Source organism: Peribacillus sp. V2I11 (genome assembly GCF_030817135.1).
Classification (GTDB): domain Bacteria; phylum Bacillota; class Bacilli; order Bacillales; family DSM-1321; genus Peribacillus; species Peribacillus simplex.
Genome location: NZ_JAUSYW010000001.1, coordinates 4388423 through 4446093, shown reverse-complemented (window position 1 = coordinate 4446093; position 57671 = coordinate 4388423). Strand labels below are relative to the sequence as shown.

Annotated in this window: 54 protein-coding genes and 4 pseudogenes (1 of these 58 cut by a window edge); 5 read left to right on the top strand and 53 right to left on the bottom strand. The window is 40.9% G+C overall.

Annotated features, from left to right (window positions below; genetic code table 11):
• A pseudogene (locus QFZ73_RS21785) lies at nt 1-209 on the bottom strand (4-hydroxyphenylacetate 3-hydroxylase N-terminal domain-containing protein); its annotated part reaches 528 nt to the left of the window's first position; the annotation flags it as partial.
• Between the two features lie 208 nt (nt 210-417).
• On the opposite strand from QFZ73_RS21785, the gene QFZ73_RS21780 reads away from it, so the two are divergent.
• Genes QFZ73_RS21780 through QFZ73_RS21770 form a run of 3 tightly spaced genes read left to right on the top strand, consistent with a single transcriptional unit; the run spans nt 418 to nt 2395 of the window.
• Nucleotides 418-1206: a fumarylacetoacetate hydrolase family protein gene (locus QFZ73_RS21780; RefSeq protein ID WP_307270575.1), complete on the top strand. Its 789-nt coding sequence runs from the start codon at nt 418-420 to the stop codon at nt 1204-1206.
• Nucleotides 1203-1991, top strand: a complete 789-nt coding sequence (locus QFZ73_RS21775) for a fumarylacetoacetate hydrolase family protein (protein WP_251430570.1) — start codon at nt 1203-1205, stop codon at nt 1989-1991. The genes QFZ73_RS21780 and QFZ73_RS21775 overlap by 4 nt, the downstream gene beginning before the upstream one ends.
• Nucleotides 1992-2008: 17 nt before the next feature.
• Nucleotides 2009-2395, top strand: coding sequence for a 5-carboxymethyl-2-hydroxymuconate Delta-isomerase (locus QFZ73_RS21770; protein WP_251430558.1), 387 nt, complete (start codon nt 2009-2011; stop codon nt 2393-2395).
• A 78-nt stretch (nt 2396-2473) separates the two neighbouring features.
• Here the strand turns inward: QFZ73_RS21770 and hpaB are convergent, their stop codons facing one another.
• A complete protein-coding gene (gene hpaB, locus QFZ73_RS21765) occupies nt 2474-3946 on the bottom strand; it encodes a 4-hydroxyphenylacetate 3-monooxygenase, oxygenase component (RefSeq protein ID WP_251430556.1) in 1473 nt (490 codons plus the stop codon).
• 164 nt (nt 3947-4110) lie between these two features.
• Here hpaB and QFZ73_RS21760 point away from each other — a divergent pair, with 164 nt between their 5' ends.
• Complete coding sequence (locus QFZ73_RS21760) at nt 4111-4980, top strand: LysR family transcriptional regulator (RefSeq protein WP_307270566.1); 870 nt, start codon at nt 4111-4113, stop codon at nt 4978-4980.
• A 139-nt stretch (nt 4981-5119) separates the two neighbouring features.
• Here the strand turns inward: QFZ73_RS21760 and QFZ73_RS21755 are convergent.
• The 22 genes and pseudogenes from QFZ73_RS21755 to QFZ73_RS21650 form a co-directional block, all read right to left on the bottom strand.
• Nucleotides 5120-6421 (bottom strand): annotated as a pseudogene (locus tag QFZ73_RS21755) (IS3 family transposase).
• Nucleotides 6422-6762: 341 nt separating this feature from the next.
• Complete coding sequence (locus tag QFZ73_RS21750) at nt 6763-8328, bottom strand: solute symporter family protein (protein WP_307270563.1); 1566 nt, start codon at nt 8326-8328, stop codon at nt 6763-6765.
• 3 nt (nt 8329-8331) lie between these two features.
• Entirely contained in the window at nt 8332-8670 is a 339-nt protein-coding gene (locus QFZ73_RS21745) for a DUF485 domain-containing protein (RefSeq protein WP_307270560.1), read from the bottom strand.
• 190 nt (nt 8671-8860) lie between these two features.
• Complete coding sequence (locus QFZ73_RS21740) at nt 8861-9739, bottom strand: FAD synthetase family protein (protein ID WP_307270556.1); 879 nt, start codon at nt 9737-9739, stop codon at nt 8861-8863.
• A gap of 223 nt (nt 9740-9962) precedes the next feature.
• Nucleotides 9963-10946 carry a 3,4-dihydroxyphenylacetate 2,3-dioxygenase gene (gene hpaD / locus QFZ73_RS21735; protein WP_307270553.1) on the bottom strand — a complete coding sequence of 328 codons (984 nt, stop codon included), beginning with the start codon at nt 10944-10946 and terminating at the stop codon, nt 9963-9965.
• A 31-nt stretch (nt 10947-10977) separates the two neighbouring features.
• The gene (hpaE, locus tag QFZ73_RS21730) at nt 10978-12492 is read right to left on the bottom strand and encodes a 5-carboxymethyl-2-hydroxymuconate semialdehyde dehydrogenase (RefSeq protein ID WP_251430542.1); all 1515 of its coding nucleotides are present in this window, start codon (nt 12490-12492) and stop codon (nt 10978-10980) included.
• Nucleotides 12493-12570: 78 nt separating this feature from the next.
• Nucleotides 12571-13488 (bottom strand): 2,4-dihydroxyhept-2-ene-1,7-dioic acid aldolase, encoded by a 918-nt coding sequence (hpaI, locus tag QFZ73_RS21725; protein ID WP_307270550.1) that lies wholly within the window; start codon nt 13486-13488, stop codon nt 12571-12573.
• Between the two features lie 109 nt (nt 13489-13597).
• On the bottom strand, nt 13598-14275 hold the full coding sequence (locus QFZ73_RS21720; RefSeq protein WP_307270548.1) for a GntR family transcriptional regulator: 678 nt from the start codon (nt 14273-14275) through the stop codon (nt 13598-13600).
• A gap of 289 nt (nt 14276-14564) precedes the next feature.
• Nucleotides 14565-15749 carry a pyridoxal phosphate-dependent aminotransferase gene (locus tag QFZ73_RS21715; RefSeq protein ID WP_307270545.1) on the bottom strand — a complete coding sequence of 395 codons (1185 nt, stop codon included), beginning with the start codon at nt 15747-15749 and terminating at the stop codon, nt 14565-14567.
• Nucleotides 15750-15768: 19 nt separating this feature from the next.
• The gene (locus tag QFZ73_RS21710) at nt 15769-16245 is read right to left on the bottom strand and encodes a cell wall elongation regulator TseB-like domain-containing protein (RefSeq protein WP_307270542.1); all 477 of its coding nucleotides are present in this window, start codon (nt 16243-16245) and stop codon (nt 15769-15771) included.
• An 18-nt stretch (nt 16246-16263) separates the two neighbouring features.
• Nucleotides 16264-16434 carry a YpmA family protein gene (locus QFZ73_RS21705; protein WP_065310840.1) on the bottom strand — a complete coding sequence of 57 codons (171 nt, stop codon included), beginning with the start codon at nt 16432-16434 and terminating at the stop codon, nt 16264-16266.
• Between the two features lie 156 nt (nt 16435-16590).
• Nucleotides 16591-19371 (bottom strand): ATP-dependent DNA helicase DinG, encoded by a 2781-nt coding sequence (gene dinG, locus QFZ73_RS21700; RefSeq protein ID WP_307270538.1) that lies wholly within the window; start codon nt 19369-19371, stop codon nt 16591-16593.
• A 161-nt stretch (nt 19372-19532) separates the two neighbouring features.
• Nucleotides 19533-19916 (bottom strand): aspartate 1-decarboxylase, encoded by a 384-nt coding sequence (gene panD, locus QFZ73_RS21695; protein ID WP_054400285.1) that lies wholly within the window; start codon nt 19914-19916, stop codon nt 19533-19535.
• 24 nt (nt 19917-19940) lie between these two features.
• Nucleotides 19941-20789, bottom strand: a complete 849-nt coding sequence (panC, locus tag QFZ73_RS21690) for a pantoate--beta-alanine ligase (protein WP_251430524.1) — start codon at nt 20787-20789, stop codon at nt 19941-19943.
• Entirely contained in the window at nt 20786-21622 is an 837-nt protein-coding gene (gene panB, locus QFZ73_RS21685; protein WP_307270531.1) for a 3-methyl-2-oxobutanoate hydroxymethyltransferase, read from the bottom strand. The genes panC and panB overlap by 4 nt, the downstream gene beginning before the upstream one ends.
• A 339-nt stretch (nt 21623-21961) precedes the next feature.
• Entirely contained in the window at nt 21962-22942 is a 981-nt protein-coding gene (locus QFZ73_RS21680; RefSeq protein ID WP_251430518.1) for a biotin--[acetyl-CoA-carboxylase] ligase, read from the bottom strand.
• Complete coding sequence (locus QFZ73_RS21675; protein ID WP_307270527.1) at nt 22927-24108, bottom strand: CCA tRNA nucleotidyltransferase; 1182 nt, start codon at nt 24106-24108, stop codon at nt 22927-22929. The genes QFZ73_RS21680 and QFZ73_RS21675 overlap by 16 nt, the downstream gene beginning before the upstream one ends.
• A gap of 13 nt (nt 24109-24121) precedes the next feature.
• Complete coding sequence (gene bshA / locus QFZ73_RS21670) at nt 24122-25261, bottom strand: N-acetyl-alpha-D-glucosaminyl L-malate synthase BshA (RefSeq protein WP_251430513.1); 1140 nt, start codon at nt 25259-25261, stop codon at nt 24122-24124.
• Between the two features lie 4 nt (nt 25262-25265).
• Nucleotides 25266-25979 (bottom strand): bacillithiol biosynthesis deacetylase BshB1, encoded by a 714-nt coding sequence (gene bshB1, locus QFZ73_RS21665; protein WP_307270523.1) that lies wholly within the window; start codon nt 25977-25979, stop codon nt 25266-25268.
• On the bottom strand, nt 25963-26388 hold the full coding sequence (locus QFZ73_RS21660) for a methylglyoxal synthase (RefSeq protein WP_251430504.1): 426 nt from the start codon (nt 26386-26388) through the stop codon (nt 25963-25965). Before QFZ73_RS21660 ends, bshB1 begins: the two co-directional genes overlap by 17 nt.
• An 18-nt stretch (nt 26389-26406) precedes the next feature.
• The gene (gene dapB / locus QFZ73_RS21655; RefSeq protein WP_251430501.1) at nt 26407-27207 is read right to left on the bottom strand and encodes a 4-hydroxy-tetrahydrodipicolinate reductase; all 801 of its coding nucleotides are present in this window, start codon (nt 27205-27207) and stop codon (nt 26407-26409) included.
• Nucleotides 27200-27559, bottom strand: coding sequence for a nucleotide pyrophosphohydrolase (locus QFZ73_RS21650; protein WP_307270518.1), 360 nt, complete (start codon nt 27557-27559; stop codon nt 27200-27202). The genes dapB and QFZ73_RS21650 overlap by 8 nt, the downstream gene beginning before the upstream one ends.
• Before the next feature lie 167 nt (nt 27560-27726).
• On the opposite strand from QFZ73_RS21650, the gene QFZ73_RS21645 reads away from it, so the two are divergent.
• The gene (locus tag QFZ73_RS21645; RefSeq protein ID WP_307270515.1) at nt 27727-28599 is read left to right on the top strand and encodes a YitT family protein; all 873 of its coding nucleotides are present in this window, start codon (nt 27727-27729) and stop codon (nt 28597-28599) included.
• A gap of 239 nt (nt 28600-28838) precedes the next feature.
• Here the strand turns inward: QFZ73_RS21645 and QFZ73_RS21640 are convergent.
• From QFZ73_RS21640 to QFZ73_RS21500, 29 genes and pseudogenes are all read right to left on the bottom strand, one after another.
• Nucleotides 28839-30276, bottom strand: a pseudogene (locus QFZ73_RS21640) (IS1182 family transposase).
• Nucleotides 30277-30440: 164 nt separating this feature from the next.
• The gene (locus QFZ73_RS21635) at nt 30441-31115 is read right to left on the bottom strand and encodes a zinc metallopeptidase (protein WP_063233228.1); all 675 of its coding nucleotides are present in this window, start codon (nt 31113-31115) and stop codon (nt 30441-30443) included.
• Between the two features lie 85 nt (nt 31116-31200).
• Nucleotides 31201-31986, bottom strand: a complete 786-nt coding sequence (gene ypjB / locus QFZ73_RS21630; protein ID WP_034307968.1) for a sporulation protein YpjB — start codon at nt 31984-31986, stop codon at nt 31201-31203.
• Between the two features lie 118 nt (nt 31987-32104).
• Complete coding sequence (lhaT, locus tag QFZ73_RS21625) at nt 32105-32701, bottom strand: lipoprotein heptaprenylglyceryl N-acetyltransferase LhaT (RefSeq protein WP_251430495.1); 597 nt, start codon at nt 32699-32701, stop codon at nt 32105-32107.
• A gap of 177 nt (nt 32702-32878) precedes the next feature.
• The gene (locus QFZ73_RS21620) at nt 32879-33646 is read right to left on the bottom strand and encodes a menaquinol-cytochrome c reductase cytochrome b/c subunit (protein ID WP_063233225.1); all 768 of its coding nucleotides are present in this window, start codon (nt 33644-33646) and stop codon (nt 32879-32881) included.
• Nucleotides 33647-33702: 56 nt separating this feature from the next.
• Nucleotides 33703-34377, bottom strand: a complete 675-nt coding sequence (gene qcrB, locus QFZ73_RS21615; protein ID WP_034307974.1) for a menaquinol-cytochrome c reductase cytochrome b subunit — start codon at nt 34375-34377, stop codon at nt 33703-33705.
• Nucleotides 34378-34380: 3 nt separating this feature from the next.
• Nucleotides 34381-34887 (bottom strand): QcrA and Rieske domain-containing protein, encoded by a 507-nt coding sequence (locus tag QFZ73_RS21610; RefSeq protein ID WP_251430492.1) that lies wholly within the window; start codon nt 34885-34887, stop codon nt 34381-34383.
• A 160-nt stretch (nt 34888-35047) separates the two neighbouring features.
• Nucleotides 35048-35509, bottom strand: a complete 462-nt coding sequence (locus QFZ73_RS21605; RefSeq protein ID WP_251430490.1) for a YpiF family protein — start codon at nt 35507-35509, stop codon at nt 35048-35050.
• A gap of 162 nt (nt 35510-35671) precedes the next feature.
• Nucleotides 35672-36223 (bottom strand): ReoY family proteolytic degradation factor, encoded by a 552-nt coding sequence (locus QFZ73_RS21600; RefSeq protein WP_063233222.1) that lies wholly within the window; start codon nt 36221-36223, stop codon nt 35672-35674.
• Nucleotides 36224-36264: 41 nt separating this feature from the next.
• On the bottom strand, nt 36265-37536 hold the full coding sequence (locus QFZ73_RS21595) for a tetratricopeptide repeat protein (protein WP_251430487.1): 1272 nt from the start codon (nt 37534-37536) through the stop codon (nt 36265-36267).
• A gap of 369 nt (nt 37537-37905) precedes the next feature.
• Nucleotides 37906-39192 (bottom strand): 3-phosphoshikimate 1-carboxyvinyltransferase, encoded by a 1287-nt coding sequence (gene aroA / locus QFZ73_RS21590; RefSeq protein ID WP_251430484.1) that lies wholly within the window; start codon nt 39190-39192, stop codon nt 37906-37908.
• 23 nt (nt 39193-39215) lie between these two features.
• Nucleotides 39216-40319 (bottom strand): prephenate dehydrogenase, encoded by a 1104-nt coding sequence (locus tag QFZ73_RS21585; protein WP_251430482.1) that lies wholly within the window; start codon nt 40317-40319, stop codon nt 39216-39218.
• 47 nt (nt 40320-40366) lie between these two features.
• Nucleotides 40367-41479: a histidinol-phosphate transaminase gene (gene hisC / locus QFZ73_RS21580; protein WP_307270492.1), complete on the bottom strand. Its 1113-nt coding sequence runs from the start codon at nt 41477-41479 to the stop codon at nt 40367-40369.
• 89 nt (nt 41480-41568) lie between these two features.
• Complete coding sequence (aroH, locus tag QFZ73_RS21575) at nt 41569-41937, bottom strand: chorismate mutase (RefSeq protein WP_251430476.1); 369 nt, start codon at nt 41935-41937, stop codon at nt 41569-41571.
• A 24-nt stretch (nt 41938-41961) separates the two neighbouring features.
• Complete coding sequence (gene aroB, locus QFZ73_RS21570; RefSeq protein WP_307270488.1) at nt 41962-43041, bottom strand: 3-dehydroquinate synthase; 1080 nt, start codon at nt 43039-43041, stop codon at nt 41962-41964.
• Nucleotides 43042-43043: 2 nt separating this feature from the next.
• Entirely contained in the window at nt 43044-44216 is a 1173-nt protein-coding gene (aroC, locus tag QFZ73_RS21565; RefSeq protein ID WP_251430473.1) for a chorismate synthase, read from the bottom strand.
• Between the two features lie 254 nt (nt 44217-44470).
• Nucleotides 44471-45239: pseudogene (locus tag QFZ73_RS21560) on the bottom strand (CheR family methyltransferase).
• Between the two features lie 187 nt (nt 45240-45426).
• Nucleotides 45427-45873, bottom strand: a complete 447-nt coding sequence (ndk, locus tag QFZ73_RS21555) for a nucleoside-diphosphate kinase (RefSeq protein ID WP_307270482.1) — start codon at nt 45871-45873, stop codon at nt 45427-45429.
• A 96-nt stretch (nt 45874-45969) separates the two neighbouring features.
• Nucleotides 45970-46932, bottom strand: coding sequence for a heptaprenyl diphosphate synthase component II (gene hepT / locus QFZ73_RS21550; protein ID WP_063233213.1), 963 nt, complete (start codon nt 46930-46932; stop codon nt 45970-45972).
• Between the two features lie 34 nt (nt 46933-46966).
• Nucleotides 46967-47677, bottom strand: coding sequence for a demethylmenaquinone methyltransferase (locus tag QFZ73_RS21545; protein ID WP_251430471.1), 711 nt, complete (start codon nt 47675-47677; stop codon nt 46967-46969).
• Nucleotides 47678-47680: 3 nt separating this feature from the next.
• Entirely contained in the window at nt 47681-48511 is an 831-nt protein-coding gene (locus tag QFZ73_RS21540; protein WP_251430468.1) for a heptaprenyl diphosphate synthase component 1, read from the bottom strand.
• A gap of 249 nt (nt 48512-48760) precedes the next feature.
• Entirely contained in the window at nt 48761-49009 is a 249-nt protein-coding gene (mtrB, locus tag QFZ73_RS21535; protein WP_076365643.1) for a trp RNA-binding attenuation protein MtrB, read from the bottom strand.
• A gap of 20 nt (nt 49010-49029) precedes the next feature.
• On the bottom strand, nt 49030-49596 hold the full coding sequence (gene folE, locus QFZ73_RS21530; RefSeq protein WP_034308020.1) for a GTP cyclohydrolase I FolE: 567 nt from the start codon (nt 49594-49596) through the stop codon (nt 49030-49032).
• Between the two features lie 304 nt (nt 49597-49900).
• On the bottom strand, nt 49901-50173 hold the full coding sequence (locus QFZ73_RS21525; protein ID WP_034308023.1) for an HU family DNA-binding protein: 273 nt from the start codon (nt 50171-50173) through the stop codon (nt 49901-49903).
• 504 nt (nt 50174-50677) lie between these two features.
• Nucleotides 50678-52156, bottom strand: a complete 1479-nt coding sequence (gene spoIVA / locus QFZ73_RS21520; RefSeq protein WP_034308024.1) for a stage IV sporulation protein A — start codon at nt 52154-52156, stop codon at nt 50678-50680.
• Nucleotides 52157-52388: 232 nt separating this feature from the next.
• Nucleotides 52389-53111, bottom strand: coding sequence for a hypothetical protein (locus tag QFZ73_RS21515; RefSeq protein ID WP_251430466.1), 723 nt, complete (start codon nt 53109-53111; stop codon nt 52389-52391).
• Nucleotides 53112-53127: 16 nt separating this feature from the next.
• On the bottom strand, nt 53128-53490 hold the full coding sequence (locus QFZ73_RS28985; protein WP_373458962.1) for a DUF2768 domain-containing protein: 363 nt from the start codon (nt 53488-53490) through the stop codon (nt 53128-53130).
• A 59-nt stretch (nt 53491-53549) separates the two neighbouring features.
• Nucleotides 53550-54923: a putrescine aminotransferase gene (locus QFZ73_RS21505; protein WP_251430464.1), complete on the bottom strand. Its 1374-nt coding sequence runs from the start codon at nt 54921-54923 to the stop codon at nt 53550-53552.
• Nucleotides 54924-55224: 301 nt separating this feature from the next.
• Nucleotides 55225-57330 carry a sigma 54-interacting transcriptional regulator gene (locus tag QFZ73_RS21500; protein ID WP_251430461.1) on the bottom strand — a complete coding sequence of 702 codons (2106 nt, stop codon included), beginning with the start codon at nt 57328-57330 and terminating at the stop codon, nt 55225-55227.
• Between the last annotated feature and the right edge of the window lie 341 nt (nt 57331-57671).

Below are 57671 nucleotides of genomic sequence, written 5' to 3'. Positions count from 1 at the left end.
TTGAAGAACTTATGGGTAGTATGGCCTTCATCTGTCTTAGTCGTTAAAATCCGTGCCGTAACCGGATCATGGAGAGCATCATATAGTTGGGCAATTGACCTGGCAGAATTGCGATATGCTGGGTGTGTCGTCACATCATCTACCTTATCGCCATTCAAGAATACCGTTCTTCCGTCTCGTAAACTTTCTAAATACTCTTTTCCATTCATCATCGGAACATCCCCCATTCACAATCTTTCAATTTGAATTCCTAGCTTCATACTAACTTAATGTTCAAGACATTTTTCTGTTGAAACCCATCTTTTTTCTAACATTTTTTGTCTAATTATACTGAATAATCTAAATATGTTGAACTTAAACAAAAAATCATATACGATATCATATATGATTATTAATAAAATCAAGGGGTGAGTGTCCATGGCAAAAGCAAGAGTGAAACTCCAAAAGTCAGATTATTCAGAAGAAATGGAAATACTGTCGAACCGCTATATATTAATGAACGGAGATAAGTATGAGGTATCACAAATCAAGTTGGATAACCCTATTTCAGGAACGGTATATGGAACATTATTAAACTATAAAGGATCATTGGAAGCATTGAAGGGAAAGATCGACCATCCTCCTTATAATGAACCTCCTAAAGGGCCGATCCTTTATATTAAACCTAGAAATACGTTTTCTTCTTTTTCAAATCCAGTTCCCCTTCCAAATGGCATACCTGAATTGGAGATCGGGGCCGCACTTGCAATAGTAATCAGTAAAACGGCCACAAGAGTCAAGAAAGAACATGCATTGGATTATATAGAAGGTTTTACGATCGCCAATGATATTAGCATTCCACATGAAAGCGTTTTCCGTCCTGCCATCCGCCATAAAGCCCGTGATGGATTTTGCCCGATCGGTCCATGGGTCGTATCCAAGGAATCCATCTCCAACCCCGATTCTTTAGGAATCCGTGTATATATAAATGGAGAGCTAAGGCAAGAAAATTCAACTTCAAATCTAATTCGCTCCATATCCCGCCTTATTGAGGATGTAACTGACTTCATGACTTTGAGTACGGGTGACGTCCTTCTAGTTGGAGTTCCAGAGAATGCACCGCTGGCAAAAGCCGATGATCATGTCAGAATAGAAATAGACGAAATCGGATATTTGGAAAATACTATCATTTCCGAGGAAAAACTATCACTGGAGGGGATTATATGAAGAGAGCACGTGTAGCCTATGCAGGTGCCGTACATCCAGCAAGAGAATATTATGGCCAGCTCAAATTGGCGGATGGCCGGGTTGTCAATGAGCAGGATGTTGTCTGGCTTCCCCCTGTGGAACCACGAACTGCCTTCGCGCTTGGCCTGAATTATGCAGACCATGCGAAGGAGCTTGCTTTTAAAGCCCCGGAAGAACCCCTTGCGTTCTTAAAAGGTCCCAATACCTTTATCGGCCACCAGGGACAGACAAGGCGGCCTGCTGATGCAGCTTATATGCATTATGAATGTGAACTGGCAGTCGTCATAGGTAAAAAGGCGAAAAACATAAAAAAGGAAGAAGCCTTTAAGTATGTAAGTGGATATACGATTGCAAATGATTATGCAATACGGGATTATCTGGAGAATTACTACCGACCAAACTTAAAGGTCAAAAATCGTGATACCTGCACCCCCATTGGTCCTTGGCTAGTCGATGCCGAAGATATTCCAGATCCTTCGAATCTTGCCATCAAAACTTACGTCAACGGAAAATTGACTCAGCAAGGTAACACGAAAGACATGATTTTCGGCATTGCTGATTTAATTGAATATTTCAGCAGCTTCATGACATTAAGCCCAGGCGATATCATATTGACAGGCACACCTGAAGGATTGGCGGATACTGCTGTAGGCGATGAAATCATCACTGAAATTGAAGGTATCGGGAAACTTGTTAGCACAATAGTCGGTGACGATATATTTACTGAAGGCGGGGATCGGCCGCATCTAAAAATCCATAATTAACGGAAGGGACTAATCACATGCCTCATATTATTATTGAATATACGGATAATATCAAAGATGAAATCCAGATTGACGGCTTATTAAGGAAGGTGAATGATGTACTGATATCCTATCCTTCCATCTTTCCAATTGGCGGAATTCGATCCCGGGCCATTGAATTGAAGCATTATCGTGTTGCCGATGGTACAGAGGATGATGCCTTTGTTCATGCCATACTAAAAATTGGCGCTGGACGCCAGGACAGTGATAAAACCAAAGTATGTGACCAACTTTTCGAAACGATGGAATCCCATTTGGCATCCCTCTTTTCAAAAAGATATCTTGCCCTCTCCATGGAACTTACGGAATTCAGTGATTTTGGCACATATAAAAAGAATAATATCCATGATCGATATAATAAATGAACAAGATTTCATATTTAAAGGCCTTCCTCATCATCGGGAAGGCCTTTAAATTATAATGTTTTGCCACTGCAACCGGACTCAGTTGATTTCTGCAAGGTTTTCGGTGCGGTTCAAGAACTCCTTGACACGGTCCACATATTCCTGTTTATCATAGCCGTTATATAAAGCGCTTGCCATACGGACCGGATCCCCAAAAAAGAATCTTTCGTACAGCGTTTGCCTGGATCCAAATGAACTCATGCATACATCCCATGCGAGACGATACAATTTAACCCTGTCATAGGCTCCACCATTCGCGGCTTGAAGATATTTATCCAAATCCGGTCGAAGCTCCGAATTGAAATCGGCTTCATTTGGTATCGCCATTAAGCCACTAGCTCCAAGAAGCTGCATTATTTCACTGAATCTAGGGTAAATCTTCGGATAATAATTACGGGCTATGTTTAACGGTGTGAAATCGGGTGTCATCATTCCCCACTTATCCACTTTCGCGTTTGCCTCCGAAGCTGTAATGAAAGCCTTTACCGTTTCAAGCGCTATGATGACTTCCGAGATTTTCTCCTGAACATGCTGGTATTGCCCAATATTGATGGTTTCCACCATTAGTTGCAAAATCCCTAGAATGAACTCGGTTTTTGCGATATTCTTCGCTACCACCTGATGGGTCATATGAACAACTGCATTGCTTTCATTATAGGCCTGGTTGCAAATGCCGACATCCCCATATGCAAATACCCGATTCCAAGGAACGACTACATCATCAAAAACGATAATCGTATCCATTTCCTCAAATCGTGAACCAAGTGGATGGTCAAAATGTGATTTGCCATAGTCGAATGATTCACGGCAGATGAATTTCAACCCCGGTGTATTATTTGGTATGGAGAATGCGAATGCATAAGGGTTTTCTTCTTCCGATTGTTTAAGCAATGTTGAAGGGAAAACCATTATTTCATCCGTTATTCCTCCTTGTGTAGCTAATAATCTGGCACCCTTTATAATAAGCCCTTCTGAATTCTTGCCAGCAATCCGTGCAGCGATGTAAGGGTCGGGTAGCTTTGCGGCACTAACTCCCCTATTAACCTGGGGTTGAATCAGGGTATGTGTCAAAGACAAATCCTTTTCACGGCAGAGTTCATAATAATCTTTCATATTTTTAGCAAATGCCGAATCCTGAGTGCCGAACATATCAGCTGCAGTACCGTACGCCATCATCCCACTGTTGATATAGTCAGGTGAACGCCCCATCATTCCATTATTATGTCTTGCCCATTCTTGAATCATTTTCCTCCTTTTTTCAAGGTCTTCCTTAGTCCGCGGCTGCATGAATGAGGTCCCTACTCTTTCGTTTGAAGTTGGTGAAATATAAGTCATGATGTCATTTTTCGCGGAATCATGCTGTAGATCATATAATTCGGCCTGTGTTTTCATGACCCCTTTAAAAGCTGGGTGTTCACTGATCTTATCTTTTACTTGCTCCCCATTGATCCATACATTCGCCTTTGCTTTGTCTACCCTATCGATATATTCTTTACCTGTTTTAGCCGGCATGCTTGCATCCCCCTTTGGTTCCAATGTAATGAAGCGCTTACAATTAAATAAATTCCAAATATTGAATTAATTACTATAACAAAATATACCATGTGTTATGATATATATAAAATACTTAAAAAATTCAATATGTATATGTAAATCATATGTATGAGGTGTATAAAATGGATATCCGGCAGTTAAAATATTTTGTGACAATCGTTCAGGAAGAACAAGTAACCAAAGCCGCAAAAAAATTACATATGGCTCAACCGCCTCTTAGCCAGCAACTTAAATTGATGGAAATGGAAATCGGTGAAAAACTTTTCGATCGGAATGGGAAGAGACTTGAACTCACTGAAACTGGCAAGGTCCTATATAAAAAAGCTGAAGCCCTTTTGAATCAGTTTGAAGAAACACTTCTGGAAGTGAAGGAAGTCAGTAAAGGGGTAAAGGGCACTCTTTCCATTGGGTCAGTAAAAACTTGCTTTTCTTACATTCCGCAAAGGATGAGAACCTTTAGAGTAAAATACCCTGACATACGCTTCAAGTTAATGGAAGGTGATACATTCCGTTTGACGGAAGGCTTAATAAACAGGGAAATCGAGTTGGCCATTGTACGGCTTCCAATTAACGGTAAGCAATTCGCATCGGTTAACCTTCCGCCGGAAGATTTTGTGCTAGTCACCCCAAATGATTGGGATATCCCAGACTCCATCGAATTTAAACAAATTAAGGAATTTCCCCTCTTATTGCTGCATAGGGTAAGCGGTCAAGGTACTTATGAACTTATAGTGGATGAATGCTTCAGACATGGATTTGAACCTACGATTGTATGTGAATGTCCTGATGCAGCAATGATATTATCTTTGGTGAAGGAAGGAATAGGCGCTACCATCATGCCACGTACCACATCCAAGTCGTTTTCAACACAGGGTATAAAAATAGTCGAATTGATAGATTGTGAAGTACAATCGGAAGCCGCCCTTATTTGGCTCGAAGAACACTATCTTTCCAAAGGCGCCGTCAAATTTCTAGAAACATTTTCTGAATGAATGGCCAGTTACAAATGAATATTCATTTGTACCTCTTCTAATAATCTCTGGTGTTGGTTTTCAATTTCATCCAATGAAAAGAAAAAAAGCAACCTATTAGTGAACTGTGCCCCAATTTACGACAGTATTAAAAAAGTGCCTAAGCGGCTAATAAGTGGTCCCGGTATTGTACCGGGGCCATTTTCTTTAGCCCCCATTGATAACGATGATTATTATATTCTTCAATAACTCGATCAACTTCTTCCTGCAAATCTGTTAAATTAGTACACGTCTTATATTCTGCCAAATCCTTAAAGTGGCCAAAGAAACTTTCCATCGGCGCATAGTCCCAACAGTTTCCCTTACGGGACATGGATGGGTTAGCCCAAGTTCCTTCACTTTGTGTTGAAATAGCGGATGGGTGTAATGGAACCCCTGGTCAGAATGAAGGATTGCATTCGGATGAAACTTGTGACTCACAGCCTGCTTTAGCTTATTTAAAGTCTCGTAAACGATATCCATTTCTAATGAAGTGGATAAAAGGTACGTAACGATTTCTTTTGTGGCGGCTTCTTTTACGCAGGATAAATACGCTTTTTGGCCTTTCCCATAATAAAGATAGGTAATGTCAGTAAGCAGGACCTTCCCTGGCTCCTCCTGATTGAATTCACGATTAAGGAGGTTTGGACAAGTAAGGTGCTCCTTGGTTGCCTTGGCCATCTTCCGATACGGGTTGGCCCTTCTGATTTTCGCTGGAAGATTATACTTTGACATCAACCGTCTGATTTTCTTATGATTCATGACGGCCGAGTAGTCATTCTCCATAATCATTTTGATTTGAAGGGCGCCTACCTTTTCCTTTTTACTGATGAAAATATTTCTGATCAATTCTATGTCCAATTCATCCTGTTCTTCACGAAGCTCACGGTAAGGAGCTGCTTTTAACCAATCATAGTAGCCACTTCGACTTACACCAGCCAATTTGCATAGATAGGAAACAGCCTTCTTTAATTGATGTATTCTGATCATTCTTTCAATCAAATAGAACTTCTCCGCAGCAGTTAGAATTATTTCTTTTTCAAAGCCTGCCTTTCTAGCTCTTCCAGCTTTTTTAGGAAGTCATTTTCTGCTTCAAGGAATTTGATTCTCGCCTCGGCCTTCCTAAGTTGGTCCTCTACAGACTGTGCCTTGGAAGTGGGGCGTCCTGTACTTCCTTTTCCACGGCGTTCCGTAAGGAAGCCTTCCTCACCAAACCTTTCAAAGGTACTACGCCAGCGCTGTAGACAACGCTTGGGTTGATTCTTGCCAATTATTTCGAGATTAAATCCCTGGATAATGAAAATTTGAGAGGGGGTTTTCCCCTTTTTATATTCTTTAACTGCTTTTGTCTAAATTCCGGACAATAGGAAATAGATCGCTCGGAAACACTAATGATATTTGGATTCTTTTCAAGTTCTTTAATCTGATATTCAGTTTATATATTCTTACTCATAGAAACCCTCCGTCCATACTCATTACATCTATTGAAACATAAAAAAACCCGGATAAGGGGGCTGTTGACAAATACCCCTTTAAACAAAAAAAGATGAACATCTACTGAATGTAGTGTTTATCTTCTTTTTTTGTTTACTATATGTTGTGTCCGGTTATGAGATTCTTTAGTTTGTCAACAGTCCCTAAGGGACACTTTTTTATGTGTGTCCGTTATCCGGGGTATAGTTCATCAGGAGATGGTTGCTTTTTCAAATCAATTCTCAAGTCCTGATGACCTGCGCATTATTTTCTGGCATGCTTTTACATCATTCAATGTCGTAAAATACCCTTAACAGCATGACCGGTATTGGACTTTACGAGGATTTCATTATAATTGTCTTTTGTAACCGTTTTCAAACCTGTCCTGCGGTTACCGAACAGGGTACCTAAATAGCATGCGAGGAACCCAAGCGGAATGGAAACGATTCCTGGTGAATTTAAAGGGAAAATCGGGTCACCTGTCATAATGGTGGCACCGGGGACCGGGTTCCAGACATTTGGACTTAGTGCCACGAGCAAAAGTGTCCCAAAAAGACCTGTCATCATACCGACTATTGCACCGGTTTTATTGAATTTTTTCCAATAGATCGTAAGAAGGATGACTGGCAAATTCGAACTAGCGGCCAATGTAAAGGCAATCGATGCCAGAAACGCTACATTGAATTCCTGCAGGCCTAATGATAATACGATCGCAAGTGCAGTCACACCAATGGAAGCCCATCTAGCCATCGTCATTTGCTGTTTTTCCGTCGCTTGTCCATCTTTTAATATTTCATTATAAAAATCATGTGAAAATGCCGTCGCACCTGTTAAAACTATTCCCGCAACAACTGCGAGTATCGTTGCAAAGGAAACGGCCGCAATAAAGGCGAATAAGATATCCCCGCCCACAAGTTGGGCCAATAAAGGTGCAGCCATGTTACCCGCTGGATTAGCGGCCATTATATTCGTTGTTCCAACCAACTTCGCAGCACCGAATCCGAGAAAAATGACCATGATATGGAAAGCACCCATAATCCACATCACCCAAACAACCGACTTTCTTGCCACTCGTGCATTAGGGACAGTCAAAAAACGTATTAAAATGTGCGGTAGACCTGCCGTTCCCAGAATTAGGCCCAGTGACAAGGAAGCTGCATCCCACCCACTTGCATATTTAATACCTGCCTTCAGGTAATCTGCACCCATGGGTGTCGCTGTTTTCATATCCGTGAAAATTCCGATGAAACTAAAATTCAACTTCCACATGACGATCATGAATAATATAAAGACTCCGCCAATCAGCAGGATGGCTTTAATGATCTGCACCCAGCTCGTCGCCGTCATCCCCCCAAATAGAACAAATACCAACATTGCAATACCTACGATGATGACTGAGGTATTATACGGGATGTCTAAAAGCAATTTAAATAAAGCACCTGCCGCAACAAGTTGACCCAGCATATACATGACTGATATAACCAGGGTATTAAAAGCCGTCACTCCCCGGACCTGTTTATATTTAAACCTTGTAGTCACCATATCAGCCAATGTGTATTTTCCTAAGTTCCTTAAAGGTTCTGCCACTAGGAATAACACGACAAGAAATGAAACAAGTGCTCCATACATCAGAAAAAATCCATCATAACCAGTTAAGGAAAATGCTCCAATCAATCCTAAAAACGTGGAAGCCGACATAAAATCCCCGGCCAATGCAAGCCCATTTTGCCTAGCGGTCAACCCGCCTCCAGCCGTATAAAAAGAGCCTGCCGTTTTAGTTTTTTTGGAAGCGAAGTACGTGATGAAAAGGGTTCCTATCGACATTAGCGCAAAGAGAATGATAACTGTCCAATTCATGTTTCAAAGCCCTTCTTTCTCGATGATTTCTTTTATTTGTTCATCGATTCTTTCTGATTTCCTTACATATATGCTGCAAACCCATACAGACATAACCGTAATGGAAACACCGTACACCCACGCCCACGTTATGTCACCAATGAATGGGTGTTCCAGGATATCTGTGTAAAAAACTAAGAAGGGCAAAAGCAGGGAATATCCCATAAAGAAAATCGTAAAAGGGATGACGAATTTCTTTTTATCGGAAAGCATATTCTGAAACTCTTTGGAGGCAACAATCTTTTCATAATCCACTGGATTGGTTTGTTCCGATTCTTCTAGGTTTTTTTCCAACTGAACCATCACTTCACACCTCTTCTGGTATTTATTTTTCCAAGGACGGTACTTTAATCCCCCTCCCTCCCAAAACCCAAACAAACTCATCTGCACAGCCCATTCCCTAAGCTCTCCGTACTTCTTTTGTTTTACCGATGACGCTTACAGATAGGGCAGCAGTAAGTTCCCACTGCTGCCCTGTCCCAGACCATATCTTTTAGAAGGCTTGCACTTTCGCAATAGACTTGGCTCGCATAAACGTCATCCGTTTCGACTTCTTTATACTTCCACTTTTCCATTTGATATGAATCTTCTTTCCTTCCAAGGGAAGAGAATCATTGAAATGTAAGTGCCAACTCTCTTGAAATGATCTGTCCATTGTTTGATAGCCAATTCCCTCATGAACATTTCCTTCGTTTTGGATTTCGATTAAATAAACGCCTGGCGGGGGTGTCAGGAATGCTTCCGATAATGTAACTAGAACGTGTTGATTATCCTTGAAATTGAGTGTCCCCTGACTTTCAAAATATGTGCCAAGGCATGACGGGATATCTGCGAACCGACCATCCGCAATCAAGTTTCTAAGCATAGTGAAACTTACTTTTTCATGGTCAATTTCAAATTTATTCATTTCCGTCACTTTAAAAAATCGCTTACCTTCGATTTTCAGCGTTTCCATATTTCCTTCCCCTTTATGCCCATAACGGAAATCGAATCCAGCCACGGCATGTTTGCATTTAAAACCACATAGATAATCCTCGATAAAACCAGAGGGTGAAAGATGGGCAAATGCGGAATCGAAGTTCACGACTATCAAGGTTTCTACTCCTAAATCCTGCATTATTTTTGCTTTTTGCTCTAATGGAGTAATGTATGTGTGGGGCGTTTGATCGTTTCCTATGATTTGCTTTGGATGTGGAAAAAATGTCATGACTGCCAATTTCAAATCTTGCTGTATAGCAATCCATTTGGCTAGATTAATCAATTCTTGATGGCCTAGATGAACTCCGTCGAAAAATCCAAGAGCCAGCACACACGGTTCTGCTTCTGCTGTATATATACTGGAAAGTGGGTGCTGAACATGAATGATATCCAAATCCATCTTCCTTCCTTTGCTTCTTGAAAGGTTCCATTATAGACTCAGTAAACAAACCTTCCGTGATCCAGCAGTTTTCCCTCAACTATTCACCCATTCCCTTAAACGGTGACAAAAGGTCTTGGAACAGGTATATATGCACTAGCAACCTATCCAAATGACCATGGGAGTCAATGTATGTTTTGCGAAACGCTCGATCATTCATCCTAAATCCCTCTTCTTTTTAGATGATGAATTCAGGCTTGCTTTTAGCCAGAATCGGTTCCTCAAGAGGAATTTCTTCACCTGATATTATATCAAGAACGGCAGAAGCCTCATCAAACCATGAATCCGGAGCTTTGGCTCCCCAGAATGTCTGACGCCTTGGATCATTCAAATCCCAATGAATCGGTTCGGTATCAGGGTCAGATGTTAAGTAATCCCCATTGTATAATTCGATCCTGTGACCGTCCGGGTCTCTTAAATATAGGAAGAATGCATTGGATAGGCCATGCCTTCCTGGTCCGCGTTCGATGGACTGTGCATATCCAAGTGATGCCAGTACATCACAGGCATGGATAATTGCAAGGGGGTCAGGCAGAAAGAAGCCTACATGATGAAGTCTTGGACCGATTCCGTTCATGAATGCCTGGTCATGGACCGTTTGCTTTCTATGTAGCCACGTTGCCCATAATTGGCCCGACTCATCCACTGTATCTTCCGAGCAGGCAAAACCTAATTCTTTCACATAAAAATCATAGGCTTTTTGCACATTTGGTACACAACAATTCACATGATCGATCCTTTGGACCCTTGACCCCCTATACATATCGAACCGTTGCAGCAATCTCTCTGCTTTATCCATTTTGCTGAAAAATTCAACTGGCAATCCTGAAATATCCTGGACTCGCAGCGACTTGCCTAGTGCATGCTGTGTTCCTTCCTGCATCCACTTCATCTTCATTCCCTTGGACAGGAAGAAAGATTCCAATTCTTCAAGGTCTTCCTCTTTTTCCACCTTGTATCCTATTGCTTCAACGCTTGGCTTTTCTGCCTTTTGCAAGATAAGCGAGTGATGATGCGCTTCTTCTAAACCACGTAAATATATGTGATCATTCGTTCTTTCCGTTTCAATAAAACCTAAAGCATCCACATAAAAGGCTCTTGATTTATCTAAATCTGTTACATTAAGTATCGTTCTCGCAACACGAATAATAGAAAAATTCATAGTATTCTCCCCTTCTTTAATGAAACCCGGATTATTTTTCAGCAGAAGAAACGGCATTTCGTTTTGAGTCTCCAAATTTAGGAATGTGATGTTCTCCAATTGCTACGTGGATAACTTGTGTTTCCGTATAGAATTCAAAGCTATAATGGCCACCTTCACGTCCTACCCCGCTATATTTCGACCCTCCAAATGGTATCCTCAAATCCCTAACGTTTTGGGAATTCACCCAGACCATCCCACTATCGACAGCTTGAGCAAACCTATGTCCACGTTTCATATCATTGGTCCATACATAAGCAGCTAGCCCATATTTTACATCATTGGCCATTCTCAGTACTTCTTCTTCAGTCTTGAAAGGAATGACTGCCATGACTGGTCCAAAAATCTCTTCCTGTGCTACTGTCATATCATTGGTACAGTTCAAGAGAAGCGTCGGGGCAATATAATTCCCTTCTTTGAACGCACTTGGCATGGCACCGCTTACAATTTCCGCCCCTTCATCTTTTGCTATATCCAAATAACGGGAGACATTATTAAAATGGTTACGATGGATCAGCGGTCCGATTTCCGTTTCTGGATCCATTGGGTCTCCAATTTTGATATTATGAACACGTTCCTTCAATTCTGCAACGAACTGGTCTATTATCGATTCATGGACAAATAATCTGGAATTGGCTGTGCAGCGCTCCCCATTGAATGAATAGATTCCCCATACCACTGAATCCAGGGCCTTTTCCAGATCGGCATCTTCAAAAATGACCGCTGGTGATTTACCCCCGAGTTCCATGGAAAAACGTTTCATTGTATCCGCACCATTTTTAATGATTTCAGCGCCAGTCGTCGTTTCTCCGGTAAAGGATATCAATTGGACTTCAGGATGGGCGACCAAGGACGCCCCTGCTGTCTCCCCAAAACCGTGCACGATATTGAATACGCCTTTTGGCAGACCGGATTGGTCAACGATTTGTGCCAATTTATTGGCTGTCAATGGAGACCATTCCGCTGGTTTAAGGACACATGTATTACCTGTAGCCAGGGCCGGGGCGATCTTCCAGGTTTCTAACATGAAAGGCGCATTCCAAGGAGTGATTAATCCTGCCACTCCTATCGGTTTATGAATCGTATAATTGATGAAAGTGTCATCCACTTGATACGACTCTCCTATTAGCCTGCTTTTCACCATTTCAGAATAAAAGCGAAAATTCTCCGCTCCCCTTGCGGCCTGTTTTTTTGTCTGGCTAATCGGCAACCCTGTATCAAGGGATTCCAAAAAGGAAATTTCTTCGGCATTCTCTTCAATTAATTCAGCAATCCTATTAATGAACTTCAATCTTTCTTCCACTTTCATCGTTCTCCAGGGACCGTTATCGAATGCAGCTCTTGCAGCAGCTACCGCTTGATCAATATCCTCTTTAAACCCTTCTGCCACATTATTGATTGCTTGATTATTAAAAGGGCTTAGATTTTCAAATGTTTTTCCTGAGGTACCATCGACAAATTGACCATTGATGTAATGCTTGACATCTCGCACGGGAAAAGTTTGCATGATAAATCCTCCTTTAAAAATTAATTCGGGAAGATGACAACAATCGTTAGGATTTGTGCGATCTTCCCAATCTAGCAATTATGACTGGATTTTTTGGTCAATCAACCCGTATGATTGAAGGGTTTCACGCAGTTCTTTTTCCAATGGTTCCGAAGGCGGCCCCATAGGCGGCCTTAATGCAGGATTGATTTTCCCCATCATCCCCATCGCAGCTTTTAATGGTCCTGGATTGGTTTCTTTAAACAAAACATCATTCAATGGCATTAATTTGTAATGGAGTTCAAGTGCCTTATCCACATCACCCTCCACCCAATGGTCATAAATTTCCGCCACTTCTTTAGGAGTGATATTAGCTGTAGCACTTATATGACCTGCCCCTCCAATAGCCAACATTGGATAGCATAATAATTCGATGCCCGAATATAAGAGAAAATCCCTTCCACAATTCAATAAGACACGGTTCACATGTTCAAAATCCTTATTTGATTCCTTCACACCAATAATATTTTCACAATCTTCAGCAAGACGTGCCAATGTCTTCACTTCCAAGTTCGTCGCCGTTCTTCCGGGAATGTTATAAACGATAAGCGGGATATCAACAGAATCAGCTACTGTCTTAAAATGATTGTAAAGTGCCTGTTGATTCGGTTTATTGTAATAAGGAACGATGACTAATGCAGCATCCGCACCCATTTCCTGTGCCCTTTTTGTCAAATGCAACGTTTCTTTCTGATTGGCTGATCCAGTACCTGGTGCAACTGGAACACGGGCTTTTGCTGCTTTAATTGCCGTTTCCATCACTAATTCCCGTTCCTCAACCGTCAGTGAACTCGGCTCGCCGGTAGTCCCGCATACCGAGATCCCATGGGATCCGCTTTCAATATGCCAGTTTACTAGATTTTCTATTGCCTTTACATCCACTTCCATCTTTTCATCAAACGGAGTGATAACGGGAGCGATGGATCCTCTTAAACGACTTTTGATTTCCTCGTACATTATTTCTACCACCTTTTCATTATTTGAATATTCGGAATTATTCAAGTGAAAAAATCGGCTTTGATTTTATGAATAATCGATCGACTATTATAAAACAAAGCCTTGGTCATCAAAGTGCCTGATCGTGATTAGTTTCCGCCCTCTGCTTGAATGTGCTGATGGCATTCAGTTTATGCTTTCTCACCAATGATTCAATTTCTTCAAAAGATGCTTTTTCCTTTAGAAGCTTTATGATGCTTTCATGTTCGCGAATCGACTGGACTGCGCGTTGCGGCACCATGGTGAACATGGACTTTCTGACTCTATTCATTCTTTGTTGCGCCTGTTTAATTTCCTCCTTTAAAAAGGAATTTCCGCATTTTTCATAAATTTCCGCATGGAAACATTCGTTTAACTTACCAAACAGCTCTAATTCAAAGTTATGGAGGGCTTTTTCCATTTCTTTGTTTAAATTAATTAGATTTTCAAAATCATGATCATTCATCGTTAAAGAACTGAGGGCAGCTGCATATCCTTCAAGCAAAGATAAAACTGAAAGAGTTTCAATGTATTCACTTTCATTAATGCTTGTTACCACTGCTCCACTATAAGGCTTATATTGAATAAGGCCGTCAGATTCCAGTTGTCTGATCGCTTCCCTGACAGGAATCGGGCTTAAACTAAGTTCTTTTGCCGTTTGATCGATAATGATCCGCTGTCCAGAACCATATGTTCCATCCAAAATTAATTTACGAAGGTGCTCATAAGCTAATTGTTTTTTGCTGGGATTTTTGTTTTTCTCTTCCATATTTTCATCATATATGAAATCATATATGATTGCAATCGATTTTTATTTAAAATCATATATGATTTTCATTTTTCTATACAAGATTGGTTTACCATATATAATGATCTGTTCCCATGAATAGTCTGAATGTAACAAAAAAATCAAGTAGTCCACCTTTTCCTTTGCCATAGTGAAGTGAGCTAAAATGCTTATCATGCCTTCTTCCCTAAAGTGCCATATCGAAATATAATCCAACTAAAAAAACCTGCAGACCCTGATGTAGCCAGGTAGTCTGCAGGTTATTAAAAAACTATGCCATTTTTGATTTAACAAATGAATGTATTCTTTCAACGGCTGCTTCCAGCAGCTCCAGTGAAGTTGCATAAGAGAGTCTGATGTTATCAGGTGCACCAAACCCCGAACCTGGAATAACAGCCACTTGAGCTTCTTCCAGCAACGCAGTCGTAAAATCTTCGACATTGCTGTACCCTGTTAATTCAACTGCACGTTTAACGTTCGGGAATAAATAAAATGCCCCTTGTGGTTTAATGCAGCTAATGCCTGGAATTTCAACCAATTTATCATATATCTTATTCAAACGGCCTTCAAATGCCTGACGCATTTCTTCAACAGGCTCCTGAGTACCATCATAAGCGGCAATCGCACCATATTGAGCAGTTGTGGTAGGATTGGATGTGCTATGGCTGGCAAGGTTCGTCATTGCTTTAATGATGGACTCTTCACCGACTGCATAACCAATTCTCCAGCCAGTCATCGAATGCGATTTAGAAACACCATTGATGATGATCGTTTGATTTTTCAATTCAGGTGAAATCTCTGCAATGGATGTATGTTTAGCATTTCCATAAACCAATTTTTCGTAAATTTCGTCGGAAACGATCAAGATATCATGAGCCAGGCAAACTTCCCCGATAGCCGCCAATTCTTCCCTGGAATAAAGCATGCCCGTTGGATTGCTTGGCGAATTGATGATAACCGCTTTCGTTTTTTCGGTAATTGCTTGTTCTAATTGTTCTTTAGTGATTTTATATTGATTTTCTTCCGTACCGACTACATAAACTGGCTTTCCGTCAGCAAGCTTGATTTGCTCAGGATAGCTCACCCAATATGGTATCGGAACAATGACTTCATCTTCTTCATCCAGGATAGCTTGAAACAATGTGTAAAGCGCGTGCTTTGCACCTGAGGCAACTAAAATTTCAGACGGTTTATATTCCAGGCCTTGATCAAGCTTCAATTTAGCCGCAATTGCTTCTTTTAGCTTCGGCAGACCAGCGGATGGCGTGTATTTAGTTTGACCTTCATTCATGGATAGAAGTGCTGCATCTATGATATGTTTGGGCGTATTATAGTCTGGTTCACCAGCACCCAAACCAATTATATCTAGACCTTGTGCCTTAAGTTCCTTTGCTTTTGCCGTGATGGCCAATGTTGTTGATGGCGTTAATGACTGAACGCGGTTCGCTAATTTCATTTTAAATTAATCCTCCATTCTAAATGCTTCGATAATACTTAAGCCATTCCCCAGTTTTAAAATCATAATAGTCATAGTTAAAACGCTCGGATTCATCAAGATACGTTACTTCCCAAAGCGGAACGTTCTTTTCCATGCCTAGCTTAACCGATATGATTTTTTGGGGATTAAGCTTTTCTTTGACAATGTTTAAGATCTCTTTTTTTGATTTACCATCTTTATAGTTTTCCACTACTATTTCTTTCTTCTTGTCCTCAGGAAGCCAGACTATTTTTTTAGTCCCTTTTTCTCCCTTACCAATGATAACGGAGTATGAATCCTGCCCATTATAAAGGTAGAATTCTTCCATCGACACAAGGCCGCCTTCTTCCTTCGCCTTTTTAAAAGCCTCATCACCAGCCTCTTTTTTAGGCTGCAACGCTTTAATATATGCCCCGCTGACAAATCCGATAAAACAAAGGACTAGGATGGAAGCAATAATCAACCATTTTTTCAAAGCTGCTTTTCCTTCTTTCTATGTACGATAAATTGTAAATATCGCTTTTTCTTGATCTTGGGAATCCAATGCCAGACCGAACATCAAGTCATCTTTTTTCAATGTTCGGTTCAAAGAATCCACAATTTTATACAGATCAGGGGAATGTTGCAACCTGACTGTTGAAATTACTTCGATTTTACTTTCCATGTAAACGCCCCTCCATTTTAATAAATTGTCAACAACCACTGGTATGAATAGGATTTGAAGGCTCTACCACCTATCACATTATACCAGTTCAAAGGTTATTTTTCTTTATAAATTCATAAAAATTCATTTTAGATCAATGAATAATCTAAAGATTCTTTAAATCCACTCTTCTATCATTTCAGCCATTTCTGCTATTGAGGCTTGGTGCCAGTCCACTTCCGGAATGGCCTTTTGAAATTCAGGTCCATATTTGGCAGTGATGATGCGTCGATCAAGAATAACCAATACCCCTTTATCTTCTGGAGTGCGTATAAGCCTGCCGAATCCTTGTCGGAACCTTAACAGGGCTTCAGGTAAAGAATACGCAGAGAAAGGATTACGCCCTTGCTTCTCGAGGAGTTGGCATTTTGCAGCTGTCACTGGTTCATCCGGTGGCGAAAAAGGCAGCCTGACAATGATTAAACAAGATAAATCCTCGCCCGGGATATCGACGCCTTCCCATAGGCTGGTTGTCCCAAACAGGACGGCTTTCTCGAAGTTTTGGAAATTCCTGAGCAGCCTCATCCGGCTTCCGCCAGAAATCCCTTGCGCAAACAAGGTGAACTCATCCAGAACGCCACTGTCTTTGATGGAATGATAGGTTGCCCGCAGCATTTCATGCGAGGTGAATAATACCATCATCCTCCCTTTCGCTGCCTGAGCCGCTGCAATAATATGGTTTGCCGCGGTTTCGGAGAATTCCTCCACCGATAAGCAATTGATATCTGGTAGATCATTTGGAACCAGTACCTTTACGAGTTCCTTATAAGGAAAGGGTGAAGGAAAACTTGCTGTATGCATTGGCTCATTCTCTAAACCGAGTTGTTCTTTAAAATACTTAAAAGAATCCTTCACCACAAGAGTTGCCGATGTCATGACCACACTTTTTTGGCGCCCGAAATAGGAATCCCATAACCGTTTACTTCCTGAAATCGGCTGAACCGTCAAAGTCACCCCATGCTGGGGTGCTGCATTCGTATAATCAAGCCAATAAATATTTTCCTCATGCGGCTTGATGAAAAATTCATGCAAGGAGTCCCTGGTATCCTGTAAATGTCCAAGCAGCACCTCGATATCATTCAAGTGAAATAATGAATTTTTTCCTAAGGGGGACTCATTATTCAATAAAAGAGCCAATCTTATCTCTAACTCCTTGATGATGTTTCCTAATAAATCCACCAATCGCTCAGCAACAAGAATCGCTTTACCCCATCTTCCATCATCTATTTTGAATGAAAGCCGTTTCGGACTCATGGAACGTGAAAGTTTTTCCGCCTGATTGGAAATGTAATAAAAAAGCTGTTCGAATTCATACGAAAAATCACTAAGCTTTTGATCTAATTCATGCGTAGACTTCCCATCCGTCAGTCCATTATTTAAGAGCATCCTGTCCAATTTATATAATAATTGCTTTTGATCCGATGTCCCTAGTCTGTTCAAAACCGTCTTCACCGAAATGTAATTAAGCCTGCTCCCAAGCTGTTTAGATGCAGCCTGTTCCAAATGGTGCGCTTCATCGAGAATCAAATACCCTTTTTTTGGAATCAAAGCGTCTTCTGTAAGAAGATCCGTCATTAAAAATGAATGATTAGTAATGATGATATCCGCCTTGGCAGCTGTTCTTTTTGCCCGTTCAAAAAAATCCAATTCAAGCCAGGGCTGTTTTAAACCGGCGTATGTAAGACCATCACTTTGAAGCCTATTCCAAAATAGCTGACCGCCGCTTGTAAGATTCAATTCATCTTTATCGCCTGTTACGGTTTCAGTAAGCCAAACCAATATCTGCATTTTCGTTAATGCCGTTTCATAATTATCTTCCTTCTCACGCAATGCCCTTTCGAACTTTGCCAAGCTCAAATAATTACTTCTCCCCTTAAGCAAAACAGCATGAAAGGTAAAGGGAAGGATTTTCTTAAGCTTAGGAACCTCGTTTTGAAGAAGCTGATCCTGTAGCTGAAGCGTATACGTCGAAACGACGACAGGTTTATGATGTTTTTTTGCAAAATAAACGGCCGGAAGCAGATAACCTATGGATTTTCCAATACCTGTCCCAGCTTCAATGATTGCATCCTGGCTGGATTCGAAGGAATGATGAATCATGTTCATCATGTCAAGTTGTCCGCTTCTTGCTTCGAAGGCAGGGAATGCACTTTGAAGCATGGCTATTTTTTCCTCATCATCGAGCGGGAATTTCGACTCCGTATCTTTATGATCACCTTCGTCTTCGGCCTTTTTAAATGCAAGGCCCCTATAAGTAATAAGATCGGGTGAATGGACTTCTGCTTTAGCAAGTTTGCTTGCAATGCAAGCATCTATTAATTCGGAAACCTCACTTTGTAAGGAATAAGATAATCGATATAACTGTTTAAGTGTCATGACTGGAAGATTCATCAGCTTTTTTTTCAATTCCAACAATAATAAAGCGGTGGCATATGCATCACTATCCGCTTGATGGGGCCTGGAATGATCTAGGTTTTCTTCTTTAGCCAGCTGGTGCAGCTTATATCCATCGGATGTTGGTTTTAATATTTTCGCTAACTCTACTGTATCAAGGGTGGAACCATAAAACGGCTCAAACCCGCATCGTACTAGTTCTTCCTGTAAAAAAGATAAATCAAATAAAACATTATGGGCAACAAAACAAGCCCCTTCTATAAGCCGGGCAATATTCTCTGCAACATCTTCAAAGTCAGGTGCATTTTTTACCGTCTCATTGCTTATTCCGGTCAATTCTTCAATAAACAAGGAAATTTCCTGTCCAGGGTGGATGAATGTCGAGTATTCATCCACAATTTGGTCATTCTCGATGACCACACCAGCAAATTGAATAATCCTATCTCCTTTTTTCGGAGAATTCCCTGTTGTTTCCAAATCGACCACTACATATCGTTGCATCATGAATTGTACACCTCAAACTTCGCTTTCTCCACTTCCTGATGGAATTCTCTTATCTTTTTTATACCATAATAATCGTAATAAAGGAAACAAGCCGTTCATCAACAGACTAAAAGGGCCGGCACCTGTATGCATGAATCATGCACATGTGCCGGCCCCTCCGCTTACATGATTGTAGCTGCAGGTTCGTTTGAAATCAAATCAATGATTTTGTTGTTTTCATCCATAATCGCAACTTTTGGTTTGTGATCTCCCAGTTTATCCTCTGAAACCATCACATAAGAAATGATTATCACGATATCATCCGGCTGCACCAGTCTAGCTGCCGCTCCATTCAAACACACTACACCGCTGCCCCGTTCACCCGCAATCACATACGTTTCAAGTCGTGCACCATTATTATTATTCACGATGGCGACTTTTTCATTAGGCAGAATACCCACCGCATCAATTATGTCTTCATCAATCGTAATACTGCCTACATAATTCAAATTAGCTTCAGTTACCCGTGCACGGTGGATTTTTCCATTCATCATCGTTCGAAACATCTCAATTCCCCCTGATCTTATGAATTATTCTACATATAAGGTGATATTATCAATTAGTCTTGCATGCTCGAACTTAACAGCCATTGCAATGATGACGTTTCCTGCCAGCGATTCAAGTGGATTAAGTTCCGGGTATTGATAGACTTCAATATAGTCGATCACTCCACTTGTATGGGCAGCGATATGTTCACTTACTAAGGCCATGACGGTTGCTGCATTTCTTTCACCTGATTCAACCGCCTGTTTGGCCTTTAATAAACTTTGGTACAGCTCTTTAGCCTCCATGCGTTCTTGATCTGATAGGTTAACATTTCGCGAGCTCTTCGCTAACCCATCTTCTTCGCGAACGGTATCTACAGCAACAAGCTGGATAGGGAAATTAAAGTCTTTGATCAGTCCATCAATAACGGCGACTTGCTGGGCATCCTTCTTACCGAAGTAAGCTCTATCAGGAAGGATGATATTGAAGAATTTCGTTAAGACTGTCGCTACACCATCAAAGTGTCCAGGCCTTTGCCTCCCGCATAATACATCCGTCCTGCTTTGGACAACAACTTTCACAGATGGTTCTTCACCGTACATTTCGTGGACTGTTGGATAGAAGAGATAATCCACTCCGCCATTGGCTGCGACATTTTCATCCCGTTCCAAATCCCGCGGATATGTTTCAAAATCCTCATTGGGTCCAAATTGCATTGGATTCACAAAAATACTCAATACCACAATATCATTTTCTTTGCGCGCCTTTTCCAAAAGGGTTGCATGCCCCTCATGTAAAAACCCCATTGTCGCTACATAGCCAATACTTTTGTGATTGTTTTTTTCCTCTCTAAGTGCCAGTTGCAAATCGGCTGCTGATGTAAAAATTTTCATCTTTTCCCACCGTAAAGTTCAGAAAGCTGCTCTTCCTTCATCGTAAAAGTATGTTTTTCCGACGGAAAATCCTTAGATTTCACTTCATTCACAAAGCTTGTAATCGATTGGCCAATCAGTTCATTTGCATCTCCATAAACTTTTACGAATTTCGCTAGCCGGTCTACCCCATACTTGATGACATCATGGTAAACGAGAACTTGACCATCCGTTTCTGCGCCTGCCCCAATTCCAATGGTTGGAATTCCGAGGTTCCGTGTGACGAGTGCCCCCACTTGATATGGAACACATTCAAATACTACTGCCATAGCCCCCGCCGCTTCACACTTTCTCGCATCTTCCAAGAGCTGCGCTGCACTTTCGGCATCTTTTCCTTGCACTTTATATCCGCCCAGAACGCCGACTGATTGAGGAGTCAAGCCGAGATGGGCTACAACCGGGATCCCCGCCTTGGTCAATGCTGATATTTTTTCAACAACATCATCCGCTCCCTCAAGCTTTACAGCATCCGCATGACCTTCCTGCATGATTCGGGCTGCATTCTTGAGTGTTTCATCCATAGATAGGTGATAGCTCATAAAGGGCATGTCCGTCACGACAAAAGTATCTGGTGCCCCTCGTTTTACCGCCTTTGTATGATGGATCATGTCATTCACCGTAACTGGAATCGTTGAGTCATATCCCAATACGACCATTCCTAAAGAATCGCCGACTAAAATCATATCTACACCTGATTGTTCGGCTAACTTTGCTGACGGGTAATCATAAGCCGTCAACATGACAATTTTTTCTTGATTTTGTTTCATTTTCAAAAAATCTCCGGACAATTTCATTACGTTTCCTCCTTTTGATGGAGGAGATGAAAACATCAGCGAAAACTGGTGTCTATACATTCATGCGCAAAAAAAGACTGACTAAAAAAGTATCCGCTTCGCTACGAAAAATGGCTTTAAAAAGCCACAAATCGATCAATAAACAGACTTATCTTTTTAGTCAATCTTTGTTTCATCAGAAGTTTCATCCCTCCGTCCCCGTCCAGTTCTCTGGATCAAGGCAGATTTTCAAATAAGTTGGTATTCATGGGGGTGCAGTTCACATGAGATACTGCCCACTTGCATTATATCAAGCCAAATTGAAAATTTCTATTTAATTTTCACGGATTTGACAAAAATCTACTGAATTTCAATATCTGCAGAATATATCGAATGTACGGTTCCTTTTCCGTCTTCAAGAAGTAAAACGCCCGAATCCGTTATGCCCAATGCTTTTCCGACAATCGTGTCATTAACGGTACTGGCTTTGATAACCTGTCCAAGGCTGATCGCATAACTCTCCCATAAATCCTTTATTGGCATGAAGCCTTGATCTAAATAGAGTTCGTACAAATTTTCCAGACGAAACAATGCTCGTTGAATGACCTTGGACCTTGAAACCGTCCCTCCACTTTCTATGAGAAGGGAAGACGCTTTTTCCTGCAGTTCTTCAGGAAAATCCTCCAATTGCTGATTGATATTCATTCCAATTCCGATAATGACAGAATGGATTCTATCAGACTCCGCCTGCATCTCCGTCAGGATGCCCACCACTTTCTTGCGATTCACCAAAATATCATTCGGCCACTTTATTTGTGGCATCAAATCAGTGGTATCCTCTATAGCCTGAGCTACAGCGACCGCGGCCAATAATGTAAGTTGTGGAGCCTCATGAATCGGGATTTTCGGTCTTAGGATGAGACTCATCCATATGCCGCTGAATTTTGGGGAATGCCAAGATCTCATTAGCCTTCCTTTTCCGGATGACTGCTCCTCGGCAACGACGAGGGTTCCCTCCTGAACGCCTTCATTTGCTAGTTGATGCGCAATTTTTTGAGTGGATTCTACAGTTTCCTGATAGTGGATCATCTTGCCGATCGTTTTTGTTTCCAAGCCAAGTTGTATTTCGCTCTCGGACACTTTTTCCGGCGCTGATATGATCCGGTAACCTTTTTTCCTAACGGCTTCTACATTATAACCTTCACTGCGCAGGTCTTCTATATGCTTCCAGACGGCTGTGCGCGAACAGCCAATGTATTCAGCAATTTCCTGACCGGATATAAACGCACCATCCGCTTTTGAGAGGGCTTCCATCAGCTTTGTTCTTAACTCAGATTGCATTTCACAAGCCACCTCTTTATTTCTTCTTTATCATTTCTTAATTCTTCATTCAAGACAGCTTCCAATATTTTTTCCAAGTATTCTTTGACCCATGGACCTGGCTTTTCTTGATGCCAATTCAATAAATCCGTCCCTGTAACGGCAAGTTCCGACATTTGTTTTATAATAAGTTCATTGTAGCGTTGATGTGCATTCTCCTCCGCATCCGATACATTACCTCCAGTCAGTGCCGCCTTGACTTTAGCAGCTTGTACAGTTACACAATGACCTGCCTGAAATATATCGATGGCTGATGGTTCCTTCTTCACTAGCTGTATCGTACGTTGAACGTTTCTTATAGTTTTCAGTGGCAGTTTCCATGCCCTCAAAGCCTCTTCCATTTCCTGATCCTTTGTTTGAACCATGATTATGGACCATATTTCTGCCGCTTTTAGCTGATGAAGCGGCAGGTTCAGCAAGTCCATTAAATGATCCTTTTTACTGGAGAATTGAGGCAGGTATTGATATAATCCGCTTTCCAGCAAAAGTGAGAAAGCCCTTATCCTATTGGGGCCGGACACTAGCTTCTCAAATTCAACCAGGATTCTTTCGACAGCGATTTCACTGATGATAAGGGCGTTCTCTTTAAGGGAATCAAAGGTTTCTTGATCCAGTTCAAAATCAAGTTGACTGACGAACCTTAGAGCACGCATCATTCTCAATGCATCCTCATGAAACCTTTCATGCGGGTTGCCAACCGTGATGATCCTTTTTTCCGCCAAATCACACTTACCATTAAATGGATCGATGACCTTTCCGGTCTTATCCATTGCCATTGCATTCATCGTAAAATCTCTTCTTTGCAAATCCTCAGTCAAAGAACGGACAAATTGCACAGCATCTGGTCTGCGAAAGTCCGAATACCCGCTTTCCGTTCTAAACGTTGTAATTTCGTATGTACCCGTATCCGTAATGACAAGCACTGTTCCGTGGTCGATCCCGATATCAGCCGTATTAGGAAAAATCCTTTTGATTTCCTGCGGTGTTGCGGAAGTAGCGATGTCCACATCGTTTATAGGCCTGCCAAGGATATAATCCCTTACAGAGCCGCCAACGAAATAAGCCTCGTATCCTGCTTCTTCAATCAATTCCAGAATGGGTACTGATTTTAAGAATAACCGATCCATCAGCATACCCTCCCTATTCCATGGATTTACCTTCAAGTGCTTGAATGTAGATGGCTTCATACTCTGACATAATCGTATCGGAGTGAAAATCAGTATTGGCCCTTTCCAGCGCAGCTTCAGAAAGGCGTTTATGTAAAATCGGGTCGCTTAAAAGTCCAATCGCCTTTTCCGCAACCATTTTGACATCTCCCAATTCACAAATATAACCAGTCTCCCCATCAACGATGACTTCAGGAATTCCCCCGATATTCGTCCCGATACAAGGAACTCCACATGCCATCGCCTCAAGCAGCACAAGACCGAAACTCTCTTTTTCAGATAACAGGAAAATCAAATCACTGATTGAATATAATTCGGCAAGGTTATCCTGCTTACCAAGAAACAAGACCAAATCATCGATTCCAAGATCTTTAGCCAATTTCAATACGGTTGTCACTTCCGGCCCGTCTCCTACGAGTAGAAGCTTTGCAGGCATTTTCCTTTGAGTTAAATAAAACGCCTGGATGACGTCTTTCACTCGCTTGACCGAACGGAAATTCGAAACATGTATGATCACTTTTTCATCTTCACTGATTCCGTATTCATCCTTAAGGTAATCGGAATCAGATTTATGGTAATCTCTTTCATCAATAAAATTATAAACGGTTTTGATTTCCTTATCCGGCGCGATTAATTCGTGCGTTTGCTGAACTAGGGAATTAGATACTCCTGTAACGACATCTGATTGCTCTATCCCGAATTTTATCAAATTGGTCAAAGAGGGATCATGGCCTAATACGGTTATATCCGTACCATGCAGTGTGGTTACGATCTTTACTTCATTACCTGACATCTGCTTTGCAAGGATCGCACAAACAGCATGTGGAATTGCATAATGAACGTGGAGGATATCTAATTTCTCCCGTTTCACGACATCCGCTATCTTGCTCGCAAGCGCCAGATCGTATGGCGGATATTGAAAGACTGAATATGAGTTCACTTCAACCTGGTGATAAAAAATATTACAGTACATCTTATTCAAGCGGAAAGGGAGGCTTGAAGAAATGAAATGTATTTCATGTCCTTTTTCTGCAAGCATCTTACCTAATTCAGTTGCTACGACACCAGAACCCCCAACTGTAGGGTAACAGGTAATTCCAATTTTTAATTTCATAAGATTATTTTTCTCCTAACAAGTCGGCATCGATCAGTAAAGGTTTTTTTGTCATGAATCCCTCCGCATAGGCGACACCCACTTCTTTACCGAACATCCGCTCCCGTGCCTCGACAGTCTCGATATAGCCATTAACTAGCGGTGTATCTACAGATACTTGACTTTTTTCGAATTGGCTGACATATGCCCTAAGACTATCCATCTTTTTCGATATTGTAGAAGTGATGTCCACGACGAAGTCCGGTTTGTGAAACCCATTGATCATATAATAGTACATATTTTGGACACGATGAGAATCAAGGCCTTCTTCTTCCATATACTTTCTTACTCCTGCCGAAAAAACTGCTTCCTCGACTAATTTGGCACAGTTGCCATGATCGGGATGGCGATCTTCCAAAAATGGTGCAAATACAAGGGCAGGTTTATATTGGCGAATGACCTTAATGATTTGATTTATGTATTCCGCTTTCATGTATAGTCCCCGGTCGGGTAGATCAAGGGAAATCCTCTTCACCCCAAGGGTTTCAGCAGCCTTATGCGCTTCCTCTTGCCGCAATGGAACGGTTCCATTGGATGACATTTCAGCTTTTGTCAAATCACAAATGACAATTTTCCTGCCTTGTTGCACATATTTAGCGATCGTGCCACCCATACCGATTTCAACATCATCCGCATGTGCGCCGAAAGCCAGGATATCTATGTTACTTTTGCTTATCATTTATCTCACCTTGTTTTTGCCGTAGTTTTAGCCAGTCCATATACCCATGTTTCAAACCTTGTATCAGCACTTCTGCCGTGCCCATATTTGTCGCCAAGGGAATTTCATATACATCTGATAGGCGTATAAGCGCCGATACATCAGGTTCATGGGGCTGTGATGTCAAAGGATCGCGGAAAAATAGGACCATGTCCATTTCCCCGCGTGCAATCATTGCACCTATTTCCTGATCCCCGCCAAGAGGTCCTGAATGAAAACGATGGACAGGCAGTGATACCTCTTCCATGATTCGTTTCCCGGTCGTACCTGTTGCAAATAATTCATGATGCTCAAATACAGCTTTATAGGCTGTTACAAATTGAATGATATCTTCTTTTTTCTTATCATGGGCAATTAAGGCAATTTTCATCGTAAATCCTCCTGATCCCTATTCGATAATATTTTCCAGACCGTATACAAGAACATCCAATTTCATGACTGTATCGACAGCAAGTTTGACTCCTGACATGAAGGACGCTCGATTAAAGGAATCATGCCGAACAGTCAATAGCTCTCCATCACTTCCGAAAAGCACCTGTTGATGGGCAACCAGTCCCGGTAGCCGTACACTGTGGATATGCATGCCATCTACATTTGCACCTCTTGCCCCCTGGATGGTTTCTTTTTCATTAGGGTGCCCCTGTTGTTTTGTTTCACGTACCGCTGCAATCATGTCTGCCGTTTTGGAAGCAGTGCCAGAAGGGGCATCCAGTTTTTGATCATGGTGCATTTCTATGATTTCCACATCCGGGAAATACTTGGCGGCCATTTGGGAAAACTTCATCATCAAAATGGCTCCAATTGCAAAGTTTGGCGCGATGATGCAACCAATGCCCTTTTCTTTTGTTAATGAATCCAGCTTCGCTAAATCTTCCTTAGTAAAACCAGTCGTTCCCACTACAGGGCGGATGCCATGATTAAGTGCCGTTTCGGTATGGAACATCCCCACTTCCGGTGTGGTCAAATCGATCAATACGTCCGCCTCTATAGATGAAAAGCATTCATTTATATCCGAAAAAACCGGTGCTTCAATACCGTGAAAACCTTCTATTACGGAGAGGCTCTCCCCGTTATGCTTGCGATCTATGACAGCTGCCAATTCAAACCCTTCTGTCCTATGTACAAGCTTCACCGCTTCATTTCCCATTCTGCCACGTGGACCAGCTACAATCACTTTCACTTTACTCATCTTTACCTTCCTCCTCCATTTTCTCTTCTTTTCTTGTCCATCTATCTTTATCGCGGGTTGTAAACTTTTCCATGACCGAATCATGCGAGTTTTGAAGGTCAATCCCTAAAGAATTCGCAAAACAAATCAACACAAAAAGCATGTCCCCTAATTCCGCTTCAATCGTATTCTCTTCCTCTGTTGCCTTCTTTGGTTTTTCACCATGGTAATGATTGACTTCCCTAGCCAATTCCCCAAGTTCTTCAGACATGCGGGCGAGCATGGCCAGAGGGCTGAAATATCCTTCTTTAAATTGTCCTATGTATTGGTCGACTTCCGTTTGCATTTGCTGGATCGTCTTTTGCTTTTCCATATAGTCACCCATTCTTGATTTTCGTTTTCAAACATCATACCTTCTCCATGTTAGCTAAAAGTGAAACAGATGACAACAGATACGTTCGCAAATCCAAATTGCCCATAGTTGGTTAATTAGTTATAATAAGTAAATTGATGATATGCAAACCTTTGGAGGTATGGGACATGCTTTTGGGCTTAAAATTGAAAAATATTATATTCATCCTTTTTGGGGCTGGAATCTTCGCCTTTGGCCTCGTGCATTTTAACATGCAGAACAACTTGGCCGAAGGCGGATTCACCGGTCTCACCTTGATTATATATCAACTTATCGGAATAAATCCTTCATATTCTAATTTGATTTTGAATATTCCCTTATTTTTAATAGGGTGGAAATATTTAGGACGATCATCTTTCTTTTATACGATTATCGGAACGGTTGGCCTCTCCGTTTGGCTATGGGTTTTCGAGAGATACCAAATCGAAATCGATCTCGGGAACGACTTGATGCTGGTGGCATTGTTTGCCGGGGTCTCTGTTGGTGTCGGGCTGGGCATAATCTTTCGTTACGGCGGGACAACAGGCGGTGTGGATATAATCGCCCGTTTTGCCCATCGTTACTTAGGGATGGGCATGGGACGGACCATGTTCATCTTTGATGCCGTCGTCATTGGCCTTTCGATCCTTACCTACCTGGATTACCGGCAAGCGATGTATACCCTCGTTGCCGTATTTATAGGTGCCAGGGTAATCGACTTTATGCAAGAAGGAGCCTATGCTGCTAGAGGTGCAATGATCATTAGTGATAAAAACAAGGAAATTGCTGAAAAAATCATGAATGATATGGAGCGGGGCGTAACCGTATTAAGGGGATATGGGTCCTTTACACGCAATGACCGGGAAGTACTCTATTGTGTTGTTGGGAAAAATGAGTTAGTCCGCTTAAAAAATGCCATAACATCGGTGGACCCTCATGCATTTGTATCAGTAAGTGAAGTGCATGACGTATTGGGTGAGGGCTTTACCCTTGATGAGAACAAGAATCCCATTGAAAGGTAATTCATTGATTTATGGCATACCGATGGAATGCAATCCTTATGAATTTTGCCCTGTCTAACTGAATTTTATTAGCAATGTGTAACAAATACTTTTAAAAATGAAAAAGGACCCCCTCCCAAGAGAGGCTGCTGAAAAACTCACATTTTACTAACTAGTACGGTAAACCAAACTAAAAAAAGACGATTCTCATTCGATACTTGAATGGAAATCGTCTTTTTTTGCTTCTGTGTGTCACTTTTTCAGGCTATTAATTTCAATATTCTTTTCAAGTTAACGGTAAAAATAGCCATTGCTCCTTGTAATTCCATGCCAAGTAGACCCGAGCATTTTGCAACATCATACCCGTGTCTGTGTTTCAATTCACTGTTTTTCGCTTCTATTTTATAACGTTCTTTTGATTTTTCTTTAAAATACTCACTTTCCTGGAATGTAGCCTGTTCTGTATGTTCATTGGATTTAATACTGACAGAATAGGTCTTGCTTTTCGCTCCTTCTTTATAACAGCCCTCTTTAAAGGGACAAATCTTACACTTTTCTACATCGAAGTAATAGGTATCTGTTTGATTCGTCGCTACATCTTTTTTGCCCTGGCGAGCTTTCCTGATAGCCAAATGCCCAGCCTTACAAACGTACATTCCTGCATCCTTGTTAAATTGAAATTCCTCTTCCTTCTTCCGGAATCCCTGTGTAACAGAAGGATTCAATTTTGCGACTAGTTTAATGTTATTTTCTTCACTGTATTCAATATTTCCCTTCTCTGAGTAAGCTGCATCCCCAATCACGGTCTCAATCACCATACCGGCTGCCGTGCTCTTTTCAATCAATGCCTTTAATTCTTTACCGTCCGTTTTTTCACCTGTAGTGATAGTTGCAGCTGTAATGATTCGCTCCTCACTCATCACAAAATGTGTTTTGTATCCAAAGAAAGAAGGGTCAGCACTCTTGTGGCCAATCTTGGCATCTTGGTCTTTGGAGATCCTTAACTGTTCGATATCAACGGATACCGTTTCCTTTAATAATTTAACTGCTCTTTTACCTTTGGATATTGGGTGATACGCCCTTCTGTTTCCACTACCTCGATGAGCTTCTGGCAATAAGTAATTTCATCCTGCAATACATCAGTAGTGGTTTTGGATGGGAATTTATTTTTCATCTCTTCATCTATCGAATAGATTACTTTTCTTAATCTTTTAGATTGGTCCATCAATATTTCTTTTGGAGTCTTATGATTGTATCTGGCTTTCGTGTGGGTGGCATCCACAATAATCGTTTTGTTTTTAATGATTTCCTTTTCAATCGCAATCTCAACGGTTTTATGAATGAGCATATCCAAAAAGTTTATGTCTTTTAAACGGAGCTTTCGAAATTTCGTTAAGGAGCTAGGGTAAGGAGCTAGGGTCAATAACTGGATCTTCTGGAGCCATGCCGAGGAAATATTTAAAGGACATGTCATACCTGGAACGCTCAACTATATCCACATCTGATAGGTCATGAATGGTCTTGAGCAGCAAGTATTTAAACATACGTATTGGATCGACAGCATTCCTATGAAGACAGTAGTTGTCCCTCAATTCTTCCAACACAAAAGAAAAGTCAATAAGTTCATTGATCTTGCGTAACATGTTATCCTTTGGAACCACTACATCATAAATGGCCATATACGGACAAAAAAACCATAGATGTTAGTTTTTGAATCATCGTACTCACCCACATAAATTTATTACCTTGATTATATAAAACAAAAAAGGTAGAGTTCCTCAGAATAAACTGAGAAATCTACCTCAATTGGCCCGGAAGGGACTTTTTCAGTGCCCTCTCCCAAGATGGTGTCCTTTTTCAAATTAATCTTCTTCCCTCATTCCAGTATACATGAGCAGAAGACGAACTAATTCCAGTACGGCTACAAGAGCGGCAGCAACATAAGTCATCGCAGCAGCACTTAATACTTTTTTCGTTTCCCGTTCTTCATCATTCCGGATGACCCCAGCGGAAACGAGTTGATCCATCGCCCGAGAAGAAGCATTGAACTCAACCGGCAGGGTTATCACTTGGAACAATACAGCGGCTGCCATAAATACGATGCCCGCCAATAGCAACCCAGGAAGTGAAGCTAACATCCCGATTAAAATCAAAATCCAAGATATGTTAGAGCCAAAGTTAGCTACCGGTACTAATGCATGGCGGAAACGCAAGAATGCATATGCTTCTTTATCTTGAATCGCATGTCCAACTTCATGGGCTGCAACCGCTACACCGGCAACTGAATGGCCGTGATAGTTATCCGTTGATAAACGCACCGTTTTATCCCTTGGGTCATAATGGTCAGAAAGCATTCCAGGTGTCTCTTCGACTCTGACATTGAACAGTCCATTTTGATCCAGAATTGCCCGCGCCGTCTCAGCACCATTCATACCAGATGAGGCCGATACCTTTGAATATTTTTTATACGTGCTTTTCACTTTCATTTGTGCATAAATCGGGATTAAAATGATAATCGCCAAATAAATGAAATACATGGTATCCTCCTATAACTATTATTACTCTTAATTCTATGGATTGAAGGCAACCGTGTCAAATATAGTGTTCTCTTCCCCTGTCTTTTTAATCATTATGTTCTTTCCTTGGTTTTTCCCTATCACCTTTATATTTTCTCCAGCCTACATAAGAAAGCGTCATGATAATGATTGAGCCTGTCGATATGATGACCCACCAAAGGGAAGGGTCTGCATCATCTTCCCCCATATCATCAAAAATGGAGGTTAGTTCGTTTTGCAAAGCATCCAGTTCCTTTTGACTTTCTCCATCACTGATTACTTCCGGACGGTATTGGTTGATGTATTGAATTCTCGTGTCCAGTTGCTGCATCGTTTCTTTAGAAAGGTCGACTTTCAAGCTTGGATATATCATTTCATATTGTGATAGGAATAAGTTCAATTGGCTATTGAATGTAATTGTGTCTTGATTGATCGCGGCATTCTTTGTCTGCTGGAAGGAATTCATCATTTGATCCTCCATCTCTGTCCAAAGGGGCTGATGGGTAGACTTGACCGCATCAACAACAAGCCGGAACTTTGTAACAGAATTAACCTTTTCGGAATCTCCCTTGTTCATATCCTTTATTGTCATCAACGCCTCATTATGAGCTACAGTGATAATTCGAAGTTCGTCCATGTCAAGGATCTGCTCTTTCGCTGTCTCTTTTAAAAACCGGTCAGAAAAAAACGTCAGCATCTTTTCCGAATCTCCATATCGCTTCAACTTGGTCATTTCCAAGGCTCTATCGGAAATGTTATCTAATTGCTCCAAACTTGAAGAGGATTCTGCATAGACAGGGAAATGTAAGACGACAAATAAAACAGCAATGGTTAATATGAATTTTTTCAACATGCTACTCGTCCCTCCTCATATCTCTACTAAAACGATATGAAAGAAAAAACATGAGTAGACCTCGTTCAACATAAAAAGTTAACCCTGCTTTTACAAAGCTCTATTTAGAGTTAACTTTTTAATGGATGAAGGATAGAGTGATTCGCTTTTTTCTATATCCAAAGTACCAGCCGACAAAAATGGAAAGTATACTGAGCCAAAAAGTGAAATAACCTATCGAATTCATATATACCAATAAATCACGGTATATAGGCATCATTTCAAAAACATAATCGATTATGTCATTATGTATGGTCCAAATCCCTGCCACTATCAAATGCCATGGTTTTATACGATAAAATGGTGCATATAATACCCCTTGTATCGCCATCCCAAAATGAGAAGCCATTAACATATAGCCTTCCCAGGGCAATGAACCTGTTGTCACGAAGGTCATCAAATTCATTACAACTGCCCATATGCCATATTTGAATAGGGTTATTATAGCCAATGCTTCCATAAGTCCGAAATTCCTTCTTAACAGGAACCCCAACAAAACAAATACAAAAAACAGGCTAGCTGTCGGGCTGTCCGGTACAAATGCCAAAAAAATCGCCGGAGTGTTTTCCAATTGACTACCGTACCAATAATATCCATAGGCAGTTCCGAATATATTTATTATTAATAACAAAGCGAGCATTTGCCGATTTGCAAGCCAACTGTAGATAACATTCATTTCTTTTACCCTCACTTAAATTCTCATGTATACCCATTTTACAGGCCATCATCTAGAAAACCAAGTATTCATTTCAATTTCTTCTCATTTACACTTCAATTTACCAATAAAAAAGCCGACAACCGTGGTCGTCAGCTTCTTTTGCAGCATATGAAAGAAAATCTGTTGATGGCTATATTATTTTGTCGATAAACCCGATACAAATTCAGCTAATGTTGCCAATTCTTCATCTGTACCTTTGAACATGCCAGCTGGCATGGCGCCCTGGCCTTTGACTGCGATTTTAGAGATTTCTTCTGGCTTTAACCCAGTGTCAATCAAGCTTGGCGCTCCTGCTCCACCAGTTAATTCTGCTCCGTGACAGCTAATACAGCCATTAGAATCCATCAGTTTATACCCATCGCTCTCTTTATCAATGTCTGCACCTTCCACGATTGCTCCTTGCTTCTTGGAAGCTTCCCAATCGTGATGGGCTGCGGACTCCCATGTTAAATAGAAAACGCCGGCCATTGCCAATAGCATGAAGCCTACAGCAAAAGGACGTTTTGCTGGACTCCGCTCTGGACCACGATCTAGAAAAGGTGCCAAGAGCAATGCCCCGAAAGCCAAACCAGGTATTACCATGGACCCGATTGCATTATAAGGACCTGAAGCATAGGTATACTTAAGTAATTGGTAAAGGAATAGGAAATACCAGTCCGGCAGCGGAATATACCCTGTGTCTGTTGGATCTGCTATCCTTTCCAATGGTGACGGATGTGCGATTGTCAGGCAAAGATAACCTACAAGAAATACAGCTCCTACCATCCATTCTTTTAAAAGGAAATTAGGCCAAAATGCTTCAGTTTTCCCAGGATATTCTGAATAATCTTTCGGAATATTCGGTTTACGGTCCGCGGAGATACGCGAGTCACCTACGAATTTCATACCTTTCCCACGATGCATTGAACAATTCCCCTCCTTTATGAAAAGGTTTTTTTGGTTTTTGGTTCACCATTCTTTTATAGCGGACCTGAAATACCTTGTTTTCGGATCATCAGGAAATGAGCCGCTAGTAAAGCAAATAATGCTGCTGGCAGGAAGAATACATGAATTGCAAAGAATCGTGTCAATGTCTGTGCTCCAACTATGGTTGGATCTCCTGCTATCAATGTCTTGAGTGCCGGTCCCATTAACGGTACCGATTCGACAATTGTCAAAGTAACTTTCGTTGCGAATAGCGCTTTCATATCCCATGGCAATAAATAACCAGTCAAGCCTAATGCCAGCATGATGAAGAAAATCAATACGCCGACCATCCAGTTCAATTCACGCGGTTTTTTGTAAGCTCCCTGGAAGAAGACACGAAGAGTATGTAAAAACATCATAACGATAACTAGACTTGCTCCCCAGTGATGCATACCACGGACAATTTGACCGAAGGCAACTTCATTTTGTAAATAATAAACAGATTCCCAAGCGTTTTTAATGTCCGGGACATAGTACATCGTCAAGAACATGCCTGACAAGATTTGGATGACCGTAATAAAGAAAGTTAACCCACCAAAACAATATACGAATGCAGAAAAATGATGTGCGGGGTTAACATGTTCAGGAACCTCATGGTCAGCAATATCCCGCCATAACGGCGTAATATCTAAACGCTCGTCCACCCAGTCATATAACTTTGTTAGCAATGTTTACGCCTCCCCGTGCGGTTTTAGTTGACCCAAATAAAGTATTCCATCTTTTTCTTTCGTGTCATAGACATCCAATGGTGAAACCGGCGGTGTCCCTTTGACATTCATCCCATCTTTCGTATACCTGCCATAATGGCAAGGACAGAAAAATTGATTCGGATTAGTCTTATCCGTATTCCAACCTACCGTACAGCCTAAATGCTTACAGATTGGAGATAAAGCAACGATATTACCATCATCCGTTTTGTAAACCCAAGCTGTATTTGTTTCTTCAGACTCATACCACCCATCGACCTGTTTAAAACTAAAGTCGACACGGGTTGGTTCGGTAGTCAGTTCACTTACCTTCTGTTTAGTTGCAACGTAATCCCCGCCTTTATCTGCTGATAATACAGGATCGATTGCAAACCTAACCATAGGCATCAACATACCGGCCGCCATAAATCCACCAACGCCAGTAAGTGTGTAATTAAGGAATTGACGTCGTGAAACATTATGCTTGCTCATGCGTTTTCCCCCCCTCTATTACTATACTGAGAGCCCAAAGGACCAATTAATAGCGACACTATAAAACTAGGACATTTCCATGATATCTCAATAATTTACCAAGGTCAATATTTGTAAAACCCAAAAGGTGGCAACTATGTGTCAAATAATGCGAAAAATCCTACTTTTTTTCATTTTTCCAATTATAAGAGAAAACATCAAGGATTTGGAGAACTTGTTGGTTAATCATTTCCCTTGCTTGTTCAATTTCAAGCCCCTCCAAGGGGATGGCAGGAATCCATACTAAATTATTTTCCAATTCCCGCTCTTCCTTTTTCCACTCAAAATCCGATGTAAGAAAAAAAACATGCTCGAAATCATTTTCTTTCACTTCATTGGCCCAACGCTTTAACCGCTCAACCTTATCCATTTCACCACTCAAATAATGAAATGTTGGCAATAAAAGAATTCTTCCTTTCATCTGCTTTTCAATTTCCAAACTTAAAATGGTAAGAAACTCATTCATTGAGCCCGTTTGCTTCATTTGCCCTTTAAAAGATAGGGGAACCAAAGGAATCAAAACGGTATCCACATACTCTTTTGACTGCATATACATATCAAGATCTTTTGCTGTCCACTTCATGTTTTTTCTTCACTCCCGATTTTTTAAATCAACTCCTTATCATTTTACCATTATTTTTATAACATCTTTACCATATACCCATAGTCTTTACAAAAATGTGGATTTTATCAATGTTTTATAAAAAATAAAAACCTTTCCTGATTACGGAAAGGTCAATTTATATCATCCAAGTACTTTTAATTGATTCAATTGTTCGGTTAAGTTCTTAAATGCTTGCTCATCATGCTTATCAAGGGCTTCGTCGATTTCCTTGAGCAGACGGTCCCTTTGAAAATACAACATGCTTCTTTCTAAAAATTGTTCAGCCAGCAGCTGATCTTTTTCATTTGATGCCGTTGATTTCGGCATGAAGGGATTGTGCTCGAGTACCGCTGCATATTGATAGGAAGAGTATGACGATTTAAAATTGAGCTGAATATATATGTCTTCATCCCGATTTAAACGAATATCATGAAAAGATTTCTCTGCATCGGTCGTCATGATATTGGACTTATAGAACCTGAAAGGGACTTCATCCACACAATGTGTCGACATAATCAGTCCACGTGGGCAATATTGTGCATTTTCTACAAAATGAACCTTTTTCATTAGTTGATCATGACTCATTAAGTAATTCAATATCCACACGCATTCTCTTCGTTTCAGTTGATAATGATTTAAAAACCACCGAATAAAATCCTTCTTCTCATTCACAGAAACAGGGGCAGCCACCATGAATTCCCTCCTCTGTCTTGATTTAGTTTTGTTTCGCTTATCTACATTTCATCTGTACTTTCACTTAGCCGCTCCAAAATCATCGCATACTCATCATTCGCTGGGTTCATCTCAAGCAGCTTATTAAATACTTCTCTAGATGTGGCTCTGTCTCCTTCTTCAATTAAAAAGAAACCATAATCTTCAAGGAAATCTTGATTGTTCTTGAATGAATTATATGCTTTATGATAGCTGGTTAATGACTCTTTAAATTGTTCAGTATGCTGATAAGATACAGCAGCTATCCATTCAAACTGCGGATCATCTTCTCCATATCGCCTAACTTCACCAATACACTCCAATACATCTTCATACCTTTCGTGGTGCATATACAATTTCAAGAGGGTAAGTGCAGCTTCCAGGTATCCCGGATCAATGGCAAGCGCTTCTTTAAATAGACTTTCCGCCTCTTCATCATGCCCGCTCTTCAAGGCTATTTTTCCGCCGAAGAAGTAAAGTTCCTTATTGAATTCATCAGCCTTGATTCCTTCTTTGACCGTTTTCAAGGCATTTTCCAGATCTTCAAGATGTTCATAACTCTTTGCCAGGTATAAATATAAAGAATGGTATTCATGATCCAATTCTTTCAGTTCAATAAACTTTCGTACGGCTGTCTCATAAAGACCTGCCTGAAAAGCTGTAAATGCATATTCAAATAGGGTATTGATTTCAAGTCCATCATTTAAGGCCTTTTCAAAGTGCGGAAGGGCCTCCTCGAACTTCCCTGAACTGCTTAATGCTTCAGCAAGCCTCTGATTGACATTAACACCAGCGATTTCTTGTTCCTGTTCCAAAACTTTTATGTAATTTGCAATTGCTTCCTGATCCCTTCCTTGATGAAAGAACAGTTCAGCTAGTGCAAAATCAATGATGATCTCATCTGGAAGCATTTCCTTTGCCTGCAGTAATTTCCGTTCGCTGACCTCATCCATACCCTGTAATTGATAAAGGTCCGCTTCCAAAAGCAAAGCACTGGGATATACTTCATCATCTGCACTTACTTTTTCAAGCATTAGCATCGCTTCATCTTCCTGGTCCATGTCAATCAGGATTTCCGCCAACGAAACAATCAATTCTCCTTCATCGGGATAGAGTTGCAGCAGATGTTCAAAAAGATCCTTTGCCTCCTCCGCAAAACCAAGCTGGAGCATTTCTTCGGCCAGCAACAATATGTCCTCTGCTGACTCTGATGATTTAATTCGATTTATATGTTTAAGAGCTTCTGTTAATTCCCCTTTTTTTAAATGCTGTATAACTTGTTCCACTGTGTTCATTGTTGAATCCCCTTTTGCATGTTAGACTTGGTCCCTAGTCATACACACTCACGCCATAATGTTACATACCCTGCCAATAAGAACAAAATATCCATGTAATCGCGAGATGCATAGTAAACAGTATTCATTAGTTTACCATACTGTAGCCCTGTATTCCATTGATGAAGTCCCCCTCCCATTCTCATTAAAAAAAGGTTACTAGTTAATTCTCCACGCTACGGTCAATCTCCTTTTTGATCCTGAACCACTTTTTCAATATTTTCACTGATCAATACAGGTAGAAAAAGCCTGAATGTTAGCGCTTTCAACACTTTCAAGCATTTAAAAAAAGTTTACAGACCAAATAAGGTATGTAAACTTTTTTTATATTCACTTTATCAATTGCGTCAAATGCCCAAAAAATTGTGGATATGATACATCTATGGCATCAGGGTCAGCAAGTTCCACTTCCCCATCCGTTATCAAAGCCGCTACAGCAAGCATCATCCCGATACGGTGATCTCCATGGCTTGTAACCATACCCCCATTCAGGGCTTTACGTCCTTTGATGATCAATCCGTCTGCTGTTGGGGTTATATCCGCCCCCAGGATGGAAAGCTCATTTGCAACAGTATCAATTCGATTCGTCTCTTTCACTTTAAGTTCTGCTGCATCCTTGATTGTCGTTATCCCTTCAGCCTGTGTTGCCAGAAGTGCAATTACCGGTATTTCATCGATGAGACGGGGAATTAAATCACCGCTGATGGTCGTTCCTTTTAGTCGGGAGCTTCTGACAGTGATGTCCCCTGCAGGTTCACCCTCGCTCGTCTTCTTCTCTATCGTAATATCCGCCCCCATCGATTTCATGACTTCAATGATTCCAGTCCTTGTCGAATTAAGGCCCACATTCTTTAACACCACTTCACTATTTTCCGTGATCGCTGCAGCCACCATGAAGAAAGCCGCTGAAGAAATATCACCCGGCACATGGATGGTGGTCCCATTGAAGACCTGATTTCCGCTTACTTTAATCGTTTGACCGTCCTTTTCGATTTTCCCGCCAAACTCTTGGATCATTCGTTCTGTATGATCACGGGTCTCTTCCGGCTCGATAATAATCGTTTCACCTTCTGCCTGTAAACCAGCCAAGATTATCGCTGATTTAACCTGCGCACTTGCTACAGGCAATTCATAGCGAAACCCTTGTAATTTGCCTCCTCTTATGAAGAGAGGGGTGTATTCGGCTCCTTTTCTGCCATCAATGGCTGCTCCCATCTGACGAAGTGGGTTGACTACCCGGGTCATTGGACGTTTGGCTATCGATTCGTCACCTGCCAAAACGGCCGAAAAGTCCTGTCCTGCCAAAATGCCCATCATTAACCTGATCGTGGTACCCGAATTTCCGACATCCAGCACTGATTCAGGTTCCGTTAATCCTTTAAAACCTTTGCCTACAATTTTGACGTGCTGGCCATCTTGTTCAATATGGACTCCAAGCTGCTTAAAACAGGAAATCGTACTTAAACAATCCGCTCCTGGAAGAAAATTAGTGACTGTCGTTTCCCCCTCGGCAAGGGCTCCGAACATTATCGAACGATGGGAGATCGACTTATCTCCAGGTATGGCGATCGAACCACGTAATGTTTGGATGTTCGTTTGTAATTTTTTTGTATTCATAAAACCATCCTTCCCTATTAATATTATGCCAGGATCGTTTCATAATCTGTATGTCTTGAAATACACTCCGCAGCTTTAATGCGATCAACATCCGTTTGGAAGCTGATGACCAGCACACCGTATATCTCTTCCCTGGTTTCAATGATCCTTATGTTTGTAATGCTGATACCTTCCTGTGCCAAATATCCGGTAATCTCAGAAATTATTCCGGCATAATCCGGTATATCAATATATAAATCATAAAACGCTGGTATGGCGCCTTTCGCATGTGTTGGCAAATCATCCCTGAAAATCTTGGCATCGGTAAAGAATCGAAGGATTTCTTCACTATCTTCATTCGCAACCAGACCTTTTATATGCTCCATTTCATTCAGCCAATCATTCATTAATTCAAGTAGCACATCCCGGTTATGTAACAAAATGTCACGCCACATTTCCGGACTGCTTGAAGCAATTCTTGTAATATCCCGAAACCCACCTGCTGCGAGCCTTGAAATCAATTTATTTTCCTTACTGTAATTTTCTGCCTGCTTAACGAGCCCCGATGCGACAATATGCGGAAAATGACTAATGACCCCAGTCAGCTTATCATGTGTGGCAGGACTCACAACCAGAAAGTTCGCTCGTGTCCCTTGCAGCCACCCTTTCAGCTGCTCAACTTTTTCTTCTTCGATGGTATCTCCGGGAGTAAGCAAATAAAATGCATGTTCGAATAAATGTAATTTGGCTGCCGCAGCACCGCTTTTATGGGAACCAGCCATAGGGTGCCCCCCGATGAAGGCCACCCCTTTATCTATCAATGGTTTTGCTGCCTTAACGACTGTATCCTTCGTACTTCCTGCATCCGATATGAGGACATCAGTTTTTAAATCCATATCAGCCAATTGAGCTAAAATCTTCACGGTTTCATTGACAGGCACAGCAAGTAGAATCAAATCAGCTTCACATGCTCCCGCTTCCAAGGATGATACAGAATCATCAATGATCCCCAATAGCATCGATAGTTGAATATTCTTTTCACTTAGGTCCGTACCAACAATCACGGCTTCAGGATGTGCATGGCGTACAGCCATGGCCAGTGATCCGCCAATTAGACCTAGACCTATTACAAAAACCTTACCCTTCACTCTTCTCTCCCCCGCATCTTTTATGCTCCTCTAGGTTTGATGAAACGTTAAAGCAGCGAATCAGAAGGTGCCTCAACTTCATTCAAAAAAGTTTTAATAGCATTAATCATTCCTTCATTTTCTTCCGCAGAACCAATCGTTACCCTCAGGCTGTTAGGAAATCCGAAAGATTTCCCCGACCTTGCAATGTACCCGCGCTCAAGCAAATATTGAAACACTACATCGGCATCCTGTTTAAAATGGATAAAGATGAAATTACCTTGTGACGGGTAATAAGCTAAATTTTCATTTTTGCAAAATTCATAGTACCGCTTGAGCCCTTTTTGATTTTCTTCTTTGCATTTTTCAATGAAGGCTTGATCTTCCAAAGCGACGATAGCAATATTCTGTGCGAATGTGTTGACATTGAATGGTTCCCGGGAAGGATCTAGTTTCTGAATAATATCCTCATCCGCCAAACCGTACCCTACCCTAAAACTCGCTAGTCCATAAATTTTTGAGAATGTCCGGAGTATGATCAAATTTTTATATTTATTAATCCATTGATTCGTTCTCGGGTAATCCTCGGCCGTTGCATATTCACAATAAGCTTCATCCAAAACGATAAGAACATCTTCCGGCACTTTTTCGATGAACGATAATAAGTCCTGTTCCGAAATGTATTTACCTGTTGGATTATTTGGTGTACAAAGCCAGACAACCGCTGTATTGTCATCTATTACTTTAAGCATTCCTTCTAGATCATGCGCACCGTCAATATGAGGAACTTCCCTGATTTCCGCACCTTCTAGCGTGGCATTATGGCGATACTGCGAAAAAGTGCCTGTTGCCATGACCGTATTCTTTCCAGCTCCCAATAGACTCCTGGAGATGATTTGAATGTTCTCATCAGATCCATTTCCAAAAATAAGCTGAGTTTCTTTCACACCTGTATGTTTTGCAACAGCTTCCCTAAGCATCGTTGCATATCCATCCGGATAGATGGCAAACGAATGGGTTGAATTCCTAACCGACTCCTTGACCTTTTCCGAACAGCCAAAAGGGTTTTCATTTGAAGCTAATTTCGTGATTTTTTCCAACCCGTATAATTTTTTCACTTCATCAGTGGATTTTCCCGGTTGATAAGACTTCAAGGAAAGGACCGCTTCATTCCATTTCATGTCAATCACCTCTATATTTTTATATTTTTATCACTTTAAAGTAAGAAAGTGTGAGAATAGTATATCATATTCATAGCTTTAAAATCATCTTATATCTGCTTTGTCAAATCTGGCCGTAATACCGTAGCCCCTGCCTGGTATACATGCTGTATCTCTTGTTGAGATTTCGTCGTATTTACGTGGATCATGACCCGGATGCAAAATGGCAAGGAATTGCTCACCGGTATTTCTTTCATGCATGTAACCGGTACATAAGTCCAACCTTCGAATTTCCTCAAGGCTTTGGCAGGGAAGACAGAACGAATCTCTTCCGTAGCAGAAAAAAATACAGAAGCCACCATATCGGGATCAATCTCGTTGACCTGAATGATCTCTGCCATCAACTTTTCGACAGCGGAAATCACTTCCATTTCTGTGTCTCTTTCTACTGTAGTGGCACCCCTTATTCCTCTAATCACACATAGTCCCCCTTCTCCTGAACTCTATATCATATCCGCCATTTCCTCTATCAGCTCAGAGTCGCCAATATCCATTAATTGCGGTGACCCCACTTCGTTTAGCAGAACAAAGGTAGCTGCATCATTGACTGATTTTTTATCCGTTTTCATTAATTCTAGTAGAATTGCATGTTCAAGTCGGGTTGGAATGGTTATTTGATAACCTAAAGAAGAAACCCAATTAATGAACTCATCTAGTTTAAAATCGAGATCCACTTTCTTTCTGCTTAATTTAAGAGCATATACCATCCCGATTAAAATGGATTCCCCATGCGTAAAGTTCCCATATCCCATTGAACCTTCCACTGCATGTCCAAGTGTATGACCAAAATTCAAAAAGGCACGAATGCCGTTTTCTTTCTCATCCTCTTCGACAATTTTAGCTTTAATGCCAATCCCTTTTGTAATCATGGTTAGGAATTGCTCATCCGTTATATCATTCAAATCAACAATATTCGACTTTAACCATAGATAAAACTCATTATCGGCTATCAAGGAATGTTTAATGACTTCTGCAAAACCTGACCTTAATTCTTTAAGAGGCAGAGTTTTTAAAAATTCAAGATCATAAATGACCGCTTCAGGCTGATGAAAGGCCCCAATCATATTTTTCCCTAGCGGGTGATTGATGGCAACCTTGCCGCCCACAGCACTATCGTGGGCGAGCAAAGTAGTCGGAACCTGTATAAATGGAATCCCTCTCATAAAAGTAGCCGCAACGAATCCAGCCAAGTCACCGACTGCACCACCGCCAAGGGCGATAATCAATGACTTGCGATTGATCTGTTGGGATAAGCAGAAGCTTTGGCATTCATAAAACACATCGAATGTTTTAGCATGCTCCCCTTCTGGCACTACATGATGCAGGACCGGTTTTCCCGTCTTGATCAGGGCGTTTTTCACAGTCTGCAAATGAAGTGCCGCCACTTTCTCATCAGTTATGATCAGAATCTTGTTTAGATGATTTAATTCATGTGTTATTAATTCAGGCAATTCATTTATTGCCTTCTTGCCAATTAAAACCGGATATTGCTTGGAAGCCGTTTTTATTTGGATGGATTCCATGATTAAAACCCCTTTACTTCTTCCCGATATGATCTTATGTATTCTGCTAATTGCTCATAACGATCTGAAGGGAATTGATCTACGATGGCAGCCGCCAGTTCCCATGCTACTACCGCCTCAGCAACTACTGCTGCGGCTGGAACCGCACAACTATCGGAACGTTCGACACTTGCTTCAAACACTTCCTTCGTATCAATATCAACACTTTTCAAAGGTTTATATAAAGTGGGAATCGGCTTCATCACACCGCGTACAACTATAGGCATCCCAGTTGTCATACCGCCTTCAAAACCACCAAGGCGATTCGTTTTCCGGTAATAACCCTGTTCTTCGTCCCATGCGATTTCATCATGGACATCACTGCCGAATAGATGGGCCGCTTCAAATCCAAGACCTATTTCCACCCCTTTAAATGCATTGATGCTCATTATCGCTGCGGCTAGTTTTGCATCAAGCTTACGGTCATAGTGCACATAACTTCCCACACCCACCGGCATTCCTTCTACAATGACTTCAACGATGCCGCCGATGGAATCTCCTTTTTGTTTCGCTTCATCAATTGCATCCTTCATCTGCTGCTCTACGTTTTTGTCAAAACATCTAACAGAAGATTCTTCTGTTTCTTGTTGCAATTGCTGAATCGTTTCGTATTTTGGCGGTTCTGCCTTCACTCCGCCAATTTCCAAAACATGCGATGCCACTTCTATCCCCAATAAAGACAATAGCTTTTTAGCGACAGCACCTGCTGCCACCCTTACTGTCGTTTCACGGGCTGAAGAGCGCTCCAGAACATTTCTCAAATCGCGGTGCCCATATTTAATCCCACCGTTCAAGTCGGCATGACCAGGACGAGGCCGGGTGATTTTACGTTTAATTTCTTCAGCTTCCTCTTCGGAAAGCCCTTCACTTCCCATAATCTTTGTCCAATGCTTCCAGTCATCGTTCTCAACCACCAAAGCAACCGGTGAACCGAGTGTGTAGCCATGTCTGATTCCCGAAGAAATAAAAGCCTGATCTTTCTCGATTTGCATCCTTCTTCCACGTCCATGCCCTTTTTGCCGGCGTCCTAATTCTTGATTAATATCCTCATTCGTAATCGGCATTCCTGCCGGTAATCCTTCAATGATAGTAGTCAGTTGCGGACCATGTGATTCTCCCGCTGTTAAATATCTCATCTTCCAGCCCCCTTTTAGCACTTTAAAGTGTATATGTATCAATATACCACAATTTTATGAAATGTGGGTATATGTAAAACGTAAAAACCATATTGTTTGAATTTAATCACTTTTCGTTCTATTTTACAAGTACTTAAACATTTTCGATATAGTTTAATCGTTCAAATTGAAGTTCTACTGGATTTGCTATTACTCGACAAACGAAAAGGGACTGAATGCTCATTTGCAGTAACAGTCCCTTTTTTCAAAAGTATTTACTTTTTCTTATAAAAAAATGTGTCGATCGTTTCAAATTGATATTTTCCTGGTGTGAATATTTGCTCTGTACTTCCTACAAAAAAACTCCGCCGCTTCTTAGTGATGCACTGAATTTTTCATATAATATATGTTTGGCTTCTTCAGTGAAATAAATTAAAACATTGCGGCAAACGATTAAATCAAACCCCTGTTCGAATCGATCCGCGAGAAGGTTTTGCTTTTTAGATGTCACCCTTCTCTTGATTTCATCATCGACACGATAAAAATCCGCTTTTTTTCAAAGTATTTCCTTTTGATTTCTTCAGGTACTTCATTTATGGAACGTTCAGGATAAATTCCCAATTTCGCTTGCGCCAATACATTATCATCCAGATCCGTCGCCAATATCTCTATCTGGTTAAGTGGAACCAGATTGGATAATATCATTGCAATCGTATAAGGTTCCTCGCCAGTTGAACAGGCTGCACCCCAAATTTTCAATTTTTTTGCTTGCTAATAACCCAGGAAGGATTTTTTGCTCCAACACTTCCCATCTCTTCGCATTTCTATAAAATTCGGAAACATTGATTGTCATTCTATCCAAAAACTCATTTAAAACTCCGGGATTGGTTTGAATGTCTTTATAGTATTCACGAAATGAGTGATATCCCCTTTTTTCATATAGAGATGTTAGTCGCCTTTTCATTTGCCCTTCCTATATAATGGCAAATCAATGCCTGTCGACATTTTGATATTACGAATATACTCTTCATATCCTTGAGGCATTCCTACGACTCCCTTGCACATAATTATTTTAAGTGGTCCTTCCCTTTATATATCGGAGAGTGCCATATTTTCTTTAAACTAAAATAATTCCTTACTTTGCTGCTCTAAACTAAAAAAGCAATGCAAAAAAACGGGTTCCATCGCATAATGACGATGGAACCCGCTTTTTATAAAGTGATCGTATTAATTAATATACCCACTCGTTTACAAGTTTAGAATACTCAACAAGTTCTTCTTCTTTGAAGAATAAACCGATTTCACGTACAGCGCTTTCAGCTGAATCAGATCCGTGAATGATGTTTTTGCCAACAGTCACGGCAAAATCGCCACGAATTGTTGCTGCTGCTGCATCTTTAGGGTTTGTGGCACCCATCATTTGACGTGCAGTAGTGATTACGTTTTCACCTTCCCAAACCATTGCGAAGACAGGACCTGAAGTAATGAAGTCCACTAATTCGCCAAAGAAAGGACGTTCTTTGTGCTCGCCATAATGTTGCTCAGCCAATTCTTGAGAAATGACCATTAATTTTGCTCCTGCAAGAAGGAAGCCTTTCTTTTCAAAACGGGAAACGATTTCACCGATTAAATTGCGTTGAACGCCGTCAGGCTTAACCATTAAAAATGTTCTTTCCATGAATGTCACTCCTAATATGTATCATTGTTATTTGCCTATATAAGGCAATACTTTTAGAATATTACCATTGTTTGATGAGTTTCGCAACTCCCATTATCAAAACTTTCTTTTTCCGATATTTTTCGCGATATCCGATAAAGTTTTTCTAGCTTTAATGGCAGGAAGACCTTTCAACTCAGTAAAAGCCTTTTCTAAATACATATCACTGATCCTCGCTGCTTGTTCAATGGCACCTGAAGTTTTTATCGCATTGATTATATGGGACATTTCGTCTTTTGGCGTATCTTCCCGAACTGTTTCGATAAGCTTTTTTAACTTTGGATCTTCCATAGCAATCAAAACGGGTAATGTGATATTACCTTGAATCAAATCACTACCGGCTGGTTTCCCAAGCTCTTCTTCCGAAGCCGTAAAATCCAATATATCATCGGTGATTTGATAGGACATACCGACATAGTATCCGAATTTAAATAGCTTTTGGTGAATCCTCTCTTCAACACCTGCTGAAATGGCTCCCAACTGGCAGCTGGATGCAATGAGCAATGCCGTTTTCCGTTTGATCCTTCTAAAATATATCCGCCAATTCTGTTCGAAATTGTACTTATCTTTTATTTGTTCAATTTCACCAAGACATAGTTCAACCATGGTATCAGCGAGAATTTGATGCGCAAGCGGGGACTCGATAACCGCCATCATTTCCAGTGCACGAGCAAAAATGAAGTCGCCTGTGTACATGGCGACACGATTATCCCATTTTGACTTAATGGTAGCAGATCCCCTGCGTAAATCCGCATCATCCACAACATCATCATGTACAAGGGAAGCTGTATGGATCAGTTCCAAAGTCGCTGCGACATGCTTTACGACATGAATATCATAGTTGCCAAACTTCGCGCCCAATAGGACGAATACCGGACGGATCCGTTTTCCACCGGATTGCAGTAAATGCAGGGAAGCTTCCCTTAAAACCGTGGAATCCGCTTCAATTGCGGCTTCCAGTTCTTTTTCTATTAATTGCAAATCTGCATTCAAAAATGAATACATCATTTTAAATTTCATACATTCCACCCAGCTTTGTCCATTGCTATTATGCTTATTTTGAAGGCTTGTACCCGAAATGTGTTGCTGCTACACCACCGAAATGGGCCTTGTAACTGACATTTTCCATTCCTGCCTGCTTGAACATGTTTTCAAGCTTTTTCATGCCAGGGAAATCTCGAGCTGATTCCTGCAGCCATGAGTATTCGCTATAGCTTTTTGCGAATAATTTGCCGAACATGGGCATGATGAAACGGAAATAAAAATAATAGCCCTGTTTAAAGCCAAGCATCGTTGGCTGTGAAGTATCCAGGCAAACGACCATTCCACCCGGCTTGGCTACCCGGTTTAACTCTTTAAGCACTCTCATGTAATCGGGGACATTCCGCAGCCCGAAACCGATCGTGACATAGTCAAAGCTATTATCCTCAAAAGGAAGCTCCATTGCATTCCCATGCATTAGGGACACTTGATCTAGATTGAGTTCAGCCACCTTTTGTTCGCCGATTTTCAGCATGTTCTTACTAAAATCCAGACCAACAACCTTTCCTTCTGGTCCTACTTCATTAGCAAGGGCAATGGTCCAGTCCGCTGTTCCACAGCATACATCCAGTGCATGGGCGCCTTTTGGGACATTCATGATGGCCATTGTAGCCTTCCGCCATTTAAGATGCTGTTTAAAGCTGATGAGGGAATTCATCTTGTCATAGTTTCCGTAGATCTTTTCAAAGACATGATGAACTTTTTGCTCTTTAGACTGCTCCATGATTCACCCTTCTTTCACATATGAATTTGCTATACTCTCTGTTTGTTCCAAGATGGCCTTCACTCTTTCCAGAAGTTCATCATCCAACTTTGCCAACTTCCGCATCGAGCGCTCTACGGATTGCCTGGCATCCCTCAGGCACTTGTCGAATTGGGTCCGTACCCGTTCTTCTTTTTCCGAAATGGGAACTTCCCCACTAATCAAGGCATCAAAAGGCATTTCCCTCAGGACATCAAAAACTATCGATTGCCCCGACTTCATATAGCTGCTCTTCTCGGCATGCAACCGTTTTAAAAGCAACAGATCTTCCGATATTTCTATCCAGGCAGGCTCATTATAGTAATCCGCCAGTTTATGAAGCAGCGAGGCCTCGATCGCTTTTATCGTCATTAAAAGCGTTGGTACATCTTTAATGGACCCTTGTTGGTAAAGAATGATTTTATTATCATTTATTTTTTTAATAGCGCTTGAAAGTATACGGATCATATCAACATTACCTACACTGGCAAGCACTTGATAATATAAGCCACTATAGTAATCACCGGCAAGCACTTGTAATTGACGATTTTTCAATACCTCGGGCAACTCGATTCCTTCACCTGAATTCGAGACGATTTCATGGGTATCCAGAGCTACTTGCACTAACATGGTTGAAATGATGTATTGATTCCGTTTTTCGCTTGTAACGTCCAAATCGTTAAACAATCCCCAAAGCAATATCAGTTTATCTTCGTCCAAGCTTGGCTTTTGTATATACTTCAATAAATATGGATGTTGAGCTTTCGTTTCTATTAATCGTTTTAATTGCCTTATGTCGTCCGTTATGTTTAACAATTGAGATCACCCTTGCATCCCCGAAAGATAATTTTTTTCATACATATTGGTTTCTGTCTGTGTAAAATACACATTATTATACCATAAAAACAATCAGATGAAATGGTCAACGTTTATAAAATGAAACTTCCAAAAATAAGGAAACCATCGTCTTTTGCCTCTTCAAAAAAATGGATGCGGGAAATTTACAGCTTGTTAAACGCGATATCAGATGATTGATTTACTACTTAACCAAGCATTGAGAAGCTATCATTTGTCAGGTGAATTCTTTTTGGAATCACTTTCTATCTCTCCAAATGGAGTATAGACTTTTGCATGGCCCCTGATTTTAATTGCCGAGGTATGCTCCGTGAATTGTGCGATCATCACCTCTCCTGAGTCAAGTTTTTCGGAGTGATGAAACTTGGTGTCCGTTCCCCTTGTCAACCCGATGACATTCACACTATCCTCAATGGCTTTGATTACGACAAAATCATTCAGAATCTTTTTTTCATTCATTTTTTCCTGCCCCCATGTCCTTAGTCTTTAATGAATGCCAGCACTTCAGCTCTAGTACGGTGATCCTTCGCAAACGTTCCCCTAACAGCTGAAGTCACTGTTTTAGATCCAGGTTTTTTTACACCTCGCATGGTCATGCACATATGTTCAGCCTCTACTACAACCATTACACCATGAGGCTCGAGCTTTTCCATTATCGAGTCAGCAACTGTAGAAGTGATGCGCTCTTGAAGTTGCGGACGCTTCGATACAGCCTCAACCGCCCGTGCCAATTTACTTAAACCAGTCACTTTTCCGTTTTTCGGAATATATGCTACATGGGCTTTCCCGTAAAAAGGGACTAAATGATGTTCACATACTGAGTAAAACGGAATATCCTTTACAAGTACGAGTTCTTCATGGTCCTCTCCAAAAACAGTATCGAAATATTCCTTTGGATCCTGATTAAGTCCGGAAAAAATTTCTTCATACATTCTGGCTACACGGGCAGGTGTATCCAGCAGTCCTTCCCTCGTTGGGTCTTCCCCTACAGCCTCAAGAAGCATTTTAACCGCTTCTTCTAATTTGGCATGATCAACATTAGCCATTTTTTGTACCTCCTAAAAATCAATAATATTATGTATTCAGATAAAAAATCCAAGGCGTTGCACCCGGATACCCTTAATTGCAATTATTAAAGAAGACCCATTTCCCCATACATGACGCCCTGAAAGTCAGTTTCGTCGGAAGCGGTTTTCGGATGGGTATTTCCTTGTGACGGATTTACCATCTGCAGCGTTTCTAAAATATTCACTGTCTTTTATATTATCACAGATGGAAATTAAGAAGCAAAAAAAGGGCCGCGTTTTCACGCGGCCCTTTTCGGTTAAGCACCCGTATGTAATGGTAGAATTACTTCACTGCATCTTTCAGCGCTTTACCGGGTTTGAAAGCTGGCACTTTGCTAGCTGCAATTTCGATTTCGTCACCAGTTTGTGGGTTACGTCCTTTACGAGCCGCACGTTCACGAACTTCAAAGTTACCAAAACCAATCAATTGTACTTTATCACCGTTTTTTAGAGCTTCTAAGATTGTATCAAAAACAGCATCAACAGCTTTTGTAGCGTCTTTCTTAGAAATTTCAGTTGCTGTAACAACTTCATTAATCAATTCTGTTTTGTTCATGCCATTCACCTCCTCCCAAAAGGAATCTTTATAAAAAATCATTATTACAACACTATAATAGTGATTTGATATTAGCCTCGGTCCAAAAATTTTCATTCCCTGGCAATCAAGGATTACCAAGCCGAATTAATTTCCAAATAATTCATCCAGAAATTTATAAATAGGTTGAAATCGCTGATATAACGCGTTTTCTGTATGTAGATTATCACAAATCCTATTAGCTTAGCAAGGGAATTCAAAAAATAATGGGAATCTTTTCATTAATAATTGTATATATTATAAATTTTGTCTTTCGCTATTCATCATTTCCCTTTTTTATAGAAATTAAACTTATTATATTGCTGAAAATCGCTTAACCACAGGGTTTTTTCAAGATTATACTAAAAAACAGCAGATTATTTCAAATATTAGCGTTCATAAATGATATTTTTCTTGCGAACCTGATGTCAGTTGCATGCAAAAAGACCAATCCATAAATGGAGTTGGTCCAGCTTTTAAACGTTTTTATAAGATGATGGCAATCAATCCCCCACTGCCCTCATTAATAATCCTCTCCAGTGTTTCTTTCAATTTATAGCGCGCATTGTCTGGCATCATCGCTAATTTCACCTGTATGCCTTCCCTTACGTAGGAACTTAGGCTTCTGCCAAAAATATCGGAGTTCCAAATGGAAAGTGGATTGTCTTCGAAATCCTGCATCAGATACCGGACTAATTCCTCACTTTGCTTTTCCGTACCGATGATTGGCGAGAATTCGGATTCGACATCGACCTTGATCATATGGATGGAAGGAGCTACGGCTTTTAGCCTGACACCGAACCTGGCTCCCTGACGGATGATTTCCGGTTCATCAAGACTCATATCGTTAAGGGATGGGGCTGCGACACCATATCCAGTTTGTTTGACCATTCTCAATGCATCGGCCACCTGATCATATTCTGCTTTCGCATACGCAAAGTCCTGCATCAAAGATAACAGATGATCCTTGCCCCGAATCTCCACTCCGACAATTTCCTTCAGAATATCATCATAGAGTTCATCAGGGGCGTATAGGTCGATTTCTGCAACACCCTGCCCCATCTCAATGCCTGCAAGCGCGGCACGGTCAATGAACTCGAATTCATTGAAATGTCCGACTACACGATCAACATCCCTTAGGCGTTTAATATCCTTAACGGTCTCTTTAACCGCTTCCTGGTAACTTTCCCTTAACCAATGATCTTCGCGAAGAACCATGACCCAGCTCGGGAGATTAACATTGACCTCGAGAACAGGAAATTCGTACAGGGCCTCGCGCAGTACGCTGTAAACATCCGATTCCCGCATTCCTTCGACACTCATGGCCAATACAGGGATATCATATTTTTCCTGCAGGGATTCCCTTAGTGCTACCGTATTCGGGTGGTGAGGCTGAACGGAATTGACAATCATGATAAATGGCTTGCCAACCTCCTTCAATTCTTCGACAACCCTTTCCTCGGCTTCTAAATAATCACTTCGCGGAATTTCTCCTATTGATCCATCCGTCGTAACGACTACGCCTAGTGTGGAATGATCCTGAATTACTTTGCGAGTACCGATCTCAGCCGCTTCATTGAACGGAATCGGCTCTTCATACCAAGGCGTGTGAATCATGCGGGGACCATTTTCATCTTCATACCCTTTAGCCCCAGGTATTGTATAACCGACACAATCGACTAAACGGATGTTCACATCGAGACCTTCAGCTACTTGAATCGAGGCTGCCTGGTTCGGTACGAATTTGGGTTCCGTTGTCATGATCGTCTTTCCAGCAGCACTTTGAGGCAATTCATCCTGTGCCCTTGCACGGTCCGCCTCTGAAGGAATATTCGGAATGACGACTAGCTCCATGAATTTTTTAATAAATGTGGATTTTCCAGTCCTGACGGCACCGACCACCCCCAAGTATATATCGCCACCGGTCCGTTCAGCTATATCTTTAAAAATATCTACCTTTTCCAAGGTATCCCCTCCCGAATTAGAGTTTTGGGATTTCGTTTATCCATTTGCATTTATTTAGGACATTATATATCTATGATGTTGTCCTAAAAATTTATTCCAATTATTTCCCTGGTTCAATCCCTTCCTCCACCAGAAATTTTATATAAGGGTTGTTATTTTAAAAGTAAGATGAAATAAAGATAAAAGAAATAACCCTTCCCCTACAATATATTTTGCAGAAGAAGGGTTATGCCTATTTTGTAAGAAATATTGGATTATTTGTTTTTTCATCAATTGTATATGGTAATGAATAGGCAGGGACGAACTCCGAACTCTGAACCAGCAGTTCCCGGATATCTTCACCTTGCTTGATTTCCCCCTCATGCTTCTTCAATGCCTCAAGTAAGTCCGGGGTATAATCAACATAAATGCTGCCTTGACCATCGACTACAAGATATAAGTCTTTTTGTGAAAATGGGCTCGTGACCGTCGGAGCTTCCTTCAGGCCCATTTTCTCATAATCAAGCGTAAAGACATTATCGGATAACCTTTCCTTAAATGGCGGGTATCCGTTGCTTTGCTGATAAGCAGTCAATCTCAAGGAAACATCCTGTATCTTCTGCGCCATCCTGACATCCAACAGCTTTACAGTCGGATCCTTTTCAACATTAACGAGGATGTATTGAAAGACGCCTCCTGATTCAAAGGCATTGTCCGGTGGTTCAGCCATATACCTCGGTGAAATCTTAGAAAACTTTATGACATATTTTTGATAAATCGGTGTACCTGCATCTTTTGTGACGATGGGCAGTATGCCGCCTTCATCTTTCTGAAATTGGTCCACAGCACTTTGAACGGATTGTATTTGCTCTTTATAAGGCAGTTGGTTTTGCATTTTTTGCTTCTCCGGATATAAGCAGCCAGATAATGATACAGAGATGCATAATAAACATAATATTTTGAAAAAATTTCTCATCATTTCTCCTCACCTATCAAGTGGTTGGCCCGCTAAGAACAACGATAAGGATGATCAAGCCGGCTAGAATCATAAGTATGTATGCGATAATTGCTGTCAAGACTCTCCAAAAACCTTTAAATTTATAGCGGCTTAAGTAGATTAGAAATATAGAGATAACCATAAAGCCCATAGCTATAAAGGATATCCACATTTTTTGCAGAGCAGGTGTCATATCTTCATCACTCCTTTTTCCAGAAATTATTATAACATACCAAATTACGTTAAAGGAATTAAATCCTTGTCCAATCTGTGTAATTCCCGTTTTCATGACTCCTTTTCGCGAAAAAAATTGTTGAGGTACAGGTATATAACAAAAAATATGTATAGTAATTTCCATACATCCTCCCTCCAATCAACAAAAAAACAGCCCAAAGGCTGTTTTTCTGCTAATTTAAATTAAGATTGAAGCGTCGGCAAGACCTCTTTGAACGCTTTAATGACTGTATCGACTTCATCCAACTGAATAGTCAAAGACGGCTCAATCCTGATTGTTTTAGAATTTATAAGCGTACCTGCTACCAAGATGCCTTTATCAAAGAGAGCTTTTGAGAATTCATAACCCACTTCGTCTTTATGGAACTCAATACCAATCATCAAACCTTGGCCGCGAATCTCCATAACCTTGTCTTTGTGCTCATCAGCCACTTCCCTTAACCCATTTAAGAAATATTCGCCAACTTCTGCAGCACGCTGCGGTAAGTTTTCTTCCAAAAGTACGTCGATCGTAGCAATGGCCGCAGCACAAGCTAGTGGATTTCCTCCAAATGTGGTAGTGTGCATGAATGGATTGTCGAACCAGCTTTTAAACACTTTCTCATTGGCCACGACAGCCCCTGCAGGCATTACTCCGCCGCCAAATGCTTTCGCTAAACAAATAATGTCCGGAACAACATCATATAGCTCAGAAGCGAACATTTTACCTGTACGGCCCATTCCTGTTTGCACTTCATCCAAGATCAATAACGCATCATATTCGTCACATAATGCCCGAACCTGCTTTAAATAACCTTGCGGAGGAAGGATGACCCCTCCTTCACCCTGGATAGGCTCCAACAGCACAGCGGCAACATCTTCACCTACCAACGCACAACTTTCAAACGTTTTTCTCATCATATCCACATCACCGAAAGGTACATGACGCACACCTGGTATCAATGGAATGAACGGTTTTCTGAACATGCCCTTTGCCGTTGCCGATAGTGATCCAAGGCTTTTCCCATGAAATGATTTTGTCGTGGAAATGATCGTGTATCGGTCACTGTACATTTTAGCAAGCTTAAGTGCAGCCTCCACGCTCTCGGTACCGCTATTCGTAAAGAACGAGTATTTTAGATCTCCCGGCGTGATTTCGGCAAGGATCTTGGCAAGCATTGCACGTAATGGATCAAGTAAGTCCTGGCTATGAAGTGCTTGTCTTTGCAATTGATCGGTTACGGCCTTTACTACTTTAGGGTTACGATGGCCAACATTATAAATACCAAAGCCACCTAAACAATCAATATATTTTTTTCCATTTACATCCGTAAAACAGGAATCTTGATCAGACCACTCCACCGAAGCGAATTGTGTATCTTTAGTGACCGTCTTCCGGTATTCCAAAAACCCTGGGTTTACATGGTTACGGAAATTCTCGACCGTTTCTTTTGTTACCCACTGAGCATCTTCTTTTGAAATTTCTTTTTGTTCGATTAATTGAAGCACTTTTTTAATATAATCTTGGGTTGCTGATTGGTTAGCTTGAGTGTTTTTACTCTCTACGTTAATTGACATTTTATAATCTCCTTTTTTTATAACATTAGTGGATGGTTAATTTATATTGCTTATTTATGAAACTTTGATGCTTACCTCCCTTTTTTCTTATACTTACTAATCAAGCAAGAACCATGCCAAGTTAATTAACCAATAAAATCGCATTATTTTTGATAAATCACTCTAAAACTATGCAAATATGCATATCGTTATTTCACTTTGCATAATCATCTTTGGAAAATCATAAAAAAGCTTCCCAAATGCCTTCATAAAAATAAAAGCCGTTGACAAGTGATTTTCATCACTCGGCAACGGCTTTTATTCAATATGCATTTTTTTCGATTTTCTTACTCTGTTCAGCTAACACTTTTTGATACTTCCTGCTCACTGACGATTGACTTATCCCGAGCGCTTTTGCCGCTTTGGTCGTAGTTTTATACTGTTTCATGGCAAGCATGATCAATTGCTCTTCGACATGATCCTGTGCTTCCTGCAGTGGAAGAATTCTCGTAATGATTGGTTTCGTTTGTTTAAAGTCACTGCCCACAGGTATGAACCTTTGAATGAAGTCAGCATCGATCATCTCTTCATCTGCAGAAACAACCAATCTTTCAATCATGTTCTGCAACTCACGAATGTTCCCCGGCCAGGTATAGACTTCCAGTATATTTAACGCATCGGGGGAAAAGTGGTAATTCCGCTGATACCTTTCATTCAGTTTTTGCAGGAAATGAAAGGCTAGCGGCGGTATATCCTCCGGCCTTTCCCTTAAAGGAGGCACATGTATGGGTATGACATTCAATCGATAGAATAAATCTTCTCTGAACGTCCCCATCTCGACCATTTTTTCCAGACTCTTATTCGTGGCCGCAACAATTTGAACATCAATGGAAATGGGTGTAGTGCTGCCAATCGGAATCACTTCCTGTTCCTGGAGGACCCGCAGTAGCTTGACTTGCAGATGTATAGGCATGTCACCCACTTCATCAAGGAATAAAACACCTTTATTGGCCTGTTGAAAGTATCCTACCTTCCCATTCTTATCCGCTCCTGTAAAAGAACCCTTCGTATAACCAAACAATTCACTTTCAAGGAGGTTTTCCGGAATCGCCCCGCAATTTATCTTCAGGAAAGGTTGCTTGGATCGCCTGCCCATTTTATGAATGGCTTCTGCTATCACTTCTTTACCTACTCCCGACTCCCCGTTGATTAATACAGTAGATGAAAAATGAGCGATTTTCTTGACTTGGCTGATTATCTGCTCCATTTTAGGACTTGCAAAAACCAACTCTTTATAAAATTGATCCTGTTTTTTGAAAGAGTCCAGTTCTTTCCTCATTTCATTTAATTCCGATTTCAATTGTGTCGTTTCCGTTATATCCCTTGATGCAATGACTATTCGATCTATATCCCCTTTTTCATTGAACACAGGGGTACCAACGGAAAGGACTTTCTTATTCATTTTCGTATCTTGGACAATCGATACTTTCTTTTTTTGTTCAAGGACTAACCGGGTGACCGAAGGATTAAAAATCCCTTCATCTTCTAATTGCAAGAGATTCTTCCCGATATAATCTTTTAAATCCTTCCCCCAGAATCCTGAGATGATGCTGTCACTATAGCGCAGCAGCTCTCCTTTTTGATTGACCACAAGTATTTCATCATAGATATTCGCTAAAATGGCATTCAAGTCTTTATTCGAGCTTTTAATCAACTCTATTTCCATGGCCATTTCCTCAACCATCGGTAAATCCTGAACGATGATGATCAGGCCTTCGACTTCTTTTTCATGGTTCAGAATCGGGCTATAGTCGACAAGCACACTCATGACATCAGTAATCTCAAGCTGATTCAGAATACTGCTCCCGCTGGCAAACACGCTATGTATATGCTGCTTATTAAAGATGTTCGCAGCAGGTTCATTAAGGACTTGTTCAGAAGGCTTTTTAATCATCTTCAAGCCTGATTCATTGAAGTTCACGATATTTTTTTCTTTATCAGCCACAAAAATCCCCATTGGAATCGAGGTTAAAATAACATTTAGCAGATCTAAATTTTGTTTGCTGTCCTGCTTGAATAATTCAGCTAACACATCTTCCCTTTTTACATAACCGGTAAGCAGGCCATCATCCGTTTTTATCAGTACGATAGGTTCACCGATAATTTGAAAAAGAAGCGGCAAGGATATGTTAGGAGTTAATTTACAGACATTATCAATCGAAAAAGCATACTGTAAAAGCTGATCGACTGTCGTTATTTTTTCATTTAACGGGAGGTCATCCATGCGGATATACGCAAACACATGATTTTCCTTCATGAGAAAGAAGAAAGGTTCCTGTATCTCATGAATTTTTTGGTCTGATAATGTAGGCTGATCAATTGTTATAGTTATGAATGGTCTTATTTTATCATCCGGAATAGATAACACAGTTTCACTCTCCTTTTGTAACCTAACCTATATTTTATCACAATTCTGAATTGCTAGATAAAAAATAACATGCACCATTCCCCATATCCAGCATTTACCTTTATTCGACCCACAACAAAAGGGTCCTTTAACGGACCCTTGAAACCTAAAAACCAGATATGTAACTTAGACTTATATATAGAGGACCGTTCACCTTTGCTTAACCTGATTGTCATGATTCATGGATGGTCTTTGGTACTCGTCGCCCTAGGCTTTTTATTCAGATAGGTCAGCTTTAACCATCATTACGGTTCCATACCTGTTTGCTATCCATAAAGGTTAATAAAACACCTTAAGGACCC

Coding starts and splice junctions, on each gene's coding strand:
- bshB1 (WP_307270523.1), bottom strand. CDS start 25,979: ATGATAAGCAAAAGTAACATAGATATCCTGGCTTTCGGCGCACATGCG.
- bshA (WP_251430513.1), bottom strand. CDS start 25,261: ATGAAATTAAAAATTGGAATTACCTGTTACCCTACAGTTGGGGGTTCT.
- QFZ73_RS21610 (WP_251430492.1), bottom strand. CDS start 34,887: ATGAGCAAGCATAATGTTTCACGACGTCAATTCCTTAATTACACACTT.
- QFZ73_RS21780 (WP_307270575.1), top strand. CDS start 418: ATGGCAAAAGCAAGAGTGAAACTCCAAAAGTCAGATTATTCAGAAGAA.
- QFZ73_RS21745 (WP_307270560.1), bottom strand. CDS start 8,670: ATGGTTCAGTTGGAAAAAAACCTAGAAGAATCGGAACAAACCAATCCA.
- mtrB (WP_076365643.1), bottom strand. CDS start 49,009: ATGAATGAAAAAAAGATTCTGAATGATTTTGTCGTAATCAAAGCCATT.
- QFZ73_RS21760 (WP_307270566.1), top strand. CDS start 4,111: ATGGATATCCGGCAGTTAAAATATTTTGTGACAATCGTTCAGGAAGAA.
- panD (WP_054400285.1), bottom strand. CDS start 19,916: ATGTTTCGAACGATGATGAATGGAAAAATCCACCGTGCACGGGTAACT.
- QFZ73_RS21775 (WP_251430570.1), top strand. CDS start 1,203: ATGAAGAGAGCACGTGTAGCCTATGCAGGTGCCGTACATCCAGCAAGA.
- QFZ73_RS21675 (WP_307270527.1), bottom strand. CDS start 24,108: ATGGATCGGTTATTCTTAAAATCAGTACCCATTCTGGAATTGATTGAA.
- QFZ73_RS21715 (WP_307270545.1), bottom strand. CDS start 15,749: ATGAAATTAGCGAACCGCGTTCAGTCATTAACGCCATCAACAACATTG.
- QFZ73_RS21770 (WP_251430558.1), top strand. CDS start 2,009: ATGCCTCATATTATTATTGAATATACGGATAATATCAAAGATGAAATC.
- folE (WP_034308020.1), bottom strand. CDS start 49,596: ATGGCTAATGTTGATCATGCCAAATTAGAAGAAGCGGTTAAAATGCTT.
- QFZ73_RS21600 (WP_063233222.1), bottom strand. CDS start 36,223: ATGGTGGCTGCCCCTGTTTCTGTGAATGAGAAGAAGGATTTTATTCGG.
- ndk (WP_307270482.1), bottom strand. CDS start 45,873: ATGGAAAGAACATTTTTAATGGTTAAGCCTGACGGCGTTCAACGCAAT.
- QFZ73_RS21680 (WP_251430518.1), bottom strand. CDS start 22,942: ATGCAATCTGAGTTAAGAACAAAGCTGATGGAAGCCCTCTCAAAAGCG.
- QFZ73_RS21720 (WP_307270548.1), bottom strand. CDS start 14,275: ATGGAAGAGAAAAACAAAAATCCCAGCAAAAAACAATTAGCTTATGAG.
- QFZ73_RS21635 (WP_063233228.1), bottom strand. CDS start 31,115: ATGTATTTCATTTATTTGGCGATTATCATTTTAATCCCGATTTATGCA.
- hisC (WP_307270492.1), bottom strand. CDS start 41,479: ATGAAATGGAATGAAGCGGTCCTTTCCTTGAAGTCTTATCAACCGGGA.
- QFZ73_RS21545 (WP_251430471.1), bottom strand. CDS start 47,677: ATGGAGCAGTCTAAAGAGCAAAAAGTTCATCATGTCTTTGAAAAGATC.
- aroC (WP_251430473.1), bottom strand. CDS start 44,216: ATGAGATATTTAACAGCGGGAGAATCACATGGTCCGCAACTGACTACT.
- dinG (WP_307270538.1), bottom strand. CDS start 19,371: ATGATGCAACGATATGTAGTGGTCGATTTGGAAACAACAGGGAATTCT.
- QFZ73_RS21705 (WP_065310840.1), bottom strand. CDS start 16,434: ATGGAAAGTAAAATCGAAGTAATTTCAACAGTCAGGTTGCAACATTCC.
- ypjB (WP_034307968.1), bottom strand. CDS start 31,986: ATGTTGAAAAAATTCATATTAACCATTGCTGTTTTATTTGTCGTCTTA.
- hepT (WP_063233213.1), bottom strand. CDS start 46,932: ATGAAATTTAAAATGATGTATTCATTTTTGAATGCAGATTTGCAATTA.
- QFZ73_RS21525 (WP_034308023.1), bottom strand. CDS start 50,173: ATGAACAAAACAGAATTGATTAATGAAGTTGTTACAGCAACTGAAATT.
- lhaT (WP_251430495.1), bottom strand. CDS start 32,701: ATGAATGTTATCTACAGTTGGCTTGCAAATCGGCAAATGCTCGCTTTG.
- QFZ73_RS21660 (WP_251430504.1), bottom strand. CDS start 26,388: ATGAAAATTGCCTTAATTGCCCATGATAAGAAAAAAGAAGATATCATT.
- hpaE (WP_251430542.1), bottom strand. CDS start 12,492: ATGCAAACTTTTCCCGTGCGAGATGTCAAGCATTACATCAATGGTCAA.
- QFZ73_RS21595 (WP_251430487.1), bottom strand. CDS start 37,536: ATGAACACAGTGGAACAAGTTATACAGCATTTAAAAAAAGGGGAATTA.
- hpaD (WP_307270553.1), bottom strand. CDS start 10,946: ATGAATTTTTCTATTATTCGTGTTGCGAGAACGATACTTAATGTAACA.
- aroA (WP_251430484.1), bottom strand. CDS start 39,192: ATGAATACAAAAAAATTACAAACGAACATCCAAACATTACGTGGTTCG.
- QFZ73_RS21750 (WP_307270563.1), bottom strand. CDS start 8,328: ATGAATTGGACAGTTATCATTCTCTTTGCGCTAATGTCGATAGGAACC.
- QFZ73_RS21505 (WP_251430464.1), bottom strand. CDS start 54,923: ATGTCAATTAACGTAGAGAGTAAAAACACTCAAGCTAACCAATCAGCA.
- QFZ73_RS21645 (WP_307270515.1), top strand. CDS start 27,727: ATGCTTTTGGGCTTAAAATTGAAAAATATTATATTCATCCTTTTTGGG.
- QFZ73_RS21515 (WP_251430466.1), bottom strand. CDS start 53,111: ATGAGAAATTTTTTCAAAATATTATGTTTATTATGCATCTCTGTATCA.
- panC (WP_251430524.1), bottom strand. CDS start 20,789: ATGAAAATTTTTACATCAGCAGCCGATTTGCAACTGGCACTTAGAGAG.
- QFZ73_RS21620 (WP_063233225.1), bottom strand. CDS start 33,646: ATGCATCGTGGGAAAGGTATGAAATTCGTAGGTGACTCGCGTATCTCC.
- hpaI (WP_307270550.1), bottom strand. CDS start 13,488: ATGTACGAGGAAATCAAAAGTCGTTTAAGAGGATCCATCGCTCCCGTT.
- hpaB (WP_251430556.1), bottom strand. CDS start 3,946: ATGCCGGCTAAAACAGGTAAAGAATATATCGATAGGGTAGACAAAGCA.
- dapB (WP_251430501.1), bottom strand. CDS start 27,207: ATGAGTAAAGTGAAAGTGATTGTAGCTGGTCCACGTGGCAGAATGGGA.
- QFZ73_RS21650 (WP_307270518.1), bottom strand. CDS start 27,559: ATGGAAAAGCAAAAGACGATCCAGCAAATGCAAACGGAAGTCGACCAA.
- aroB (WP_307270488.1), bottom strand. CDS start 43,041: ATGGAATCCATCCAAATAAAAACGGCTTCCAAGCAATATCCGGTTTTA.
- panB (WP_307270531.1), bottom strand. CDS start 21,622: ATGAAATTGTCCGGAGATTTTTTGAAAATGAAACAAAATCAAGAAAAA.
- QFZ73_RS28985 (WP_373458962.1), bottom strand. CDS start 53,490: ATGGAAATTACTATACATATTTTTTGTTATATACCTGTACCTCAACAA.
- QFZ73_RS21605 (WP_251430490.1), bottom strand. CDS start 35,509: ATGAAGTGGACAGCAAAAGATCTTGATATGTATATGCAGTCAAAAGAG.